General features: G+C 70.1%; 49 protein-coding genes (2 of these 49 running past the window's edge). 21 read left to right on the top strand and 28 right to left on the bottom strand.

From position 1 onward, the window contains the following. The 3 genes from ACIO52_RS15275 to ACIO52_RS15265 form a co-directional block, all read left to right on the top strand. On the top strand, window positions 1-69 hold the final stretch of the coding sequence (locus ACIO52_RS15275; protein WP_402644340.1) for an aminotransferase class I/II-fold pyridoxal phosphate-dependent enzyme. Its footprint begins 1,329 nt before the window's first position; 69 of the gene's 1,398 nt are visible here — the last part of the coding sequence; its start codon lies beyond the left edge, outside the window; the stop codon is at window positions 67-69. Window positions 70-330: 261 nt separating this feature from the next. Next, complete coding sequence (locus tag ACIO52_RS15270; RefSeq protein WP_402644337.1) at window positions 331-1,449, top strand: methyltransferase; 1,119 nt, start codon at window positions 331-333, stop codon at window positions 1,447-1,449. A 104-nt stretch (window positions 1,450-1,553) separates the two neighbouring features. Beyond that, window positions 1,554-2,246, top strand: coding sequence for a peptidylprolyl isomerase (locus ACIO52_RS15265; RefSeq protein WP_342800800.1), 693 nt, complete (start codon window positions 1,554-1,556; stop codon window positions 2,244-2,246). A gap of 306 nt (window positions 2,247-2,552) precedes the next feature. On the opposite strand, the gene arc is transcribed toward ACIO52_RS15265, so the two are convergent. After that, the gene (gene arc / locus ACIO52_RS15260) at window positions 2,553-4,313 is read right to left on the bottom strand and encodes a proteasome ATPase (RefSeq protein WP_218718337.1); all 1,761 of its coding nucleotides are present in this window, start codon (window positions 4,311-4,313) and stop codon (window positions 2,553-2,555) included. Window positions 4,314-4,514: 201 nt separating this feature from the next. Between arc and ACIO52_RS15255 the strand changes: the two genes are divergently transcribed. After that, a complete protein-coding gene (locus tag ACIO52_RS15255; RefSeq protein ID WP_218718338.1) occupies window positions 4,515-5,039 on the top strand; it encodes a hypothetical protein in 525 nt (174 codons plus the stop codon). Between the two features lie 97 nt (window positions 5,040-5,136). On the opposite strand, the gene ACIO52_RS15250 is transcribed toward ACIO52_RS15255, so the two are convergent. Both ACIO52_RS15250 and ACIO52_RS15245 read right to left on the bottom strand, forming a co-directional pair. After that, window positions 5,137-5,646, bottom strand: coding sequence for a DUF4442 domain-containing protein (locus ACIO52_RS15250; RefSeq protein WP_218718339.1), 510 nt, complete (start codon window positions 5,644-5,646; stop codon window positions 5,137-5,139). A gap of 112 nt (window positions 5,647-5,758) precedes the next feature. Beyond that, window positions 5,759-6,592 (bottom strand): tRNA (adenine-N1)-methyltransferase, encoded by an 834-nt coding sequence (locus ACIO52_RS15245; RefSeq protein WP_218718340.1) that lies wholly within the window; start codon window positions 6,590-6,592, stop codon window positions 5,759-5,761. 120 nt (window positions 6,593-6,712) lie between these two features. On the opposite strand from ACIO52_RS15245, the gene ACIO52_RS15240 reads away from it, so the two are divergent. After that, window positions 6,713-7,612 (top strand): RecB family exonuclease, encoded by a 900-nt coding sequence (locus ACIO52_RS15240; RefSeq protein ID WP_402644332.1) that lies wholly within the window; start codon window positions 6,713-6,715, stop codon window positions 7,610-7,612. A 49-nt stretch (window positions 7,613-7,661) separates the two neighbouring features. Here ACIO52_RS15240 and ACIO52_RS15235 read toward each other — a convergent pair whose 3' ends face one another. The 10 genes from ACIO52_RS15235 to metH form a co-directional block, all read right to left on the bottom strand. Beyond that, window positions 7,662-8,789, bottom strand: coding sequence for a putative sulfate exporter family transporter (locus ACIO52_RS15235; protein WP_316575180.1), 1,128 nt, complete (start codon window positions 8,787-8,789; stop codon window positions 7,662-7,664). After that, window positions 8,789-8,923 (bottom strand): hypothetical protein, encoded by a 135-nt coding sequence (locus tag ACIO52_RS15230; RefSeq protein ID WP_255587688.1) that lies wholly within the window; start codon window positions 8,921-8,923, stop codon window positions 8,789-8,791. The genes ACIO52_RS15235 and ACIO52_RS15230 overlap by 1 nt, the downstream gene beginning before the upstream one ends. 208 nt (window positions 8,924-9,131) lie before the next feature. After that, window positions 9,132-9,983 carry an ATP phosphoribosyltransferase gene (gene hisG / locus ACIO52_RS15225; protein ID WP_218718343.1) on the bottom strand — a complete coding sequence of 284 codons (852 nt, stop codon included), beginning with the start codon at window positions 9,981-9,983 and terminating at the stop codon, window positions 9,132-9,134. Window positions 9,984-10,040: 57 nt separating this feature from the next. Beyond that, window positions 10,041-10,304: a phosphoribosyl-ATP diphosphatase gene (locus ACIO52_RS15220; protein WP_110041330.1), complete on the bottom strand. Its 264-nt coding sequence runs from the start codon at window positions 10,302-10,304 to the stop codon at window positions 10,041-10,043. Window positions 10,305-10,581: 277 nt separating this feature from the next. Further along, on the bottom strand, window positions 10,582-12,396 hold the full coding sequence (locus ACIO52_RS15215) for a choline/carnitine O-acyltransferase (RefSeq protein WP_316575181.1): 1,815 nt from the start codon (window positions 12,394-12,396) through the stop codon (window positions 10,582-10,584). 9 nt (window positions 12,397-12,405) lie between these two features. Beyond that, the gene (locus ACIO52_RS15210) at window positions 12,406-13,221 is read right to left on the bottom strand and encodes a class I SAM-dependent methyltransferase (protein WP_218718345.1); all 816 of its coding nucleotides are present in this window, start codon (window positions 13,219-13,221) and stop codon (window positions 12,406-12,408) included. A 12-nt stretch (window positions 13,222-13,233) separates the two neighbouring features. Beyond that, a complete protein-coding gene (locus ACIO52_RS15205; protein WP_218718346.1) occupies window positions 13,234-14,097 on the bottom strand; it encodes an arpA protein in 864 nt (287 codons plus the stop codon). A 154-nt stretch (window positions 14,098-14,251) separates the two neighbouring features. Further along, window positions 14,252-14,947, bottom strand: coding sequence for an HAD family phosphatase (locus tag ACIO52_RS15200; protein WP_308248469.1), 696 nt, complete (start codon window positions 14,945-14,947; stop codon window positions 14,252-14,254). Window positions 14,948-15,024: 77 nt separating this feature from the next. After that, on the bottom strand, window positions 15,025-16,860 hold the full coding sequence (locus ACIO52_RS15195) for a serine/threonine-protein kinase (RefSeq protein ID WP_402644325.1): 1,836 nt from the start codon (window positions 16,858-16,860) through the stop codon (window positions 15,025-15,027). Between the two features lie 220 nt (window positions 16,861-17,080). Next, window positions 17,081-20,677, bottom strand: coding sequence for a methionine synthase (gene metH / locus ACIO52_RS15190; protein ID WP_402644323.1), 3,597 nt, complete (start codon window positions 20,675-20,677; stop codon window positions 17,081-17,083). A gap of 138 nt (window positions 20,678-20,815) precedes the next feature. Here metH and ACIO52_RS15185 point away from each other — a divergent pair, with 138 nt between their 5' ends. Then, complete coding sequence (locus ACIO52_RS15185) at window positions 20,816-21,700, top strand: PAC2 family protein (protein WP_218719697.1); 885 nt, start codon at window positions 20,816-20,818, stop codon at window positions 21,698-21,700. 72 nt (window positions 21,701-21,772) lie between these two features. Then, window positions 21,773-24,316: an AMP-binding protein gene (locus tag ACIO52_RS15180; protein ID WP_402644319.1), complete on the top strand. Its 2,544-nt coding sequence runs from the start codon at window positions 21,773-21,775 to the stop codon at window positions 24,314-24,316. Here the strand turns inward: ACIO52_RS15180 and ACIO52_RS15175 are convergent. Further along, the gene (locus ACIO52_RS15175) at window positions 24,218-24,523 is read right to left on the bottom strand and encodes a hypothetical protein (protein ID WP_218719699.1); all 306 of its coding nucleotides are present in this window, start codon (window positions 24,521-24,523) and stop codon (window positions 24,218-24,220) included. The two genes, ACIO52_RS15180 and ACIO52_RS15175, sit on opposite strands and share 99 nt — an antisense overlap. Before the next feature lie 336 nt (window positions 24,524-24,859). On the opposite strand from ACIO52_RS15175, the gene ACIO52_RS15170 reads away from it, so the two are divergent. The 6 genes from ACIO52_RS15170 (at window position 24,860) to ACIO52_RS15145 (ending at window position 35,132) form a co-directional block, all read left to right on the top strand. Beyond that, window positions 24,860-25,999 (top strand): XRE family transcriptional regulator, encoded by a 1,140-nt coding sequence (locus ACIO52_RS15170; RefSeq protein ID WP_316575184.1) that lies wholly within the window; start codon window positions 24,860-24,862, stop codon window positions 25,997-25,999. Window positions 26,000-26,082: 83 nt separating this feature from the next. Continuing rightward, window positions 26,083-27,642, top strand: coding sequence for a TIGR02677 family protein (locus ACIO52_RS15165; RefSeq protein ID WP_394358710.1), 1,560 nt, complete (start codon window positions 26,083-26,085; stop codon window positions 27,640-27,642). Then, complete coding sequence (locus ACIO52_RS15160; protein WP_402644314.1) at window positions 27,639-29,021, top strand: TIGR02678 family protein; 1,383 nt, start codon at window positions 27,639-27,641, stop codon at window positions 29,019-29,021. The genes ACIO52_RS15165 and ACIO52_RS15160 overlap by 4 nt, the downstream gene beginning before the upstream one ends. Before the next feature lie 4 nt (window positions 29,022-29,025). Then, window positions 29,026-33,381, top strand: coding sequence for a TIGR02680 family protein (locus ACIO52_RS15155; protein ID WP_402644311.1), 4,356 nt, complete (start codon window positions 29,026-29,028; stop codon window positions 33,379-33,381). A gap of 528 nt (window positions 33,382-33,909) precedes the next feature. Then, a complete protein-coding gene (locus tag ACIO52_RS15150) occupies window positions 33,910-34,704 on the top strand; it encodes a hypothetical protein (protein ID WP_402644308.1) in 795 nt (264 codons plus the stop codon). Continuing rightward, window positions 34,701-35,132 (top strand): hypothetical protein, encoded by a 432-nt coding sequence (locus tag ACIO52_RS15145; protein WP_218719704.1) that lies wholly within the window; start codon window positions 34,701-34,703, stop codon window positions 35,130-35,132. Before ACIO52_RS15150 ends, ACIO52_RS15145 begins: the two co-directional genes overlap by 4 nt. A gap of 2 nt (window positions 35,133-35,134) precedes the next feature. On the opposite strand, the gene ACIO52_RS15140 is transcribed toward ACIO52_RS15145, so the two are convergent. After that, window positions 35,135-36,097 (bottom strand): YafY family protein, encoded by a 963-nt coding sequence (locus ACIO52_RS15140; protein WP_342801660.1) that lies wholly within the window; start codon window positions 36,095-36,097, stop codon window positions 35,135-35,137. 83 nt (window positions 36,098-36,180) lie between these two features. Between ACIO52_RS15140 and ACIO52_RS15135 the strand changes: the two genes are divergently transcribed. Further along, complete coding sequence (locus ACIO52_RS15135; RefSeq protein WP_402644304.1) at window positions 36,181-37,317, top strand: epoxide hydrolase family protein; 1,137 nt, start codon at window positions 36,181-36,183, stop codon at window positions 37,315-37,317. A 233-nt stretch (window positions 37,318-37,550) separates the two neighbouring features. On the opposite strand, the gene ACIO52_RS15130 is transcribed toward ACIO52_RS15135, so the two are convergent. The 7 genes from ACIO52_RS15130 to ACIO52_RS15100 all read right to left on the bottom strand — a co-directional run bounded on the left by ACIO52_RS15130 (window position 37,551) and on the right by ACIO52_RS15100 (window position 45,258). Next, window positions 37,551-38,300 carry a hypothetical protein gene (locus ACIO52_RS15130; RefSeq protein WP_402644301.1) on the bottom strand — a complete coding sequence of 250 codons (750 nt, stop codon included), beginning with the start codon at window positions 38,298-38,300 and terminating at the stop codon, window positions 37,551-37,553. A 118-nt stretch (window positions 38,301-38,418) separates the two neighbouring features. Further along, window positions 38,419-38,940, bottom strand: coding sequence for a M15 family metallopeptidase (locus ACIO52_RS15125; RefSeq protein WP_402644298.1), 522 nt, complete (start codon window positions 38,938-38,940; stop codon window positions 38,419-38,421). A gap of 97 nt (window positions 38,941-39,037) precedes the next feature. Beyond that, window positions 39,038-40,357 carry an MFS transporter gene (locus ACIO52_RS15120; protein ID WP_316575189.1) on the bottom strand — a complete coding sequence of 440 codons (1,320 nt, stop codon included), beginning with the start codon at window positions 40,355-40,357 and terminating at the stop codon, window positions 39,038-39,040. Continuing rightward, the gene (locus ACIO52_RS15115; RefSeq protein WP_402644295.1) at window positions 40,354-41,454 is read right to left on the bottom strand and encodes a PLP-dependent cysteine synthase family protein; all 1,101 of its coding nucleotides are present in this window, start codon (window positions 41,452-41,454) and stop codon (window positions 40,354-40,356) included. Before ACIO52_RS15115 ends, ACIO52_RS15120 begins: the two co-directional genes overlap by 4 nt. Window positions 41,455-41,554: 100 nt before the next feature. Continuing rightward, the gene (locus ACIO52_RS15110) at window positions 41,555-41,956 is read right to left on the bottom strand and encodes a hypothetical protein (protein ID WP_342801657.1); all 402 of its coding nucleotides are present in this window, start codon (window positions 41,954-41,956) and stop codon (window positions 41,555-41,557) included. A gap of 77 nt (window positions 41,957-42,033) precedes the next feature. Continuing rightward, window positions 42,034-43,443 (bottom strand): AarF/ABC1/UbiB kinase family protein, encoded by a 1,410-nt coding sequence (locus ACIO52_RS15105; RefSeq protein WP_316575401.1) that lies wholly within the window; start codon window positions 43,441-43,443, stop codon window positions 42,034-42,036. Window positions 43,444-43,581: 138 nt separating this feature from the next. Beyond that, complete coding sequence (locus tag ACIO52_RS15100; RefSeq protein WP_218719710.1) at window positions 43,582-45,258, bottom strand: fumarate hydratase; 1,677 nt, start codon at window positions 45,256-45,258, stop codon at window positions 43,582-43,584. Between the two features lie 221 nt (window positions 45,259-45,479). On the opposite strand from ACIO52_RS15100, the gene ACIO52_RS15095 reads away from it, so the two are divergent. Continuing rightward, window positions 45,480-46,010, top strand: coding sequence for a MarR family winged helix-turn-helix transcriptional regulator (locus ACIO52_RS15095; protein WP_308248562.1), 531 nt, complete (start codon window positions 45,480-45,482; stop codon window positions 46,008-46,010). Window positions 46,011-46,013: 3 nt separating this feature from the next. Here the strand turns inward: ACIO52_RS15095 and ACIO52_RS15090 are convergent, their stop codons facing one another. The 3 genes from ACIO52_RS15090 to mftE are packed head-to-tail and all read right to left on the bottom strand — an operon-like array spanning window position 46,014 to window position 48,580. After that, the gene (locus ACIO52_RS15090; protein WP_316575192.1) at window positions 46,014-46,613 is read right to left on the bottom strand and encodes a hypothetical protein; all 600 of its coding nucleotides are present in this window, start codon (window positions 46,611-46,613) and stop codon (window positions 46,014-46,016) included. Between the two features lie 48 nt (window positions 46,614-46,661). Next, window positions 46,662-47,879: a pre-mycofactocin synthase MftD gene (mftD, locus tag ACIO52_RS15085; protein WP_218719712.1), complete on the bottom strand. Its 1,218-nt coding sequence runs from the start codon at window positions 47,877-47,879 to the stop codon at window positions 46,662-46,664. Further along, window positions 47,876-48,580, bottom strand: a complete 705-nt coding sequence (gene mftE / locus ACIO52_RS15080; RefSeq protein ID WP_218719713.1) for a mycofactocin biosynthesis peptidyl-dipeptidase MftE — start codon at window positions 48,578-48,580, stop codon at window positions 47,876-47,878. The genes mftD and mftE overlap by 4 nt, the downstream gene beginning before the upstream one ends. Window positions 48,581-48,643: 63 nt before the next feature. Here mftE and mftR point away from each other — a divergent pair, with 63 nt between their 5' ends. From mftR to ACIO52_RS15050, 6 genes are all read left to right on the top strand, one after another. Continuing rightward, the gene (gene mftR / locus ACIO52_RS15075) at window positions 48,644-49,297 is read left to right on the top strand and encodes a mycofactocin system transcriptional regulator (protein ID WP_316575194.1); all 654 of its coding nucleotides are present in this window, start codon (window positions 48,644-48,646) and stop codon (window positions 49,295-49,297) included. Between the two features lie 64 nt (window positions 49,298-49,361). Beyond that, window positions 49,362-50,267 carry an STAS domain-containing protein gene (locus ACIO52_RS15070; protein ID WP_218719715.1) on the top strand — a complete coding sequence of 302 codons (906 nt, stop codon included), beginning with the start codon at window positions 49,362-49,364 and terminating at the stop codon, window positions 50,265-50,267. Window positions 50,268-50,277: 10 nt separating this feature from the next. Beyond that, window positions 50,278-50,661 (top strand): STAS domain-containing protein, encoded by a 384-nt coding sequence (locus ACIO52_RS15065; RefSeq protein WP_218719716.1) that lies wholly within the window; start codon window positions 50,278-50,280, stop codon window positions 50,659-50,661. Beyond that, window positions 50,651-51,064: an ATP-binding protein gene (locus tag ACIO52_RS15060; RefSeq protein ID WP_218719815.1), complete on the top strand. Its 414-nt coding sequence runs from the start codon at window positions 50,651-50,653 to the stop codon at window positions 51,062-51,064. Before ACIO52_RS15065 ends, ACIO52_RS15060 begins: the two co-directional genes overlap by 11 nt. Continuing rightward, window positions 51,057-51,680 carry a SpoIIE family protein phosphatase gene (locus tag ACIO52_RS15055; protein ID WP_218719717.1) on the top strand — a complete coding sequence of 208 codons (624 nt, stop codon included), beginning with the start codon at window positions 51,057-51,059 and terminating at the stop codon, window positions 51,678-51,680. The genes ACIO52_RS15060 and ACIO52_RS15055 overlap by 8 nt, the downstream gene beginning before the upstream one ends. A gap of 10 nt (window positions 51,681-51,690) precedes the next feature. Next, window positions 51,691-54,030 (top strand): SpoIIE family protein phosphatase, encoded by a 2,340-nt coding sequence (locus ACIO52_RS15050; protein ID WP_218719718.1) that lies wholly within the window; start codon window positions 51,691-51,693, stop codon window positions 54,028-54,030. 492 nt (window positions 54,031-54,522) lie between these two features. Here ACIO52_RS15050 and ACIO52_RS15045 read toward each other — a convergent pair whose 3' ends face one another. The 3 genes in view from ACIO52_RS15045 to ACIO52_RS15035 are tightly spaced (at most 9 nt apart) and all read right to left on the bottom strand, a layout consistent with a single transcriptional unit that may run on beyond the window. Continuing rightward, window positions 54,523-56,001, bottom strand: a complete 1,479-nt coding sequence (locus tag ACIO52_RS15045; RefSeq protein WP_316575195.1) for an NAD(P)/FAD-dependent oxidoreductase — start codon at window positions 55,999-56,001, stop codon at window positions 54,523-54,525. Continuing rightward, window positions 55,998-57,521, bottom strand: coding sequence for an NAD(P)/FAD-dependent oxidoreductase (locus ACIO52_RS15040; RefSeq protein WP_218719720.1), 1,524 nt, complete (start codon window positions 57,519-57,521; stop codon window positions 55,998-56,000). Before ACIO52_RS15040 ends, ACIO52_RS15045 begins: the two co-directional genes overlap by 4 nt. A 9-nt stretch (window positions 57,522-57,530) precedes the next feature. Further along, on the bottom strand, window positions 57,531-57,671 hold the 3' portion of the coding sequence (locus tag ACIO52_RS15035) for a hydroxymethylglutaryl-CoA synthase (protein WP_218719721.1). It continues 1,032 nt past the right edge of the window; 141 of the gene's 1,173 nt are visible here — the last part of the coding sequence; its start codon lies beyond the right edge, outside the window; the stop codon is at window positions 57,531-57,533.

Genomic DNA, 57,671 nt, shown 5'->3' with positions numbered 1-57,671 from the left:
TGGCTGGCCGCCGAGCTCGCCACCGCCACCACCGCGACACCCACTTACCGCCGCATCCGCCGCCCCTGAGCGGTCGCGAGCGCACCCACCGACGGCGGTGACCACCCTGTCCGGGCACGACCCGGCCGGGCACGCGCGGTGCCGATACGGCAGAATGGAGATTTCCTCCCCCTCGAAAGGCAGCAGTGGTGACGCTCGGCATGGTCCTCGGCGACGCAGACCCGCGCATTTCGGCGCGGTAGCGATCGAGGCTGTCCGTTTCACCCGCTCGCACCCCGGCGTCGAAGTGCTCGTCGTGTCACCAGCACCATCGACCACCGGGAGACTCCCGTGTCCACCATCGTTTGGACCGAAGACCGCATCCAGCACATCGCGCCGTGGCATTCCGAGAACGGCGCACCCGCACCGACCGCCGTGGCGACCGCCGGCGATCGCCTGCCCGCCGATCAGGCGTTCCGGCGGATCCAAGCCGGCGAATCCCTGCTCTGGCAGGGCGATTACCACAACGGCCGTCAGCTCCTGCAGGCGCTGGCCCGTCGCGCCGACCGTGCGCGCACCGTGGCGCCGACCGGTGACCTGACCGCGCGCTACGACCACGAGCGGGCCCGGAAGCGCCGCCGCGCGGGCATTCTCGGCGCCGTCCTGGTCCAGCTCGACGACACCAACGACCTCGACCTGCGCCGCGCCCCCGATGTGCGGGCGGCCTGCACCGCCGCTTACGGGCCCGCCACCGCGGGCCGGGTCGTCACCTTTTCGGAACTGCTCGGGGTGCTCAGCGCCTATCGCTGGCACCAGCAGGGAGTCGAGGTGCCCGCGCTCGGCGCGCGCATCCATCCCGGCTACGGGGTCTTCTCCCCCACCCGGGGCGAATACGTCGACCTGGTCGCGGACGCGCCGCTGAATCCCGAGGTGCGCACCGCCTTCGATCTGGGCACCGGCACCGGCGTGCTCGCCGCGCTGCTCGCCCAGCGCGGCGTCTCCCGGATCGTCGCCACCGACATCAACCCGCGCGCGGTGCGCTGCGCGACCGACAATCTCACCCGGCTCGGCTACGCCGACCGGATCACCGTCACCGGTCCCACGCTGTATCCGCAGGGCCGCGCCGATCTCGTCGTCTGCAATCCGCCCTGGCTACCCGGCACCCCGACCTCCGATCTGGAACGGGGTGTCTACGACCAGGATCAGTCGATGCTCACCGACTTCGCGTACGGTCTGCGCGCGCATCTGACGCCGCGCGGTGAAGGCTGGCTGGTGCTGTCCGACCTGGCCGAGCTGCTCGGTCTGCGCTCGGCCCGCCACCTCCCCCGCCTGCTCGACGACGCCGGACTACAGGTGCTGGCCCGCTCGACCACCCGGCCGCGGCATCCGCGGGCGAGCGATCGCGACGATCCGCTGACCGCGGCCCGCACCGCGGAGACCACCTCGCTGTGGCGATTGCGAGCACGCTAGCCCGGCCACCGAGTTCGGCCGGTCCCTCCCCGTCCGGCGGCCGCGGCTGGCAGGATGCGCGGTACATCGTCCGGCAGCACCCATTCCGAGGAGACACCGTCCAGGTGAGCAGTCATTCGCAGGACCGTTCCATCGTCGGCACCACCCGGCGGGCCGCGCTCGGCCTCGCCGCCGCCGCCACGGCGCTGGTGGCGATCGCCCCCGCCGCCCAGTCCGTCCCCGCCCACCAGGCGGTCGTCCCGGGCTGCGCCCCGGCCGTCGCCGGGGTGCCGAACGGCAAGCAGTGGGCCGCCGAGCCCGCCCTCACCATCGACCCCGCCGCGTCCTACACCGCGACGCTCGACACCACCTGCGGCGTCGTGTCGATCGAACTCGACGCCGCCGCCGCGCCGCGCACGGTGAACTCCTTCGCGTTCCTGGCGAACGAGGGCTACTTCGACCACACCCGCTGTCACCGGCTCACCACCCAGGGCATCTACGTCCTGCAGTGCGGCGATCCCACCGCGACCGGCATGGGCGGCCCGGGCTACAAGTTCGGCGACGAGAACCTGGCCGGCGCGGTCTACCCCGCGGGCACCGTGGCGATGGCCAACGCGGGCCCCGGCACCAACGGCAGCCAGTTCTTCCTGGTCTACCGCGACACCCAGCTGCCGCCGAACTACACCCCGTTCGGCCGGGTCACCGCGGGCATGGACGCGCTCACCACCATCGCGAACGCCGGTGTCGCCGGTGGCGGGGCCGACGGCACGCCGGTGGCCGATGTGGTGTTCAACGCGGTGACCACCGCACAGGCCTGATCAACGACCGAGGGCCGCGTCTCCGGGAGTGGGAGACGCGGCCCTCGTCGGACGGCTGGTGATCAGCCGGCGCTGATCGAGCTGAACAGGTTCTGAATGGTCTGCAGGATGATCTCGGTCAGCAGATCAGCGGCGGAACCGGCCATGACAACACTCCTCGTTTACGGGTCCTCATCAGGTGCGACGAACATGTGAAGCGTGCCCTATCCACTCTGTGTCGCGTGGCGTTTTCGGGAAAAAACTCACACATTCCCGGTACGCGAGAAGGCCGCGTCCCCGGGGGAACGCGGCCTTCCGTCGTAGGGCTTACAGGTACTGACCCGTATTGGACTCGGTGTCGATCGCCCGGCTCGCCGAGGCGTTCTTGCCGGTGACCAGCGTGCGGATGTAGACGATCCGCTCGCCCTTCTTGCCCGAGATCCGAGCCCAGTCGTCCGGGTTGGTCGTGTTGGGCAGGTCCTCGTTCTCGGCGAACTCGTCGACGATCGAGTCGAAGAGGTGCTGTATCCGCAGACCCGGATTCCCGGTGTCGAGCACGGACTTGATCGCGTACTTCTTCGCCCGGTCGACGATGTTCTGGATCATCGCGCCGGAGTTGAAGTCCTTGAAGTACAGGACCTCCTTGTCACCGTTGGCGTAGGTGACCTCCAGGAACCGGTTGTCGTCGCTCTCGGCGTACATCCGCTCGACGACCTTCTCGATCATCGCGTCCACGCACGCGGCCTTGTCGCCGTCGAACTCGCGAAGATCGCTCTCGTGCAGCGGCAGCGTCTCGGTGAGGTACTTGGAGAAGATGTCCTGCGCCGATTCCGCGTCCGGCCGCTCGATCTTGATCTTGACGTCCAGGCGGCCGGGCCGCAGGATCGCGGGGTCGATCATGTCCTCGCGGTTGGACGCGCCGATCACGATGACGTTCTCGAGACCCTCGACACCGTCGATCTCCGAGAGCAGCTGCGGCACCACGGTGGTCTCCACATCGGAGGAGACACCCGAACCACGGGTCCGGAAGATCGAGTCCATCTCGTCGAAGAACACGATCACCGGGGTGCCCTCGGAGGCCTTCTCGCGGGCCCGCTGGAAGATGATCCGGATGTGGCGCTCGGTCTCACCGACGAACTTGTTGAGCAGCTCGGGGCCCTTGATGTTGAGGAAGAAGGACTTGGCCTCCTTGGCGTCCTCACCACGGGCTTCGGCGATCTTCTTGGCCAGCGAGTTGGCGACGGCCTTGGCGATCAGCGTCTTACCGCAGCCGGGCGGACCGTAGAGCAGCACGCCCTTGGGCGGACGCAGCGCGTACTCCCGGAACAGATCCTTGTGCAGGAACGGCAGTTCCACCGCGTCCCGGATCTGCTCGATCTGCCTGCCGAGGCCGCCGATGTCGGTGTAGTCGACGTCGGGAACCTCTTCCAGCACAAGGTCTTCGACCTCGGCCTTGGGCACCCGCTCGAAGGCGAAGCCCGCCTTGGTGTCGACCAGCAGCGAATCACCGGGCCGCAGTTTGCGAATCGGGGAGTCGGGGTCGTCGATGTCGTCGTACTCGGCGATCTTGGACAGCGGCCCGGACAGCCAGACCACGCGCTCCTCGTCGGCGTGACCGACCACCAGGGCCCGCCTGCCGTCGTCGAGAATCTCGCGCAGCGTGCCGATTTCGCCGATGGCGTCGAAGTTCCCGGCCTCCACGACCGTGAGCGCTTCGTTGAGGCGCACGGTCTGGCCGTACTCGAGCGTCGCGACGTCGATGTTGGGCGAGCAGGTGAGGCGCATCTTGCGACCGGAGGTGAAGACGTCGACCGTCTGATCCTCGTAGGTGTGGATGACGATGCCGTAGCCGCTGGGCGGCTGACCCAGGCGATCGACTTCCTCACGCAGGGCGATCAGCTGCTGGCGCGCTTCCTTGAGCGTGTCCATCAACTTGCCGTTGCGGATGGTCAGCGAATCGATCCGTGCTTCCAATTCGCGTGCGCGATCCGGCGAGTCGGCGAGTTGTCTGCGAAGAGCAGCCGCCTCGGCGCGTACCGCCTCGAGCTCTCGCCAGGCCGCCGAATCCGAATTCTCGTTGGGGCTCATGATGCTGCTCCTCCCAGTCCCGGTCTTTCAACGCTACCGGGCGCGGTCCGTTCTCGCTTTCCGACATGGTTTCGTCGTGATCACATCTTGTACGGCAGGTACGACATCGGCCGCCGAATTACGCGTGTTAGGCTCCCCTAACACCCCGATCCGGGGCAGCAGGCGAGAGCACTCGCCCATCGAGCCGAAAGGTTGCCGAGCATGCTCCTTCCTACCCGCACGATCCGTGTCACCGTCGCTACCGCCGCTGCGGCGCTCGCCGTTACCGTCGGACTGACCGGTTGCGGCGGCTCCGACGATTCCTCGACGAAGGCCACCAGCAGCAGTACCAGTATCGCGGCCGCTCCGTCCAGCATTTCGGCAACTCCGTCCGGTGACAACGCCGCCGCCCCCACCGCCGATTCCCTGAAGGCGACGCTGATCAAGTTCTCGGACCCGGCGCTGTCCACCGACGAGAAGGCCGAGCTCATCGTCAACGGTGACGCGCGCAAGTCCAACATCGACCAGATGAACGGCATGCTCGCCGGCTACACCCTCACCTTCGCCGTCGACAACGTCGTGACCAGCGGCAACACCGCGACCGCCGATGTCACCATCACCTCGCCGCACGGCACGGCGCCGGCCTTCCCGGTCACCTGGGAGCAGGTCGACGGCACCTGGAAGCTCTCCGACGCCAGCGGCTGCCTCCTGCTGGGCTTCGCGCAGGCCCCCTGCACGCCCGCCTGACGCCCGCTGCGGCCCCGGCCGGCCCCGCGGGGTCCAGCCCGGGCCGTTCGCACGCTGTGCACGGCACAGGGAACCCGCGACGGCCGGTTCCCCACGGTCACTCCGGCAGCCGCCGGACGTAGAGTTGCTGGGCCGCGCGAGCGACCAGGGCGCCGCTCGCGTCGACGATCTCGGCACTGTGTTCGGTGATCGACTTCGCACCCGCCGCGGTCGCCGCGCGGATGCCGGCGACCTGCTCGCGCGACAGGCCCATCGTGGCGGTGACGGTGCCCCGCCCCGGCCGGAGGAATTCGATGGAACCGGTGATGTTCCAGATCCGGTAGCCGCGCCCGAGCTGGCCGTAGGCCATGATCGCGAAGAACGGGTCGGTCATCGAGTACAGGGTGCCGCCGAACGCGGCCCGGTTCGGGCTGTTGCGGTTCCACGGACGCACCCGGTAGGCGACGCTGACCGAGGTCCAATCGGCGGCGATGTGTTTCACCCGAACCCCGCCGAACAGGTATGGCGGGAAGACGTTGAACACCGCGCGATACAGGCGCGGGGAGTCGCCGGGATACAGCATCCCGGCGGACGGACCCTTCGTCGCGGACGATTCGGTTTCCGGCATGCTGCCCCCTCCGAGCGCGACCCGCCGGGTCGCGATCCACGCCGCTCGACCGCGAGCGGCTCCCGCATCGCACCTTAGTGGCGCGCCGCGCGAGCCGCCACGGGTCCGGGTATCAGCCCTTCGACGGCCGACGCTGCGGCTTGGGGGTGACCGTGCCCTCGGCGAGGCGACGCGCGCTCACCAGGAAGGCGGTGTGGCCCTGCATGCGGTGTTCGGGCCGCACGGCCAGGCCGACGACGTGCCAGCCGCGCACCATCGACTCCCACGAGCGGGGTTCGGTCCAACACTCCTGCTCGCGCAGCGCTTCGACGACCTTCGACAGCTGGGTCACCGTCGCCACGTAGACGATCAGCACACCGCCGGGGACCAGCGCCTTGGACACCGCGGGCAGCGCGTCCCAGGGGGCGAGCATGTCCAGGACGACCCGGTCGACCTGCTCGCCCTCGTACTGGGCGACATCGGCGACGGTCAGCGACCAGTTGGCCGGGCGCTCGCCGAAGAACGTCTCGACATTGCGGATGGCGTGCTCGGCGTGGTCGTCGCGGATCTCGTAGGAGATCACCTCGCCCTCGGGGCCGACCGCGCGCAGCAGCGAACAGGTCAGCGCGCCGGAACCGGCGCCCGCCTCGAGCACCCGGGCACCGGGGAACACATCGCCCTCGTGGACGATCTGCGCCGCGTCCTTCGGGTAGATGACGGCCGCGCCCCGCGGCATCGACAGCACGTAGTCGACGAGCAGGGGGCGCAACGCCAGGTAGGGGGTGCCGTTGGTGGACTTCACGACGGTGCCCTCGTCGGTGCCGATGAGGTCGTCGTGCTTGATGCCGCCGCGGTGGGTGTGGAATTCCTTCCCTTCCTCCAGCACCACCGTGTAGAGGCGCCCCTTGGCATCGGTCAGCTGCACCCGGTCCCCGATGGCGAATGGACCGGTCCGTCTGGCCGTCATGTATCTCCGTTCTTCGAGTGGACCTCTCAGCCTGCCAGGTCGGGGTGCCGTCGCCGGAACGGGGTGAGGCGGAGGTGAGGTGCGGCACGCGTGTCGGTGGGTGCCGATACTCTGCGAACCATGTCAGTGCCCGTGTCCGCGTCCCTTGCCGACGACACCGCCGACGGTCCGGCCCCGCGGTCGCGACCGGCGCTGTCACCTTCGCGGGCAAGCGATTTCAAGCAGTGTCCGCTCAAGTACCGGTTGCGGGCGATCGATCGGGTGCCGGAGCCGCCGACGCGGGCCGCGGTGCGGGGCACGGTGGTCCACGCCGTGCTCGAGGATCTGTTCGGGCTGCCCGCCGCCGAGCGGCACCCGGCCAGGGCGGCGGAGTTGGTGCCCGGGGCGTGGGATCGGGTGCGCGCCGATCGGGCCGGGATCGACGAGCTGGTCGCCGAGGGCGGTCCCGAGGCACTGTTCGACGAGGTGCGCGGGCTCGTCGAGAGCTACTACGAGCTCGAGGATCCGACCCGGTTCGAGGCACACGCGCGCGAGGAGCGGGTGGAGGTCGAGCTGGCCGGCGACATCCCGTTGCGCGGGTTCGTCGACCGCATCGATGTCGCCGCGAACGGCCTGCTGCGGGTGGTCGACTACAAGACCGGCCGCGCCCCCGGCCCGACGCACGAGGCGCGTGCGCTGTTCCAGCTCAAGTTCTACGCGCTGATGATCCTGCGCACCCGCGATATCGTGCCCGCCCAGCTGCGGCTGATCTACCTGGCCGACAAGGTGCTGCTCACCTACTCCCCCGACCGCGACGAGCTGGAACGCTTCGAACGGATCCTGACGGCGCTGTGGCAGGCGATCCTGGAGGCGGGCCGCACGGGTGATTTCCCGCCCAACCGCAACACGATGTGCCGGTTCTGCGATTTCCAGCACCTGTGCCCGGAGTTCGGTGGCACCCCGCCGCCGTATCCGGGCTGGCCGCAGCAGGCGCCGGTGGACCTGGGGCTGCCGGAGGCGCGGCCCGCCGAAGACGTCTGAGCCGGCCGGTGGCGCGGCCGCCGCCCCCGCGGCGACGACCGCGCGACCCTCACACGGTGAAGTCGCGGAACAGCAGCACCGAAAGCCCTAGGCCGACAAACAGATTCACCACGACCGCCGACCCGAAGACCGCGATCGGCCGCCAGCCCGCCTTCCGCAGCCCGCGCAGCGAGAACTCCAGGCCGATCGAGACGAAGGCCAGGATCAGGAACCAGGTGCGCAGGTCGTTGATGATCGCGATGTGCGCCGCCCCGGTCTTCTTGTCGACCGACTGCAGGTACAGGGTGCCGATGATCGAGGCGGCGAGGAATCCGAGCACGAACTTCGGGAATCGGGACCAGAATTCGCCGAGGCTGGGTCTGGCCGCGCCCGGCGTGCGGTCCACCCGGAAGGCGAACCAGGCGGTCAGCGCGATGGCCACGAGCCCGATCAGCGCGTTCTGCGTGGTCTTGACGATCGTGGCGATCTCGAGCGCGTCTTCGCCGGCGAGCACGCCCGCCGCGGCCACCGCCGCGGTGGTGTCGATGTTGCCGCCGATCCAGGCGCCCGCCACCGCGTCGGACAGGCCGAACGTGTCGGCCAGCCAGGGCAGCAGGAAGATCGAGGGCAGCGCGAAGATGATCACCAGCGAGGCCGCGTAGGCGATCTGCTCGCGCCGCGCCTGCACCGCGCCCGCCGCCGCGATCGCCGCGCTCACCCCGCAGATCGACACCGCCGAGGACAGCAGCGCCCGCAGCTTGTCGTCGAGTCCCAGCTTGCCGCCGAACCACCAGGTGAAACCGAAGACGATGGTGATCAGCGCCAGCGCCTGGATGATCGACGGCCCGGCCGCCGTCACCAGGATCTTCAGATTGATCGACGCGCCGAGCAGCACCACCCCGGTCTTGATGAAGAACTCGGTCCGGAAACCGGCCGAGAGTCGCTCCCGCAGACCCAGTCTGCTCAGCACGACATTGCCGATCAGGCCGATCGCGATCGCGTACACGGGGTATTCGACCGACTTGGCGATCCGCCGGAACGGCGTCTCCGCCGCCCACCGCGGCGCCTGGGTGTCGAAGAACCGGGTCAGCGCGCCGAGGGCGAGCACGAGCAGGATCCCGGCGACGACATCGGTGGCGGTCGGCCGTGGATTGGCTTGCAGCGCAGCGGTTTCCGTCGTGGTCTCGGACTCGCTCATCACGGCACCAGCCAGTCCGGAATCGCCCCGACCAGGACGAGGGCGATCAGCGCGAGACCGACGACCGTGGCCAGCCAGTCCTCGTTCCACGTGAATGCGCTACCCGGCCGCGGCTCGGGCTGTGTCTGGGACACGGTGACTCCTAGGGTTCCTCATCGAGAAACCGCAAGGTAGCAACGCGCTGGCCCGGCACACACCGATTGCGCTCACCGTGAACCGATTTCGCGCGGCATCACGCGAACGGCCCGACGCGCTGATCGCGCTCGTCGGGCCGTTCGTCGCCCACCGGTGCGGGCGGCGTTCCTCGCCTTCCGCCAGGCGGCGGCGTTCTTCCAGAACGAGTCAGAACGCGCGGCAGGAGCGGATGTCGGTGGCGAGGATGGCCTTGGCGCCGAGGTCGGCGAGGCGGTCCATCAGGTCGTTGCCCTGCTTGCGCGGGACCAGGGCGCGCACCGCGACCCAGTCGGGGTCGGTGAGCGGGGAGACCGTCGGCGACTCCAGGCCCGGCGTGATGGCGACGGCCTCGTCGAGCAGCGACTTGGGGCAGTCGTAGTCCAGCATCAGGTACTGCTGGGCGAACACGACACCCTGGATGCGCGCGATGAGCTGGTTGCGCGCCCGGTCGCCCTGGTCGGAGCCGGTGCGCTCGATCAGCACGCCCTCGGAATCGCACAGCGAGTCGCCGAAGGCGACCAGGTTGTGCTGACGCAGGGTCCGGCCGGAGCCGACGACATCGGCGATCGCGTCGGCCACGCCGAGCTGGATCGAGATCTCGACCGCGCCGTCGAGGCGGATGACCTCGGCCTCGATGCCGAAGCGCGCGAGGTCGGCACGGACCAGGTTCGGGTACGAGGTGGCGATGCGCTTGCCCGCCAGATCCTCGACCTTCCAGTCCTCGCCGGCCGGGGCGGCATAGCGGAAGGAGGAGCGGCCGAAACCGAGCGAGAGCCGCTCGCTGACCGGCGAACCGGAATCCAGGGCCAGATCGCGGCCGGTGATGCCGAGGTCGAGCTCACCGGAGCCGACGTAGATGGCGATGTCCTTGGGCCGCAGGAAGAAGAATTCGACCTGGTTGGCGGGATCGAGGACGGTCAGCTCGCGGGAATCGGTGCGTTTGCGGTAACCGGCCTCGCTCAGGATCGAGACGGCGGATTCCGACAGCGAGCCCTTGTTGGGAACTGCGACGCGCAACATGGGAGGGGACCTTTCGGGAGAAGACGAACGGAGGTGTCGACCGGGACGGATCAGCCGTCACAGATGTCGGTACACGTCCTCGAGCTTCAGCCCGCGACCCACCATCATCACCTGGACCCAGTACAGCAGCTGGGAGATCTCCTCGGCGAGGGCTTCGTCGCTCTCGTGCTCGGCGGCCAGCCAGATCTCACCGGCTTCCTCGAGCACCTTCTTACCCTGGAAATGAACGCCCGCGTCCAGCGCGGCCACGGTGCCCGACCCCTCGGGACGGGTCTGGGCACGCTCGGTCAGCTCGGCGAACAGGGATTCGAAGTTCTTCACGAGGAAAGATTGTTTCACACGCCCGCCACCACATTTCCCACACTGCACCCACGCGCGTGGGAAGCGCCCGTGCCCGCATCCCCAGCCCCGTACCCGCGACCCCGAGGAGCAGCGGCCACGCAGTGGCCGGTTCGCGGCCGTCCCGCCGGTCAGGCGCCGTTGCGTAGGCGACGAAGGAGCAAGCAACGTGCCTGACCGGCGGGACACAAGGGGCCGCGAACTCGAGCGCGCCAGCGCTCCAACGAACACCGCGAACCCGCGGCGCCCGCGCTGTCGACTACCCAGCCAGCAGCACGCGCAGGTCGGCGACCGCGGTGCGCAGGTGGTCGGCGAAGGCGTACATCTGGTCGGCCACCGACTTGGGGGTGGCCAGGTAGATGTTCCAGCGATCCGGCAACAGCACGTAGGCGATACCGATGCAGGTGGGGCTGGTGGAGCCGAAACCGAAGTAGCGGATGTGCACCGACGGCGCCGAGCTGGTGCTCAGGTAGTCGTCGCGCATGATCGTCCAGCCGGGGCTGTCGAACAGCGCGATCTGCTCGTCGGCGACGCCCAGTTCCGCGCCGCGGCGGCGCTGGATCCACTGCAGTTCCCACAGGTGCTGCTCGGGCGCCTGACCCGCCTGGCACTCCTTGGCCCGGCCGACGTGCGCGGCGGCCGCCGTGCGGGCCGCGGCCAGCTTGTCCTCGCGGGCGACGGTGTCGTCGACCATCGCGTCGACGAAGGCCACCATCTCCGGGGTCACCACGCGCATGGCCTCGGTGCGACCGTTGCGGAACTGCCTGGTCGCGATGGACTCGTAGGTGGCGCCGGTCAGGCCCTTGCTGCGCCGGTGGGCGAGCTGGTAGGCCAGCTGGGCGAACGCGTCGGGCGAGATGCCGAGCTTCTTCGCCGCGCCGGTGCCGAAGTCGTCGAAGGAGACCAGGGCAGTCGCGGTGTCGGCGGCGAAGCGGGCGAAGTCCGCGCCCGCCGCGGCGATGTCGGCGCGGGCGGCCGAGTCGAGGACGAATTCGACCGGCTCGACCTGCGGCAGCCCCTGGGCCCTGGCACCGCTGGTGGCGGCGTGGTCCTGGGCGGTCCGCTCGAGCAGCGCGTCCACGAACGAGAGCACGGTGGTGCCGTCGAGGCCGCAGTGCTCGATGTTGATGCCGGCTTGGCCATCGGCGAAGACGATGAACGACACCGACTTGTCGAAGTACCGGTTGGCGCTGTCACCGTGCAGCAGCTGATCGCAGGCGTGCAGTTCGTCGCGCGGGGCGAAGTCCTCCAGGCAGACCGCGAACAGCGCCGTCTCGATCTCGTCGAAGGCCGCGACGTTGGCCGCCTCGGCGCGCAGGGTGGTCCGGCTGCGCGCCCACTCCGCCCGCGCCTTGGTGGTCAGGTGTCCAACCGAGGTATCGGTGGCCGCGGGCTTGGTGCCGCCCTTGATGACCGCGCGCAGCCCGTCGACGACATCGGAGAACGCGTACGGCACGCCGTCGGGGCCGATCACGTCCATCCGGAAGATGTTGCCGCGGTAGAAGACCACGATGTGGCGCGCGTCCGAGGGACCCGGCCATTCCGGGCTGTAGGGCTTGCGCACGGTGTCCTGCACCTCGCCCGGGATGCGGGTCTCGGAGAACAGGTACTTGTTCTGCCACATCGACAGCTGCTGCCCGCGCTGGGTGACCGGCGGGATCCGCTCGGCGTCCAGCGCCAGCTTGTAGTCCACGGCGGCGCCGATGATCGCGGCGGCCCGCTCGGCCTGGCCCGCCACGGTGGAGGCGGCCAGCGGGGTGTCGTCGCGGAACAGGAAGACGAAGTTGGCGTTCAACGCGATCCGGTCGCGGCGGCCCAGGTACCGCGAGGGCCAGAACTCGTCGAGCCAGCTGCCGACCCCCGGAGTGGCGTCGTACTCGGCGAGCGCGGCGTGCAGGGTCCGGCCTGCCCCACCGGGCCGCAGCAGCTCGGCTACTGCGGCCTCGGTGGCGGCGAGTTCCTCGGCGCCGAGCAACGGCTGACACCACTGCAGGAACCGTGCGCAGCTGTCGTCCAGTGTCGGCAGCGGAACCCGGGGCAGGCTGTCTTCGGCGGCGAACGTCGGTTGGTTCAATCCAGATCCTCAGGTCTCGATGGGATGCGGGCGGGACACGAACAGGTTGGCGTAGAGCCAGCCTTCGGCTTCGTGGTCGGTGGTGTCGATTCCCTTGGCCGCCAACGCTTCCAGCACCTGTGCACGTTCCTGGGCCGAAGCGAAGCGCCGCTGCTGGAACATACCGGGACGCTGCTCGCTGCGATAGCCGAGCGCGGCGAGTTCGGCGGCGATCGGGCCGAAATCGAACATCCGCAACACGAAATGCGCCATCCACGGTCGCTTGCGGGGATCCGCCTGGGCGACCCTGGAGAGGGTTTTCTCGGTGATGTAGCCGACGCACCCGGTGGAGATCACCAGATCGGCGGAGGCGAGCACACGACGCTGGGCCTCGGTCGGCTCGGTGGCCTCGAGGTCGGCGTGCACGTAGTCGTGCAGGAATCCGGCGGCATGGGCGTAGGTCAGCGCCGGGCGTGCGGCGTCCATCCCGACGAAGCGTACGTCGGGCATCAGGTCGGCGCGTAACCGCTCCCGATCCGCCGCGATCAGCCCGACCTTGTCGGTCTCGGCGTGGTCGCGATAGTGCCCGGCCAGTTCCTCGACCGTGGTACCGGTCCGCAGCAGCGCCGCGTTCACCCCGTAGGAGCAGCCCAGGTCGAGCACCGTGGGGATCCGGTCCGGACGTGCCGCCCGCAACTGGCGCAACTGCTCCTGGAAGTGCGGCTTGGCCAGCTCCGGGATCCGGTAGTCCAGCTCGTTCATCCGCGCGAAGTAGGCACGCGGATCGGGACTTTCGTAGATGTCGTCGAAGGATGCTTTGCCGGTGGTGTGCAACGGAACGGACATGGGCGGTTCCTCTCAGTCGAGCAGTCGGTCACCTCGGACGGCGTCGGCCGCGGCGGCCACATGGTCGGGCAGGACACGGCCGAACAACTGCCTGGTGCGTTCGACAGTGCCGATCACCCCGGGCCGGTCCGTGTAGGCGAAGATCGCCGAATGTCGTTGTCCCGCACCGGCCACCTCGGTGACCCGGTGCAGCGAGAAGCGGCCTTTGAACAGCTGCAGGTCGCCGGGACGCAGTTCCAGGGCGCGGATGAACCGCTCGCCCTCGCCGGTGAGCACGGCACGCACGTCGTCGAGATGCTCGGCGTGCGGGTCGCGGATGTTGGGGCAGTATTCGAAGACACCGCCGGCGTCGGGGCGCCGCGTCAGCATGCTGACGGTGAACTCGTTGGTGTCGAAATGCCACGGGTGCGACATGCCCGGCTCGACCACGTTCAGGCACAGACCGGCCAGCGGGTCGGCGAATTCGTGCAGTTCGTCGAGTTCGAAACAGTCGGCCACGAACCGCTGGAAGACGGGGTCGGTGTAGAGGCGCTGGATCAGCGCGTCGACGGGGATGCGGTCGCGGGCGACGAAGGCGTTGCCGCGATCGAGCACGATCCGGGCCGGGTGGTCGGCGGGCAGATCGGCGTCGAGCGGGATGTTGTAGGCGTTGACCCGCTCCACCTGGTAATGGGCGTGCGGGGCGATCTGCTCCCCCTCGACCCGCAGCGTCTCCCACAGCTCCGGGCGAATGAATTCGCGCAGAACCGTGCAGCCGTCCTCGGCCAGTTCCGCGCGGGCGGCCTCGACCGCGGCGCGCCGGCCCGGGCCACCGAGATCGGTGAGCGGATACCGTGCGATGTCGACGATTTCGTCAAGCCCCCGCGTCCCTGTCATGAGTTCAGTTTGCGGGAACTTTCGCCGACACGCCCAGGGTTTCGGCAAATCCGGCCTATCCCGGGCAGATCACAGCGTCATGAAATCAACTGTGCGGCAACAGTTTTCGTACATTCCCTGTCGATAGCGGAATTATCACGGTAGGCTATTCGCCCTATCTCGCTGCGCTGCCGAAATGTTCGTCGCGCACCACGAGCGCGGCCCCCAGATCGTTGGCCGACAAACCCACCAGTGACTCCCGGAATACCCGCCCCGGCGCCTCGGGAACCGCGATTTCGCACGGAATCACGATCAGGCCGCAGCCGGCGCCCTGTGCCGCGAGTGCGCCGGTGGGCGAATCCTCGATCGCCACACAGTCGGCCGGGTGGAGTTCGAGCAGGTCGGCGGCCTTGCGGTAGATGGCCGGATCGGGTTTGCCGTGCGGCACTTCGTCACCGCAGACCGAGATGTCGAAGAAGTCGCGGCCCAGCGTGTCGAGCCCGTATTCGGTGAGCGAGCGCTTGGTGTTGGTGACCAGCGCGCAGCGCAGACCCGCCGCGCGCACCATGGCGAGCGCGTCCTTGGCCCCGGGTCGCCACGGGATCGGACCCAGCATCAGCTCGGTGACCCGGCGTTCGAGGAAATCCCCCGCCTCGGTGATCACCCGCGGCGTCGCCTCGACCCCGATCCCCTCGAACAGCATGCGCAGCGCGTTCGGCCCGGAGGCGCCGATCAGCGCGTGGCGAATCTCGTCGGTGAGCTCACTGCCGTGTTCGCGGGCCAGTTCGCGTACCGCGATGTCCCACAGCTTCTCCGAGTCGAGCAGCGTGCCGTCCATGTCCCACAGCACCGCGGCCGGTCGCGCCCTCACCTGTTACTCGCCTCGTTCTCTTCCACGCCGGGTCGGCCCGGCGGACGCCGGGCCGCGTTCAGGGTAGCCGGTGGGTGTCAGACCCCGGACCCGGCGATCTGCAGGTTCGCGCCGGTCCCGCTGACCTGGATCCAGCGGTTCTCCGAGGTCACCGTGCCGTTGGTGAGCTGGTAGGTGAGCGAGACGACCGCCCGGTTCTCCCCGCTCGGGGTGATCGAGCCGACAGTCACCGACCGCACCGTCGACCAGAACGAGGAGTACTGCCCGTAGCCACCGGTCTGGGCCTGATAGCCGGGCGCCAGCTGCGCCCAGGCACCGCCGATGTTGCCGGGCAGCATGCCGTAGTACCCGGCGATGAACTGGCTGATGCGGTCCGGGCTGGGCGGGCCGAACGGGGTGGTGGTGATCGTGGTGCTGGTCGGGCTGGGGGTGGCGGTCGGCTTGCCCGAGGTGCTCGTCGCGGGCGCCGACGAGCTCGCGCCCGGGGTCGTCGGCCCGGTCGGCGTGGAGCTCGGCGGCGCGGAGACGGTGACCGTCTCCTGCTCCGGCACGATCACCACGGTGCTGACCTTGCCATCGACCACCGTGGTGACGGTGACCGGATCCAGCGCCTGCTGCGTGGGGTCCGTGCCCCGCTCGCGCGTGACGACCAGCACGATCAGCATCACCGTGAACGCGGCCACGACGGCCGCGAGCAGCAGGATGGCCCGGCTGTTGTTCGACCCACCGGTGCGGGCGGGCGGCCGCGGGCCGGCCGGCGGCGGGCCGGCCGGGGACCCCGCACGCTCGTCGCTGCCGGGCACGGCGTCCTGCCCATCGTGCTGTCGCGCGTCGGTCCCGGCCGCCGTCGCGGCGCGGTCGGCGCTCGGCCCGGACACCGAAACGCCCGGTGCGCCGGCCGTTCCCGCGGCGGACGATCCGCCGGTGATCGCGGACCTGGCCGCCTTGGCCAGCGCCAGGCCACCGCCCAGCAGCGCCGCCGCGCCGGACTTCGCCGCCGCGCCGCCGGTGGGCGCGCTCGGCTGCGGCAACAGCGTCGTGGCCGCCTCACTCAGCGGGAGCACCTTCGTCGCCGTGGCGGGCAGGGCCGGAACCCGGCCCGCCGCCACGTCTTCGAGCGCCTTGCGCGCCTGGGCCATGGTCGGGCGCTGCTCGGCCGAGGCGGTCAGCAACCACATCAGCACCGGTTCGAGCGCACCCGCCTGCTTCGGTTCCGGCACCACTCCCCTGGCGACGGCGTGCAGTACCGCCAGCGGGTTGTCACCCTCGCCGAACGGCGGGGCGCCCTCGACGGCGGCGTAGAGGGTCGAGCCCAGCGCGAAGACGTCGGCGGCGGGTTTCGGGTCGTCGCCGCGGGCGATCTCGGGCGCCAGGTAGGCGGGCGTGCCCGCCAGGAAACCCGTGGCGGTGACGGTGACATCGCCGGTGGCGTGCGAGATCCCGAAGTCGGTGAGCTTGACGGTGCCGTCGTCGCCGACGAGCAGGTTGGCCGGCTTCACATCGCGGTGCATGATCCCGGCGTCGTGCGCCGCCGACAGCGCGGCGGCGGCCTGGGCGCCGATCCCGGCCACCTCGAGCGGCGGCAGCGTCGCCCCGCCCGCCAGCTTCGCCGCGAGGCTGGGCGCGTTCATGTACTCCATGACCAGCCACGGCTGGCCGTCTTCCTCGGCGACGTCGAAGACGGTGATGGCGTTCGGATGGTGCAGGCGGGCGGCGATGCGACCCTCGCGCATGGCGCGCAGCTTCGCTTCCAGCGCTTGCGAACCGGTGAGCCCCGGCGCGAGCAGCAGTTGCTTCACCGCGACGGTGCGACGCAGCCGGACATCGGTGGCGCGCCACACGACTCCCATCGCGCCGGTGCCGATCGGGTCGGTGAGTCGATAACGCCCCGCGATCAACCGATCCGATGTCATAACGTGTGCCCCTCCTGCAATACCGCCGAGTCGTCCAGCCCTCCGCGCCACAGCGGGATGAAACTTCCGAAAATCCTACGTGCTGAACTGCTTTGCCCTCGTCCTCGCGGGCCCCGGTCCATGGACTCCCGGCCGCTTCGTGATCAGACTCACAACCGGCACAACAGCATCGGACCGGCCCCGCGGGGACCGGTCCGATCTGCCGTCGCCTGCCAGTGTCTCAGGCGTTGAAGTATTTCGCCTCCGGATGCAGCAGCACGAACGCGTCGGTCGACTGTTCCGGGTGCAGCTGCAGTTCCTCCGACAGCGTCACCCCGACCCGGCCCGCGTCGAGCAGATCGACCAGCTTGGCCCGGTCCTCGAGCTCCGGGCAGGCGCCGTAGCCGAAGGAGTACCGCGCACCGCGGTAGCCGAGCTTGAAGTAGTCCTGGATGTCGGCGGGATCGTCGTCGGCGACCGACTGGCCCTCCAGCGTCAGTTCCTCGCGCACCCGGCGATGCCAGTACTCGGCCAGCGCCTCGGTGAGCTGCACGCCGATTCCGTGCACCTCGAGGTAGTCGCGGTAGTTGTCGGCCGCGAACAGCGCGTTGGCGAAGTCGGCGATCGGCTGGCCCATGGTGACCAGCTGGAACGGCAGCACGTCGACCTGGCCGGTCTCGCGCGCCCGCTCCCGCGAGCGGATGAAGTCGGCGATGCACAGGAACCGGTCGCGCTGCTGGCGCGGGAAGGTGAACCGGTACCGCTCGGGCGCGTCGGCGTCGGGCTCGGTGAGCACGATGACGTCGTCGCCCTCCGACACCGCCGGGAAGTAGCCGTAGACCACCGCGGCGTGCTGCAGCACACCCTCGGTCGCGAGGCGGTCGAGCCAGGCCCGCAGCCGCGGGCGGCCCTCGCTCTCCACCAGCTCCTCGTAGGACGGACCGTCACCGCTGCGCTGACCGCGCAGACCCCACTGCCCCAGGAACAGCGCCCGCTCGTCGAGCAGGCCCGAATACTCCTGCAGCGGCAGCCCCTTCACCACGCGGGTGCCCCAGAACGGCGGGGTCGGCACGGGCAGATCGGCGGCCACGTCGGAGCGCTCGGGCACCTCGATCGGCACCTCGGCGGCCTTGCGCTCGGCGGCGATCCGCTTGGACCGCTCGTGGCGGGCCTTGCGCTCGGCGGCCTTCTCCTTGGCGGCGATCGCCTCGGGGCTGTCGGGATCGAGGCCACCACCGCGCTTGACGGTCATGATCTCGTCCATCAGGCGCAGGCCCTCGAACGCGTCGCGGGCGTAGTGCACGTCGCCCTCGTAGACGGCGGTGAGGTCGTTCTCCACGTAGGCGCGAGTCAGCGCGGCGCCGCCGAGCAGCACCGGGAACTGTTCGGCGACACCCTTGGCGTTGAGTTCCTCGAGGTTCTCCTTCATCACCACGGTCGACTTCACCAGCAGCCCGGACATGCCGATCACGTCGGCCTTCTTGTCCTGCGCGGCGTCGAGGATGGTGGCGATCGGCTGCTTGATGCCGAGGTTGACCACCTCGTAGCCGTTGTTGGACAGGATGATGTCGACCAGGTTCTTGCCGATGTCGTGCACGTCGCCCTTCACGGTGGCGAGCACGATCCGGCCCTTGCCGGAGTCGTCGGTGGCCTCCATGTGCGGTTCCAGGTGCGCCACCGCGGTCTTCATCACCTCGGCCGACTGGAGCACGAACGGCAGCTGCATCTGGCCGGAGCCGAACAGCTCGCCGACCGTCTTCATGCCCGAGAGCAGGGTCTCGTTGATGATCTGCAGCGGCGGCACGGTCTGCATCGCCTCGTCGAGGTCGACGTCGAGACCGTTGCGCTCGCCGTCGACGATGCGCCGCTCGAGCCGGTCGAACAGCGGCAACGCGGCCAGTTCCTCGGCCCGGGAGGCCTTCGACGACGCGGTCGAGACGCCCTCGAACAGTGCCATCAGCTTCTGCAGCGGGTCGTAGTCCTCGCCGCGGCGGTCGTAGATCAGGTCGAGGGCGGTCTGGCGCTGCTCGTCCGGGATCCGGCTCATCGGCAGGATCTTGGAGGCGTGCACGATCGCCGAATCCAGTCCGGCTTCGACACATTCGTGCATGAACACCGAGTTCAGCACCTGCCGGGCGGCCGGGTTCAGGCCGAAGGAGATATTGGACAGGCCGAGGGTGGTCTGCACCTGGGGGTGCCTGCGCTTGAGCTCGCGGATCGCCTCGATGGTCTCGAGGCCGTCCTTGCGCGACTCCTCCTGGCCGGTGCCGAGGGTGAAGGTCAGGGTGTCGACGATGATGTCGGACTCCAGCAGACCCCAGTTGGTCGTGATGTCGGAGATCAACCGCTCGGCGATCGCCACCTTGGTCTCGGCGGTGCGGGCCTGGCCCTCCTCGTCGATGGTCAGCGCGACCACGGCGGCACCGTGCTCGGAGACCAGCCGCATGATCTGCTGGAAGCGCGAATCCGGGCCGGCGCCGTCCTCGTAGTTCACCGAGTTCACCGCGCAGCGGCCACCCAGGTGCTCGAGACCGGCCTGCAGCACCGGCGGCTCGGTGGAGTCGAGCATGATCGGCAGGGTCGAGGACGTGGCCAGGCGCGAAGCGAGCTCGTTCATGTCCTTGGTGCCGTCGCGGCCGACGTAGTCGACGCACAGGTCGAGCATGTGCGCGCCGTCGCGGGTCTGGTCCTTGGCGATCTCGAGGCAGCGCTGCCAGTCCTCGGCCAGCATCGCGTCCCGGAAGGCCTTGGAGCCGTTGGCATTCGTGCGCTCACCGATCATCAGGATCGAGGCGTCCTGCTCGAACGGGACCGCGGTGTACATGCTCGACACGGCAGGCTCGTGGGCGGGCGTGCGGCGCGCCTCGATCGGCGGCAGCGTGGTCTCGACCGCGCGCACCGCCTCGGCGACCTGGCGGATGTGCTCGGGGGTGGTGCCACAGCAGCCACCCACCAGCGAGAGCCCGAACTCGGAGACGAAGCCGCTCATCGCGACCGCCAGCTCCTCCGGGGTCAGCGGGTACTCCGCGCCGTTCGCGCCGAGCACCGGCAGACCCGCGTTCGGCATCACCGAGACGGGAATCTGCGCGTGCCGCGACAGGTGGCGCAGGTGCTCGCTCATCTCGTCGGGGCCGGTCGCGCAGTTCAGGCCGATCATGTCGATGCCGAGCGGTTCGAGCGCGGTCAGCGCGGCGCCGATCTCGCTGCCGACCAGCATGGTGCCGGTGGTCTCCACGGTGACGTGGGTGATGATCGGGATCCGGCGGCCCGCGGCCGTCATGGCCCGCCTGCTGCCGGTGATCGCGGCCTTGACCTGCAGCAGGTCCTGGCAGGTCTCGATGAGGATGGCGTCGGCGCCACCGTCGAGCATGCCCAGGGCGGCCTCGGTGTAGGCGTCGCGCAGCGAGACGAACGGCGCGTGCCCCAGCGTCGGCAGCTTGGTGCCCGGTCCCATCGAGCCCAGCACATAGCGCGGGGTGCCGTCGGCGGACGGTCCCATCTCGTCGGCGACCTCACGGGCCAGCCGGGTGCCGCGCTCGGACAGATCGCGGATCCGGTCGGCGATGTCGTAGTCGGCCAGGTTGGGCAGGTTGCAGCCGAAGGTGTTGGTCTCCACCGCATCCGCGCCGGCTTCGAAGTACGCGCGGTGGATCGCGCGCAGCACGTCGGGGCGGGTGTCGTTGAGGATCTCGTTGCATCCTTCGAGGCCACGGAAATCGTCGAGCGACAGATCCGCGGCCTGCAACATCGTGCCCATCGCACCGTCGCCGATGACGACACGCCGTCGGAGCGTATCGAGGAGCGTGGTATCGAACCCGGTGGGCAAGGACGCAGACATGATTCAAGACTAATGGGCGGCCCCGACGCATAAGACCACTGCGGGTGATTCGAGTGGCGCCGGACACAGCCCGCACGGGAAACACGCAACAGCGCCGGTCACCGCAAAACAATTCGCCGAAGACACTAGGCTGACCGGGTGGATGCCAGTGAAACCCCCGAGACGGAACTGCCGACGTTGCGCAATCCCGTGCTGGTCGCGGCCTTCGAGGGCTGGAACGACGCCGGTGACGCCGCCAGTGGCGCGGTCGAACATCTGGAGTTGATCTGGGACGCCGAGCCGCTCGCCGAACTCGATTCCGAGGACTACTACGACTACCAGGTGAACCGCCCGACGGTGCGCCAGGTGGACGGGGTGACCAGGGAGATCCAGTGGCCCTCGACCATGTTGTCGGTGTGCTCGCCCCCCGGGAGCGATCGCGATGTCGTCCTGCTGCGCGGGATCGAACCCAACATGCGCTGGCGCAGCTTCTGCAACGACCTGCTCGAGTTCATCGAGCAGCTCGGTGTGGAGACAGTCGTCATCCTCGGCGCGTTGCTCGCCGACACGCCGCACACACGTCCGGTGCCGGTGACCGGCTCGGCCTACAGCCCCGAGGCCGCCGAGCGGTTCGCCCTGGAGCAGACCCGCTACGAGGGCCCGACCGGGATCACCGGGGTGCTGCAGGACATGTGTGTCAAGGCCGGGGTGCCTGCGGTGTCGTTCTGGGCGGCGGTGCCGCACTACGTGTCGCAGCCGCCGAACCCGAAGGCCACCATCGCGCTGCTGCACCGGGTCGAGGACGTCCTCGACATCGAGGTTCCGCTCGGTGAGCTACCCACACAGGCCGAGGAGTGGGAGGCCGCGGTCAACGAGATGACCGTCGGCGACGAGGAGATCAACGAGTACGTGCGCTCGCTCGAGGAGCGTGGCGACGCGGCGCTCGACCTCAACGAGACGATGGCCAAGATCGACGGTGACGCCATCGCCGCGGAGTTCGAGAAGTACCTGCGCAGGCGCGGTCCGGGCAGTTTCGGGCTCTGACCCGCGTTCACCGGGAATTCGCCACGCGACCACCTCCCGGATATCGACGGCACGCCCCCTAGACTTTTTCGCGTGCCGAACCACCCGATCGTCGCTCATCTCCGGGGATTCGACGACCGGATCGCGGTGCTGCACCGGCACCCGACCGTGCCCGCCGACACCCTGTGCCGCGTCACCTATGCCCAGCTCGCCGACCGCGTCGCGGAGTTCTCGGCACGGCTGGGCCCGGCGCGCCGACTCGTCGCGCTGACCGCGGCCAACGACATCGACTCCCTCGTCGCCTACCTGGGCGCGCTCGACGCGGGCTGCGTGGTGCTGCTGACCGGCGAGCTCTCCGGTGAACTCGCCGCAACCTACGATCCCGACGTCGTCGTCGAGGGCGGGCGGATCGTCGCCGAGCGCGCGGACCCGGCGCACGAGCTGCACCCGGAGCTCGCCCTGCTGTTGAGCACGTCCGGCTCGACCGGCTCGCCGAAGCTGGTCCGGCTCTCGGCCGCGAACCTGCTCGCCAACGCCGACTCGATCGCCCGCTATCTCGAGATCGGGCCGCACGATCGCGCGGCGACCACGCTGCCACTGTTCTACTGCTACGGCCTGTCGGTGGTGCACAGCCATCTGCTGCGCGGGGCGAGCCTGCTGCTCACCGACCGGTCGGTGAGCGATCCCGAGTTCTGGGACGAGTTCCGCGCGCACCGGGCGACGTCGTTCGCCGCGGTCCCCTACACCGTGGACCTGCTGGACCGGGTCGGCTTCGCCGAGATGTCACTGCCCGATCTGCGGTACGTGACGCAGGCGGGTGGCCGGCTCGAGCCCGCGCGGGTGCGGGCCTACGCGCGGCTCGGCGCGGCGGCGGGCTGGCGATTCTTCGTGATGTACGGCCAGACCGAGGCGACGGCCCGGATGGCGTATCTGCCACCGGAACTCGCGACCGAGCACCCGGACTGCATCGGGATACCCGTACCCGGTGGACATTTCACGCTCGAACCGGTCGACGACGGCGCCGCCGAGGAACTGGTGTACCACGGTGCCAACGTGATGCTCGGCTACGCGACCCGCCCCGCCGATCTCGCGCTGGGCCGCACCGTCGCGGCGCTGCGCACCGGTGACCTCGCCCGGCGCACCGCCGACGGCCTGTACCAGGTGATCGGCAGGCGCAGCCGCTTCGCGAAGCTGTTCGGGCTGCGCATCGATCTGGGCCGGATCGAATCCGAGCTCGCCGCCGCCGGTTTCGGCGCGGCCTGCACCGACGACGGCGCCCGGCTGATCGCCGCGGTGACCGGGACGGGCCGGGGTGATCCCGCCGTGCTGATCGCGCGGGCGTCGGGACTGCCCGCGGCGGCGGTGACCGTGACGATCGTCGACGAGCTGCCCCGGCTGGCCACCGGCAAGATCGACTACCCGGCGATCCGCGCGCAGGCGCCCGCCGAGCCCGAGACCGGCGCCGATGTGCGCGCCATCTACGCCGACGCGCTGGCCCTGCCGGTCGAGAAGATCTCGCGTGCACACAGCTTCGTGGAGCTGGGCGGTGATTCGCTCAGTTACGTCACCACCGCGGCCCGGCTGGAACGGGTCATCGGCAGGCTACCCGCCGACTGGCCGCAGCTCTCGATCGACCGGTTGGAGCGAGCACCGCGCGGCCGGGGCGGTGTCGGGCGAGCCCTGGACACCGCGACGGCGCTGCGCGCCATCGGCATCGTGCTCGTGCTCGGCTCGCACATCCAGCTGTTCGAGATCTGGGGTGCGGCGCACGTGCTGCTGGCGGTGGCCGGATACAACTTCGCGCGGTTCGCGGTGAGTGCGGCTCCCCCGGCCCAGCGTCTCCGGCAGACCGCGCGGTCGGTGGCGATGATCGCGGTGCCGACGGCGCTGTGGGTGTTGATCACGATGGTGTGGCAGCCCGGCTATTACAGCTGGCAGAATGTGGTGCTGCTCAACAAGATCCTCGGCCCGCGCAACGACACGGCGGGGCATCTGTGGTTCCTGGAGGTGCTGGTCTACTGCACGGTCGTCGCCGCGCTGCTGCTGCGGATCCCGTGGCTGGACCGCTGGGAGCGGCGGGGGCCGTTCTGGTTCGCCCTGGCTCTGCTCGGGCTCGCCCTGGTGGTGCGCTGGCATGCGTTCGGGCTCTATCCCGAGCGCGATATCCCGTTGTCACCGCTGGCCTGTTGGTACTTCGTTCTCGGCTGGGCCGGAGCGAAGGCGACGGCAGTCTGGCAGCGGCTGATCGTCAGCGCCGTGCTGCTGGCAAGTGTGCCGGGGTATTTCGGCGTCACCGATCGGGAACGCCTGGTGATGGCGGGCATCCTGCTGCTGGTCTGGCTGCCCGCGCTGCGCGTGCCCGCCGTCCTCGCCGTGGTGGCGGTGGCGGTGGCCGACAGCTCGTTGTTCGCGTACCTGCTGCACTGGCAGGTGTACCCGGCGTTCGGCGACCATCGACTGCTCGCATTGTTCGCCTCGCTCGCGGCCGGTGCGGCCGCTACCAGGATGGTGGTTCTGTGCCGGCGGAACTGGCCACGGCTAGCGCTCCAGGGTCAGTACCTGGGCGGCCGCCTCGTGCGCCAGCTTCGCGATCAGCAGGTCACGCGGGATCGTCTGGCCGGCAAGGTGATCGAGTGACGGCACCACCACGTGGTGGGCGTCGGCCCGCTTCAATTCCTGAGTGAGTTCGGCGAACGCCGCACCGTCACCCGCGGTCGATTCATGGAACGTCGCGGCGAAGCACATCCCCGCGGTGCGCGCGAGGCTGCGTAGCGCATCCTCCAATTGGTCGCTCCGGCCTTCGGCCAGGTCGTCCCGCAAGTATCCATAGATCAACGCTTCCACCCGAACCTCCGTTGGATTGGGATCGCTGTTCTGTTGTCGGATCCCCCCGCGCCACGCCGTGCGCCGCGCGGGGGTACTGCGTTGCCCTGCAAGCTCTCCTGCAAAGCGGGTGTCCGCCGGGGTCGGCGACGAGCACCTACTTACAGCATGCGTATTCGCGGCCCCGCGCAGCAGATGTCAAGCCGATGACATCTACATGCCCTATTCGGGACGCCGAACGTTAACTGGTGGGATACTACCGCCGTGACCGCAACTGATGATCGACCCGTCTGGGCTGTTCGGATGCGTTCGGAACGTGACGCGAGGGGATGGTCGCAAGCCGATGCCGTCCGCGCGATGCGTGCCAAGTCCTCCCACAACCTGCCGACGGACAGTACCCTGCTGCGCAACTGGCGGCGCTGGGAGTCCGGGGAATCGCGCCCCGACGAGTTCTACGCGCCGATCATCGCGGCCGCGTTCGACACCGTCCCCGCCGCGTTCTTCCCCAAGTCCCGGCCCAACCGCGATGACGAGCTGTTATCGGCGACCGGTATGGACACGCTCGAGTTCATCGGCAGACTCCGGATGTCCGACGTCAACAGCGCCACCCTGGACGCGGTGCGGATCACCGCCGAACGGCTGTGCTGCGAGTACGCCTACGCCGACCCGCACGAGCTGCACGCCGAGGGCACCGCGTGGCTGCGCCGGATCACCTCGCTGCTCGACGGCAGGCTCACCCTGAGCCAGCATCGGGAGATCCTCGTGCTGGCGGGCTGGGTGGCGTTGCTGGTCGGTTGCGTCGATTACGACCTCGGACACCGGGCCGGCGCCGAGGCCACCCGGCGGGCCGCGGATTCGCTGGGCCGCGAGGCGGGCAACGTCGAGATCTCGGCGTGGGCCGCCGAGATGTCGGCCTGGTTCGCGCTCACCCAGGGCAATTTCCGGGGCGCGATCGACGTCTCGGAGAAGGCCATGCCGGGCACCGCCTCGATGGGTGTCGGGGTGCAGCTGGCCGCCCAACGGGCCAAGGGCTGGGCCCGCCTCGGTGATCGCCGGGCGGTGCAGACCGCGCTCGACGAGGGCAGGGCGATCCTGTCGCGGATGGGTCATCCGGCCGATCTGCACAACCACTTCGTCGTCGACGCGACCAAGTTCGACTTCTACGCGATGGACTGCTGCCGGGTCGCGGGCCAGGACCGGCTGGCCGAGCGCTACGCCCAGCAGGTGATCAGCGATTCGACCAGGCCCGACGGTTCGGTCCGCAACCCGATGCGGGTCTCGGAGGCCCGGCTGACGCTGGCCGTGGTCGCCGTGCGCGACCGCGATCTCGAGCGCGCGGTCGAGGAGGGCGTCGCGGCGTTCACGGCGGGTCGCCGCTCGCTGCCGTCGCTGGCCTGGATCGCCGGCGAGGCGGCCAGGGAGATCATCGAACGCTATCCGGGAGATCCGCGCACCCAGTCGTTCCTCGAGCAGCTGCGCTCGCTCAACGTCGGGTGAGCGGGGCTTACCAGACGGCGGGGGCACGCCGATCCGGGGCGGGTCCCCCGGGGCGCGCGGCGGCCACCACTAATCTGTCTACGGTGACCGACCTCGCCGACGGCCTGCCCAGCGCCGTACCCGCCCTGTGGGACGAGCGGCTGCGGTTGTTCTCGTTCGCGACCGCGGAGAAGCGCGCCGACTACCTGCGGGTGCTGCGCGCCTTCGACAGTGCCCGCGCCGCCTACGTGGTGCTGCTGCACGCCGACGACGTCGCCGAGTGGATCGCCAGAGCCGAGACCGGCGGGCAGGCCGGGCCCGCGGGCGTGCCGCTGCCCGCGGTCGAGATCGGCCCGCTGCTCGAGCAGCTGCACCGCTGGGGCGTGCTGGAACGCAGCTACGACGGCACCCGCGCGGCCACTCTGGCCGAGTACCGCAACCGGCACTACGTCTACCAGTTCGCGCAGGCGGGTTTCCAGGCGTACCGGGCGGTGGCCGGCGTGCTGACGGCCCGGATGGACGACGCGTCGCTGTCACGCCTGGTGCTGCCCGAACTGCTCACCGACCTGCGTACCCTGGCCGCGGCCAATCGCGACGGCGACGCCGAGCGGGTCTACACCACGCTGCGCAGGCTCGATGCCGCGCTCACCGACATGGCCGCGCGCGCGGCGCACTTCTACCTGTCGCTGGGCGATCTGGTGCGCACGACCGAGATCACCCCGGAATCCTTTCTCGCGCACAAGGACGCGCTGCTGGCGCACATGCGCGAGTTCAGCATGGACCTGGCCCGGTTCGCCCCCCGGCTGGCGGCCGCGATCGGCGAGGTGGAAGCCACCGGCGTCGAGCAGCTGATCGGCCGCGCGGCGAGCTGCGACGAGCGGGTGCTGCTGAGCCCGGCCGAACGCGAGGCCGACTGGCGCTCGCGCTGGGACGGCCTGCGCACCTGGTTCGTGGCGGCGGGCGGCGGCGAGGCGAACGAGTCGTGTGAGGCCGACCGGCTGCGCGAGGCGACGATGAGCGCGATCGCCGCGGTGCTGTCGCTGCTGCGCCGGGTCACCGAGACCCGCCGCGGCGGGGTCAGCCGGGAATCGGCGCTGCGGCATCTGGCCGCCTGGTTCGTCGACACCCCCACCACGGGCAGCGCGCACGCGCTCTACGACGCGGTGTTCGGCCTGGGCAGGCCGCGGCACCTAGCGCTCGAGCATCCCGACGCCGAGGTGATCCCGGCGGGCCGGTCCTGGTGGGAGGCACCGCCGTTGGAGATCTCACGGACCCTCGCCGAGACCGGTCGCGCGCCGACCGCGGGCGCGCCGGCCCGGATCGCGCGCAACGACGCGGGCATCCGCAGGTTGCGCGAGGCCCAGCTGGCGGCCCAGCGCGAGCGGGCCGCGGCCGCGGCCTCCCTGGCCACCGGCGCCGTGCACGAACGGGTCCTGGACCAGCGCGAGACCGAGGTGCTGCTGCGCCTGCTCGACGCCGCGTCGACGGCGTGGGTGCCGGTCAGCGGAAAGGTCGACGGCACAACGGGTTCCGACAACGGCGTGACACTGACGGTGCGGCCGTGCGACGGGTCGACCGTCATCCGCACCGCGGCGGGCCTGCTGCACCTGAACAACCGCCGCCTCGAGGTCACCGCGACCACGCGACGGGGGACGCCACGATGAGACCGCACCGCCGCATCGACGCCCTCGCCCTGGACAGCTACCAGCGCGCCGCCCGCGTCATGCTCGCCAACCACCTGGTCACCCGGGTCTATCCCGACCGGATCGCGCTGCCGCTGATCCGGCGCTGGGCCACCGAACTGCGCGAGGACCTCGCCGAACTGTTCGGCTACCGCCTCGAGGTCACCGAGACCACGGCTCGGCTGTATCCGGTGCACGACCGGCTCGACGACACCCTGCCCGCGCGCAGCGTCAACGACCGCGTCTTCGACCGCCGCCGCTACGCCTATCTCTCCTTGGCCCTGGCCGCGCTCGGCCGCGCGGGCGACCAGATCACGCTGTCGGAATTGGCCGAACACGTGGCCGATTACGCGAGCCGGATCGACGGCCTCGAGCTGTCCACCGAGCGGGCCGCCGATCGGGACGCGTTCGTCGACGCGGTCGGCTGGCTCGGCGCCAGGGGCGCGCTCACCCTGGCCGACGGTGACGCGGGCGGCTGGGCCAGCGACCCGGAGGCGGGCGAGGCCCTCTACGACATCGACCGGCCGGTGGTGTTCGCGCTGTTCCGGCCGCCGCGCGCGCTGCAGCATCTGCACAGCGTGCGGGGTCTGCTGGCCGAGGACACCGAGCACGCGCCCGCCGAACAGGCCCGCCGGGTGCGCCGCGCGCTGGTGGAACGTCCGGTCGTATACCTCGGAGACCTCTCCCCCGCCGAGCGCGCCCTGCTCGGCCAGGACCGCGTGGTCGACGAGGTCGAGTACTGCACCGGCCTGCGCGCCGAGCGGCGCGCCGAAGGGGTCGCGCTCATCGACACCTCGGGCAGGCTCTCCGACACCCGCTTCCCCGGCACCGGCACGCTCGCGCAGGTGGCGCTGCTGCTCATCGGCGAGATCGCCGACGTCGTCCTCGACATCGACGACCCGGTCGCGCGCCATCCCGCGCCGACCACCGAGGACGCGCTGCTCGACCAGCTCGACGCGGCCATCCCCGCGGCGGGCGTGTTCGCCCCGCTCGCCGAGGATCCCGAAACACCGGACCCGCCCGCGGATTCCGTCGACGACGAACTCGCCGACACCGAGCCGCTCACCTATCCGTTCCTCGACGACGCCTGGGTGCGCGGCACGGTCACCGCGCTGACCGACCGCTACGGCGCCACCTTCGCCGCGCAGTGGCAGGCCGATGTCGGCGGGCTCACCGCCGAGGTCGTCGCGCTGCTCACCAAGCTTCGGCTGGTCCGGCCGGTCGAGGGCGGGCTGCTGATCCTGCCCGCGCTGGCCAGGTATCGGGGCGCGGTGGTCACCGTGCGGGTCCGCCAGGCCGAGGAATTGTTCGTCACCGCCGCCGACACCGACGGCAGCAGCACCGGAACGGGAGGGAACTGAGCAGATGTCGCTCATTCACGGCGGAGTGCGTTTCGTCCCGACCCGCGCGGGCATCGTCAACCTCTGGGACTACCGCGACCAGGAGTTCTGTTTCGCCGACGGCAGGCTCGTGCTGCGCGGTCCGAACGGATCGGGCAAGACCAAGGCCCTGGAGGTGCTGTTCCCGTTCGTGCTCGACGGACGGATCGAGCCGCGCAGGCTCAATCCGTTCGCCGGCGAAGAGCGCACCATGAAGTCGAATCTGCTCTATCGCAAGCAGGAATCGGCCTACTCGTATGTCTGGATGGAGTTCGCGCGCGGCAGCTGGGAGGACCCGGAGGTCGTCACGGTCGGCATCGGCATGCGCGCCACCCGGTCCTCGGACAAAGTCACCCGCTGGTATTTCGTCGCCGACGGGCGCGCGGGCGTCGACTTCTCCTTGATCGGCCCCGACGACCGGCCGCTGACCCGCAAGCAGCTCGCCGAGCAGATCGGCAGTGACGCCATCGTCGACCGGCCGGTGGAGTACCGGGCCGCCATCGACGCCCGCATGTTCGGGCTCGGAGTGCAGCGCTACGACCAGCTGATCAATCTGATCCTCACGCTGCGCCGACCGCAGCTGGCCAAGAACCTCGACCCCCGCGGCCTGTCGCAGGCACTCACCGACGGCCTGCGCCCGCTCGACGAGCAGCTGATCCTGGACGCGGCCCGGTCCTTCAGCGATATGGAGGAGGTCGGGCGCACCCTGGACGGGCTCGTCCAAGCCGACACCGCAACGCGCCGCTTCGTCGACGTGTACCGCAAATACCTCGCCGTGCAGGCCAAGACCGATGTCGACCAGGTGCGTGCCCGCCTCGACGCGGTCACCAACGCCTCGACCGCCCTGTTCGCGGCCACTGCCCTGCGCACCCGGCGCGAGGCCGACCGCACCGCCGCCGAGGCCAGGGCCGAGGAGGCCGACCGCGCCTACGAACAGGCCATCGCCGACCGCGAGAACCTGCAGCGCTCGAGCGCCTACGAGGGCAAACAGCAGCTCGACGACCTCGCCGACGCTGTCCGCAGGCTCGAGACCTCTGCCGCCGTGCACCGCGACAAGGCCGCCGAGGCCGGCCAGACCCTGCAGCGCCGCGCCGAGGAAGCCGAGCGCGCCGCCGAGGCCGTGCGCACCGCCGCCGCCGCGCTGGACCGCGGCGAGGACGCCCTGCGTGCCGCGGCCGAGGAGGCCGGCATCGAGTGGACCACGCCAGGTGCCGACGGCCGCGGTGATCAGATCACCGCCGCCGTGCGCGGCCACGCCGAGGAACGCGACGCCGACGTCCGCGCGGTGCGCAAGGCGTTGAGCCGCTGGGAAGCCCTGGCCGCCGATCGCACCCGCGCCCAGCGCCTGGCCGAACGCGCCGTGGAACTGCGCGACGCCGCGGCCGCCGAGGTGGCCCACGCCGAAGCCGCCGTCACGCTGGCCAGGACCGAATCGGCTGCCGCCCTGCGCACCTGGTGGCAGACCAACGCGGCGGTGCTGGCGCCGATCGCCGCGGGCACGCTGCTGACCGGTCACGACACCGACCTCGGTTCCGGCGGCATTCCGCGCAGCGCCGATGCGGAGCGCCCTGGGCTTTTCGATGCCTTGACCTCGGCCCTCGCCGCGGCGGGCACGGAGGACGCCCCGTCCGTGCACGAGGTGCTGGCCGAGTATTGCGAGCCCTTGCAGGACCAGATCCGCACCCGACGGCAGGAAGCCAAGGCGCGGGCGGCGGCCGCGGCCGCACGCCGGGAAGCGCTGGTCGCCGAGCGCGACAAGGTGGCCGCCGAACGCGACGACGCGCCGCCGCCGCACCCGACCGACGCCCGCGAGCCGACAGACCTTCCCGGCGTGCCCTTCTGGCGCTCGGTCCGGTTCGCGGACGCGGTGGCCCCGGCCGAAGCCGCGGGTATCGAGGCCGCTCTCCAGGCGACCGGGCTCCTCGACGCCTGGATCTGTGACCCGGCCCGCGTCCCCGATGTCGACGGGGTCCGCTATCTGCTCCCGCTGCCCGCCGCCGATCGCCCGGCCGGTCGCACCCTCGCCGACGTCCTTGTCGTCGAGGACGGCTCCGACGATCTGGCGATCCCGACGAGCATCGTCGCCGAGGTGCTGGCCTCGATCGCACTCGACGAAGCACCCGCCGCCGACGTGGCGGGCACCGAACCGAGGGTGGCCGGAACGACTGCCGCTGGAGTGCTCCGCCTCCCGGCGGGCGCGGGCGATCCCGTCGTCGTCGGCACTGCCGGAATCTTCCGGCACGGCCTGCACGTGGGACGCCACACCAAGCCCGACGCCGAGTTCCTCGGCGCGACCGCGCGCGCCCGCCGCCGGGAACTGCGCCAGGCCGAACTCGACGCGGCGATCGAGGCCGCTGCCGCCGAAGCCGAGGCGGCGAAGGCCGACGAGGCCACGGCCACCGCCGAATTGGCGACCCTCAGCGCCGCGACGAAGTCCCTGCCCCGCCCGTCCGCGATCACCGCCGCGCTGCGCGCGGTCGCGGAGACGGCCGGTCTCATGCGGTCGCGGTCGGAGGCCGTCACCCAGACCGAACGCGATCTGGACCAGGCGGTCGGCGAGGCCACCGCGATGGACAAGAAGCTGCGAGCCACCGCGCAGGCGCATCGCACGCCGACCGAGGCCCGCGAACTCGACGCGCTCGCCGCCGCGATCCGGCACTTCGAGAACACCGGCACCGGGCTGCTGCGGCTGCGCGCCGAACACGAGCGCGAACGTGAACGCGAACGCGAGGGCGCCGACCGGCACGACGAGGCGCGAGCGCTGGCCGAGGCCTTCGCCGAGGAAGCCGAAGCCGCCCGGCTCGGGTTCACCGAACAGCAGCGCAAGCTCGAGACCCTGCGGGAAGCGCTGGGCGCCGGCGCCGCCGACATCGACCGCGACCTCGAGGCCGCCCGCGCCGCGATCGAGGCGGCCAAGGCCGAGCAGCGAGCCGCGCGCAAGGCCGCCAATGCCGCGATCGAGGCGGTCGGCGACGCCGAGGCCGCCTACCGCACCGCCAACGAGGCACTGGCCACCGCGCTCACCGAGGTGCTGGCGGAGGTGCGGTCGCTGGCGCCCTACGCCCGGCCTGACCTGCTCAGTCTGCTCGGTGCCTCGGTCGAGCACCGCTGGCCGAGCACCGATGCCGCGTGGTCGACCCCGGAGCAGTTGCAGTACCGGATCGTCGCCGCCGGACCGGAGACCGACCCGGTCGTGCTGCCCGAGGAGGTGGCCGCCCTGTTCGCCGACCTCGACACCGCCACCACCCAGGTGCGAGCCACCGAAGCCGGGCGCAAGTCCACCCGGTCGGCGGTGACCAGCGCGCTGCAGGAGTTCGATGCCGCGCTCACCGCGTCGGGCCGCGACTATCGACTGCACTGGGATGCCGCCGACGGCCTGACCGTGGTCGCCGTGCACGACGAGAACGGACAGGCCGCGCTCGCCGATTTCGCGGCTCGGATCGACGCCGCGCGCCGCGATCAGGAACTGCTGCTCACCGACGCCGAGCGCCGCATCCTGGAGGACGCGCTGCTGACCGGCCTGGCCCAGCAGATCCACGAACGCACCAGCGACGCCCGCGAACTCATCACCCGCATGGGCGCGGAGATGAAGCAGCGCCGGATGTCGTCGGGCAACACCATCGGCGTGCACTGGATCCTGGCCGACGGCCTGTCCGAGGCCGCCCGCGCCATGTGCAAACTGCTCGACCGGGACACCGCGGCGCTGAGCCCGGAGGATCTGGGCGCCGTGCGCGCCCATTTCGCCGCGGAGATCCGCGCGGCCCGCACCGCCCACCCGGAGCGGTCCTACCCCGAGATCCTCGGCGCCACCCTCGATTACCGCACCTGGCGGGTGTTCTCGTTCACCCTGATCAACGGCGACGGCAGCGAGGACAAGCTGACCGTGGCCCGGCACAGCGCGCTCTCCGGTGGCGAGCAGTCGGTCTCGCTGCACCTGCCGCTGTTCGCGGCCGCGCACGTGATGCTCGACTCCGCCGATCCGCAGGCTCCCCGTCTGCTGGCGCTGGACGAGGCGTTCGCGGGCGTCGACGACAACGGCCGTAGCGAATTGCTCGGCCTGAGTGTGCAATTCGACCTCGATCTGTTCATGACCGGCTACGACCTGTGGATCACCTACGGCCACGTCCCCGGCTGCGCGCACTACGACCTGGCGCACTCGACCGCCGAGAACACCGTCAGCGCCACGCTGCTGGTCTGGGACAGCGGCGAGCTGCTGGCCGAACACGACGGCGGCGACCTGACCACGGCGCTGGGCTCCCCCAACCGCCGCCGCGTCCCCAACACCATCGAGGGCGGCCTCACTCTGGAGGGCATGCCGGGCGAACCGGCCCCGGTGGGCTGAATGCTCAGGCGCGCCAACCGGTCTTGACGCCACCGCGCCGCCCCGGCGGCGTGGTGGCCAGGCAATTGCCGGAAGTCTTAGACCGACCAGTTTTCTTACTCGGAATTAACCGAATCGAATTTCGCGGAATCGGTTGCTCGAAATCCTCAGTGCTGCCAGGATTTTGCTCGTGACGGGACCGGCCCTGGCCGGGCCGGCACGATCACGGTGCGGTCGCCACCGCACGCCGTCAGCAAGTCTTCAGGGGATCGTCGTGCGATATCGACACAATCAACACCGCCCACCCGGGTCGGACCGGCGGTTTTCCGGCGCTGCCGCGGGTCGGGATGCCGTGTGCGGCGGTCGGTCACGACCGCCGCGTCCGACGATGCGCTGAGTTCGCCGGAACTCGGCCGACCCAGCCCGATGAAGGTGCCGGACATATTCGCCGGAAATGGTTTGCGGCCGTTGCTGGCTCGCCTGCGCCGGGATCGCCGTTGCACCGATCCGGCGCCGACCTTTCCTTGCCCACCGCGGGATGTGACCACCATGCAGCTCCCCGTCCCCCTGCGGGACACCACCCGTCCACTCGCGGCCGCGCTCACCGACGCCGACGCGCGCCGGTTCACCGGCATCCTGCGCGTCACCGGCGAACCGGGCGGTGACATCCGCTGCGTCGACGGCCGGATCGTGGCCGTGAGTACCGGTGGCGCACCGGATTTCGACGCCCTCGACCCGCACGACGACGCACAGCCGCTCGGCGCGGCCCGCACCCGGCTGCTGCGGATGACGGCCACCGTCGACGGCACCTTCGCCATCGCGGCGGGCTGGATCGATCGCTGTCACTGGATCGATGCCCACCCGGATGTCGTCGCCGCCGACGATTCCGGCTACGACGCCGAGTGGCTGCTCGGCGAGGCCGAGCGCAGGCTGGCCGCGCTCGCGCACGCCGGCTTCTCGCCGTACCGGAACCTGCTGGCGCTCACCGACTTCGGCCGCTCGGTACGCGAGCAGGGCGCCGAGCTCCTGCGCCTGGTCGACGGCACCAGGAGCTGCCGCGACCTGGCCTTCCTGCTCGGCCGTCCGCTCTACCCGGTGACTGTCGAGGTCGCGCGCCTGCTCGGCGCCGGTCAGCTGACGGTGCCCGCCCGGCACGCCGCCGACCACCCGCCCGTCCCCGCCGGGGCGGGCATGGTCGACCCGGCGCTGCCCCGGCGCCGCCGCGGCGCCAGCGGCATCAACGACACCCTCCGGCCGCGTCCACCGCAGGCCGCTCCCCCGTCCACGACCGCCGTGGGCGTACCCGACTCTTCGCCACGGCGGAGAACCGAGAGGATCTCATGAACACCAACGGCACCCCCGCCAGCATGAACGAACGGCTCACCGGGATGGTCAAGTCGCTGCGCGCCGAAGTTCCCGACTGCGTCGCCGCGGGCGTCATCGACATGTCGACCGGCATGCTGTTGTCGGTGGAGACCGTCGACAACCATCCGCCGGAGGTGCTGGATTTGCTCGCGGCCGCCACCCTCGACCTGTTCCAGGGCCGCAATGTGGTGATGATCGAGGACATCTGGAAGGAACGGCGCGGCATCCGCAGCGACGACCACTACTTCCAGGAGATCCTGGTCAATTCCAACAACCTCACCCACCTGTTCCTGCGCGCGGAGAGCCGCGACGATCTGGTGGTCGTGGTGGTGTGCCGCAAGACGGTCAATGTGGGCATGCTGTTCGCCCAGTCACGCCGGGTGCTCAAGGACACCGGCAGGCTCTGAGGTCATTCGGCGAGCGCATCCGCGAGCCGGGACCCGCAGGCGCGCAGGTGTGCTCGCAGCTCCGGGGAGCCGTGCACCCGGAACGGGAAGCCGAGGGCGACGAGTTGCGCGGCGAGCCATCGCGGGTCGTCGTCGCGGGTTTCGGTGAGCCGGCACCTGGCATCGCCGTCGGCCACGATGCTGTCCGGCGCCGCACCGAGCCTGCCCGCCACCCGGTGCGCCGGCGCCTCGAACGTCACGTCCACCGTGTATCGCGGTGTGGCCCAGTCGGTTCGGCGCCCCGCGACGTACTCCGCGGCATCGGCGGCGGGGAGTTCCCTGGCGACGATGCGGGCGCCGGTCGGTCGCGGCTCCTCGACGCGGTCGGCGCGGAAGCTGCGCCAGGCGTCGCGCTCGAGGTCGTAGGCGACCAGATACCACCGACGGCCCGCCGCCGCGATGCCGATCGGCTCGACGTGTCGCCGCGACTCGGCGCCCGCGGCGTCCCGATAGCGCAGGCGCACCCGTTCCCGGTTGCTCACCGCGGCGGCGAGGACGGTGAGAACCTCCGGATCGACCGTGGGGCCCGCGCCCGCGGAGACCGTCACCGCCGCGCCGACCACCCGCACCCGCCTGCGGAGCCTGGTGGGCAGTACCTGTTCGAGTTTGGTGAGCGCGCGCACCGCCGCGTCCTCGATCCCGGCGACGGCCTGCCCGGCCGCGACCCGCAGGCCGACCGCGACGGCCACCGCCTCGTCCTCGTCGAGCACCAGCGGCGGCAGCGCCGAACCGGCGGTGAGGCGGTAGCCGCCGGTCGCCCCGAGCGCCGCCACGACGGGATAGCCCAGCTCGCGCAGCCGGTCGACATCACGGCGGACCGTGCGGTCGGTGACACCGAGCCGGTCGGCGAGTTCGCTGCCCGGCCACTCGCGTGGCATCTGCAGCAGGGAGAGCAAACGGAGCAGCCGGGCGGCGGTATCGGTCATGGCCGATATTCTGCCGCGCATCTAGGACCGAAACTGTCCTAGATGATTCCTAGCGTGGTGTGCACACCGACCGAGGAGTGCAGATGACGACCATTCGTCCCTTCCGTATCGACATCCCGCAGACCGATCTCGACGACCTGCGCGAGCGCCTGCGCCGGGCACGCTGGGCCGCGCCGCTGCCGGGAGCGGGCTGGGACCGCGGCGCGCCGACCGACTACCTGCGCGACCTGGCGCGGTACTGGGCCGAGGATTTCGATTGGCGCGCACAGGAATCCGCGCTCAACGAGTTCCCGCAGTTCGTCACCGAGATCGACGGCCTCGACGTGCACTTCCTGCACGTGCGCTCCCCCGAGCCGGACGCGGTGCCGCTCGTACTCACCCACGGCTGGCCGAACTCGTTCGTCGAGTTCACCCGCACCATCGGCCCGCTGACCGATCCGCGGGCCCACGGGCTCGACCCGGCCCCGGCCTTCCACATCGTGGTGCCGTCGATCCCCGGCTTCGCGTTCTCGGCGGCGCCGCGTGAGACGGGCATGAGCGCGGCCCGGGTGGCCCGGATGTGGACCACGCTGATGGACCGGCTGGGCTACGACCGCTACGGCACCCAGGGTGGTGACCTCGGCGCCTACATCGCCCCGGAGATGGCGCTCGCCGCGCCCGAGCACGTCATCGGCGTGCATCTCGACGGCGGGATCGGGATGCCGACCGCGGCCGACGTGCCGACCATGTCGGACGAGGACCTGCGGCAGTGGGAGGAGATGCAGCAGTGGATGACCGGCGGCGTCGACCACCACACCCTGCTGCGGGCCGCGCCGCAGACCTTCGCGCTCGGCTGGAACGACTCCCCGGTGGCGATGCTGGCCTGGCTGATGCAGAAGTTCCAGGAGTTCACCCCGATGGCCGACCTCGCCGAGGACGTCATCGACCGCGACCATCTGCTCACCAACGCCGCGATCTACTGGTTCACCCAGACCACCGGCACCTCCTCGTGGCCGATGTACGACGGTCTGCGCGACGGTGGCTTCGGTTGGCCCCCCGGCCAGAATCTGGTCCCGACCGGTGTCTACGGCGGCGGTTCACCGCTGATGCGCAAGCTCGCCGACCGCGACCACAAGATCACCCACTGGCCCTCGGGCAACCCGGGCAACCACTTCGTCGCCATGGAAGAACCCCTGGCCCACGCCAGCGACATCCGCACCTTCTTCGCCGACCTGCGCTGAATCCGGCCGGTGACAGCACACCGGGCAGGGTGCGCGGCACCCTGCCCGGTGGTTCGTTCGTGGCGTTCGGCTATCGCATGCCGGCATCGGGCACGCGGGGCGGGCACGGGGTGCCCGGTGCGGTGACCAGCTCGAAGTGCCACCATTCGTTGCCAAGGTGGTCGTATTCACAAAACCCGACCAGGTGGCCCGACCAGCGTGAAGCGTAGCCATGCCGATCCGCCGTGCATTCGCTAGACGATTCGGTGCAACGCTCTGCCACCCCAGAACTCAACGCCTTGGTAGCGGCTCGAGATCGAGACTGCGCCGAACCAGTCGGCTGGCAGTCGGAATTGATCAGGCTCCCAATCATGGTCGGATGCGATGGCAACCAAAGTTGAATCGATGACCTGCAACCACAATGCCACAGCACCCCGTACGTAGCCTGACTGCAACGTGGCGGTCCGTGCGTCCGAGTCCCAGGGGTAGCTGTCCTCGCTGGGATGCTTCAACAGGGCCACATCGGCGTTCTGCGCAAGCGCGTAATGTGCCGCAGCGTTTCTTGCGGCAATGGCTCCCCAAACGTGGCGAAGGAACTCGGCACGCTCGGACTCATCCGAGCCGCCATCGACTGTCGTCCAGCGAGTGGGCGTTGCACCTTTCCAGCTTTTCGGGTAGATCGCCTCCCACCTCGATGTCACTGGGCCAGTAGTGAAGGCCCGGTTCCGCAAATAGCCGTCCACCTTGTCGGGATGGTGTACGCCACCGTCCGGGCTTTTCGTCGACCCAGTACCCTTCCAATCCGAATCAGCAGAGCCAACCAAGTCCGCGATCAATCGCTCCCACGTCCCGCCCGCCGCCATCACAGTGAAGGGATTGAGTGAGGCTCGCGGCTGAGTTCCCCGGACGGGCTGTTCAGCGTGGATCGCGATCAGGTCTAGGGGCTTCTTAAAGTTGTTTTCAGCCGCCTCGGCGACTTCCTTCAATCGTTCCGGTGTCAGCACTCCTGGATCGTAGCGAGCGCCCGGACTGTGCGAAAGCTCAGGTCACACCATATGTCGTTGTGCAGCAATGCAATTCATAGGTTGCAAACTGCGAACTACAATCCCACTCTCGAGTCAGCTATCGCTGATAGCTGGCGTCCGGCACACGTGGCGGGCACGGCATACCCGGCGTGGTTTCGATGGAAAAATGCCACCATTCGTTGTCGAAGGTCCGGCACAGGCCCCAGCGGTTGCCATTGGTTTCCAGCCATTGGGCGCCGACCTGGGGGCCGACGTCGACGGCGTGGCCGGAGACATGGGTGGACTCCGCCGGGGGCAGCACCCAGCGGCGGGCCTCGTCAGGGGTGCCGTAGGTGGCGAGGCCGTCCTGCCACAGCATTTCCTGCTGCTCGGGGGTGCGATAGCCCGAGGTGATCGACAGCGGGACGCCCTCGGCGTGCGCCTGCTGCTCGGCGAGGGTGTAGGCCAGGGCCAGCGGCGGGTCGAGGCCCTCGGTGCCCGCGGCGGACTGGAACTGTTCGCGCTGGTCGGTGGCGCCCGGCTGGGCCTCGGCGATGCCGATGCCGACGACGGTCACGGCCGCGGCGGCCGTGACCGTCACCAGCATCCGGTCGGCCAGGCGGCCGAGCACAGTAGTCATGCCGGAAGTCTATCGACCCGGTCCGTGCCCGAGCCGACCGCCGTGGGTGGGCTCGGGCACGGTGCGCGGGGTCGTTCCGGCAGGTCGGGCGACCGATTCAGGGTGTGCGGGTAAGCTCGCCCGAGGTCGCCCGGTCCGGCCGGATCGGCCAGCGGCCCGGCGCGGCGGTGTAGGCGGGCAGCGCGTCGAGTTGCCGGTGCCGACCGGGTACCGGGCGGATCGCGCGCTGGACCGCGACCGCGGTCAGCAGGCCGATCAGCGTCAGACCCACCCACACCAACCGGTCGGCGCCGGCCGCGCGCGCGACGTCGAGGACCGCGCCGGTCCCCAGGTTGCCCGCGAGGATGGCCACCCCGACGATCGTGTTGTAGAACCCGTAGTGGGTCGCCACCAGCTTGCCCTCGCTCAGCGAGACGACGGTGTCCATCTCGAACGGGAAGACCGCCGCCGTCCCGACCGCCAGCACCGCGGCGGACAGCAGCAGCGCCGCGGCCGCGGCCACCGTCCCGAACGACTCCGCGCCGGGGATCAGCGCGAGCGGGACGAACGCCGCGGCCAGCACGCCGACACCGAGGACCAGACCACGCCCGATCCCCCACCGCGCTCGCAACCACGCGGTAATCCGCACCTGGCCGGCGACGGCGACCACGCCGGACACCACGAACACCAGCGCGGTCAGTTCCTGCCCGCCCGCGCCCGAAATGGTGCCCGCGTGCAGCGGCAGCGCCAGATACACCTGGAACGACAGCACATACGTGCCGCCCATGGCCACCGCGAACGCCACGAACCGCCGGTGACCGGCGATCGCGCGCCAGTCGGTCCACACCGACGTCGCGGTGGTCGCGCCGCTGCGCTGCGGCAGCGCGCACAGCTGTGCCACCGAGAGCACCGCGAACACGGCGGCCGCCGCCGCGGCGGTCCACCGGAAGTCCACCCCGAGCAGGGCGATCCCGACGAGGGGACCCGCCAGGATGCCTGCCTGATAGAACACGTTGAACACCGCGAACGCCTCGACCCGCCGCTCGCCTGCCTCGGCGGCCAGATAGGCGCGCACCGCCGGATTGAACAGCGCACCCGCGAATCCCGTCGCGGCGGAGGCGATCAGCAGCATCGGCAGCGAGGTGGCGAAGATCAACGCGGCGAATCCCGCGGTGCGCAAGACACATCCGGCGACGATGAGCGGTTTGTAGCCGAGACGGTCGGCCAGGGTGCCGCCGATCAGGAACATGCCCTGCTGGGAGAAGTTCCGGACGCCGAGCACGAGTCCGACCGCCCACGCGGCCAGGCCGAGCGGGCCGGACAGGTACCCGGCCAGGTACGGCATCAGCATGTAGAAGCCGAGGTTGATGCCGAACTGGTTGATCATGAGCAGCCGGGCGGGGGTATCGAACCCGGCGAAGGTCCGCAGGGTCCTCATGCGCGCACCGGGCCCGTCTCGGCGAGCGCGCCGGGATCGAGCACCGTCGTGCAGCGCGTCCAGGATTCGACCACGCGCTCGGCCGGGTGATCGATCGTGTCGGGGTCGGTGGCGGGCGGACCCGCGAGCAAGCCGTGCGTACGGCAGTAGCCGTCGTTGTAGATCGTGTCGAAGTAGCGGTGCGGGCCGTCGGGGAAGACGGCGACGATCCTGGTCTCCGCGTCGGCCGTCCGGGCCGCCCAGCCCGCGACCAGGGCGACCGCGCCGACGCTCCACCCGCCGGTGGCGTAGTGCGTCGCGGCCAGTGTCCGGCAGGCCCAGACCGCTTCCGCCGGTGCGACCCAATGGATTTCGTCGAAGGCGCGATAGTCGACATTGGCCGGGTGGATGTTGGAGCCGAGTCCGCGCATCAGGCGTGGCCCCGTGGGCTGGCCGAAGATCGCGGAGGCCACCGTGTCGACGCCGATCAGGCGCAGATCAGGGAACCGGCGGCGCAGTTCCCTGGCGACACCGGCGGAGTGGCCGCCCGTGCCGACCGCGCAGACCAGCACGTCGACGCGCCCGACCTGGTCGATCAGCTCGTGCGCGAGCCCGGCGTAGCCGTCGGCGGCGTCGGGATTGCCGTACTGGTCCGGGCACCACGCGGTCGGCTCGGCGGCGAGCAGCTCGGCGACCCGGTCCCGGCGCGCCTGCTGCCACCCGCCGGTGGGATGGGCTCGCTCGACCAGGTCGACCCGGGCACCGAAGGCGGCGAGCATCCGCGCGACGATCGGTTCCAGTCCGGGATCGGTGACCACGGTGACCGGATGAGCGTGCACCAGTCCGGCCAGGGCGAGCCCGAGTCCGAGGGTGCCGCTGCTGGATTCGACGATCCGCGCGCCGGGGGCGAGGTCGCCGCGGTGTTCGGCCCTGCGCACCATGTGCAGAGCGGGGCGGTCCTTCATCCCGCCGGGGTTGAATCCTTCCAGCTTGGCCCAGAACCCGCGGTCGGCGGTGGCCAGCGGCGCTCCCACCCACATCACCGGGGTATTGCCGACGAGTCCCTGGGGACGCTCGGCGATCGCGGCGGCGGTCCGGTCGAGCACGTATTCCTGCATGTCTGTCGCTTCCTGTGTCGGCCGCCGGGCACGGCGGCGCGGACGAGAACGGGCACGCGAACACCGGCCCGCCATGGGTGACGGGCCTGGCGCTGACCGATCAGCGTCGACAGATGCAGAACTGGGTGAGGATGTCGCGGCCCTGGCGGTACCGCAGTGATGAGCGAGGCGGGGCGCGCGGGGCCGCGGCCGGATGCCCGAGGCTCGCGAGGAGCACGATCACCAGCGCCCCGAGCAGGCCGAGCAGGGGCAGCACGAGCCCGGTATCGGGCGCCACGGTACCGACGAGGCAGTGGTCGGGCAGTGGATGATCGGGAACGGCGAGCCCGGCCCCGTCGGCGACGGCCGCGACCACGCCGAGCGCCGCCTCCGGGGCGTGGTGGTTGTCGTGGTGCACCGTGGTGCAGTCGATCACGAGCGCGCACACGGCGGCCACGACCATGACGAACGCGCACAGCGCGCCGGCCCGGCGCGACGAGGGACGGCCAGTCCGATGACCCACCGTGCCTCCTTCGCCGCTCGTCGCCGGTGACCTACGCCGACCAAGCTACTACGTCATTGCGTAGGCACAGGTCAGCGTCATGGGGACGGGCGATCCGGGCGCGGTGGCGGCTGATTTCCCCTCTGCCACCGGACGATCGCGCGGCCGGTCTCGGTGGCCGGCGGCTCACCGTAGAGCCATTCGCGGGCCAGCCGATGCCAGTTGGCGCTGACCCGCAACTGGCCGAGGGTGGCGAAGGTGAACAGGTCGGCACGCCGGGAGAAGACGTGCTCGGGCGGGAGCAGTTGCCTGCGCATGCCCTGGAACTCGACCGAACGCGGGTCGACGGCGAGCAGCACGGCGCTGGTGGCCAATTCGGGAGTGATGGTGACCTCTTCGTCGAGCAGATGCCACCCGCAGGCCGCCCACACGTACGCCAGGCACTCCTCGACGGTGACGCCGGCGTCCGGGTCGATGATGCCGCGCCCGACCCAGGCCGCGTACAGGTCCTCGGGCCGGTCCTCGGCGGCGGCCCGCAGGCAGGAGCGCTCGAAATCGACGTGCTCGGGGTCCATCCGGTTGTAGAGCCCGAAGTCGACGAAGGCGAGTTTGCCGTCCTCGGCGAGCAGCACATTGCCCGGGTGCGGATCGCCGCAGAATTCGTTGTCGGCGAACAGGGTGCCGAGATAGAAGCGGTAGATCAGTTCGCCGTAATGGTCCCGGTCCGCGTCGGGCAGCGTCTGCAGGTGCGAGAAGCCATGCCCCGCGACGTATTCGGTCACCAGCACATTGTGCGAGCAGTGTTCCTCGATCGCGTCGGGCACGGTGATGAAGGGATGTCCCCGGTAGCGCTGGGCGACCCGGTGCTGGGTCCGCGCCTCCCGCAGATAGTCCAGCTCGCTGCGCAGGTTGGCGGCGATCTCTTCCAGCACCCCGGTGTCGGCCATGCTCGGGAGCACGGATCTGGCCATCTTGCTGAGGAATTCGAGGTTGCCGATATCGGCGTGCACGGCCCGTTCCACGCCGGGATATTTCACTTTCACCGCCACCGCGCGGCCGTCGCGCAGGGTCGCCCGGTGCACCTGACCGATCGAGGCCGCGGCGATGGCGGTCTCGTCGAAGTCGGCGAAGATGCGCGTCAGCGGGCCGAGGTCGTCCTCGATCACCCGGCGCATGGTGGGGAACGCGACGGCGGGCGCCCGATCCCGCAGCGCCGCGAGCTGCCGGGTGAACTGCGCGCGGTGCGATTCGGGGACGAAATCGAGGTCGAGAACCGACAGCATCTGGCCCAGCTTCATCGCCGAGCCCTTCATGCTGCCGAGCACCGCGACGATCTGCTGCGCGGTCTTCATCGCCGACCGCTCGGCCAGCACCTGCCTGGCCTCCTCGGTGCGCCCGATCATCGACAGCCGCGTTCCGACCCCGCGCACGGTCTGTTCGGCCGCCAGCTGCCCCAGCTTCGCCCCGCGCGCGACGCGCCCCGAGGGCGGTATCCCGGTGGCCGCCATTTCCACCCCCGTCGAACCGGTCCAGCGTATGTCGCGGGTCACACTACACCGGCGGCCTGCGTGCCGGGAACGAACGAAAACCCCGGCTCGCACGGTGGCGAGGCCGGGGTCTTCGCGGTCGGTGGCCGATCGGGACGGTTACACGCGTTCCTTGGAGCGGGTGCGCACGCGCAGGGCGATCGGCTTGGAGGTCTCGGCGAAGAAGTCGTTGCCCTTGTCGTCGACGACGATGAAGGCGGGGAAGTCCTCGACGTCGATCTTCCAGACCGCTTCCATACCCAGCTCGGGGTACTCGAGCACCTCGACGTTCTTGATGCAGTCCAGTGCCAGCCGGGCGGCGGGGCCGCCGATGGAGCCCAGGTAGAAGCCACCGTGCTCGTTGCAGGCCTTGGTCACCTGGGCCGAACGGTTGCCCTTGGCCAGCATGACCATGGAGCCGCCCGCGGCCTGGAACTGGTCGACGTAGGAGTCCATACGACCCGCGGTGGTGGGGCCGAAGGAGCCGGAGGCGTAGCCCTCGGGGGTCTTGGCCGGGCCCGCGTAGTAGACGGCCATGTCGCGCAGGTACTCCGGCATCGGCTCGCCCGCGTCGAGCCGCTCCTTGATCTTGGCGTGGGCGATGTCGCGGGCGACGACCAGCGGGCCGGTCAGCGAAAGCCGGGTCTTCACCGGGTATTTCGACAGCTCGGCGCGGATCTCGTCCATCGGCCGGTTGAGGTCGATCTTCACCACGTCGCCGCCGAGGATCTCCTCGGTCTGCTCCGGGAGGTACTGGGCCGGTTCGGTTTCCAGCTGCTCCAGGAAGATGCCGTCCTTGGTGATCTTGGCCAGCGCCTGGCGGTCGGCCGAGCAGGACACCGCGATGGCGACCGGGCAGGAGGCGCCGTGCCGGGGCAGGCGGACCACGCGCACGTCGTGGCAGAAGTACTTGCCGCCGAACTGCGCGCCGATGCCGAACTCGCGGGTGAGCTGGAAGACCTCTTCCTCGAGCTCGAGATCGCGGAACGCGTGGCCGGTGATCGAGCCCTCGGTGGGCAGGTTGTCCAGGTAGTGCGCGGAGGCGTACTTGGCCGTCTTCAGGGCGAATTCGGCGCTGGTGCCGCCGATGACCACGGCGAGGTGGTAGGGCGGGCAGGCCGCGGTGCCGAGCGAGCGGATCTTCTCGTCGAGGAACTCGAGCATGCGCTCGGGATTCAGGACAGCCTTGGTCTCCTGGTACAGGAACGACTTGTTGGCCGACCCGCCGCCCTTGGCCATGAACAGGAACTTGTAGACCGGGTTGTCGGCGTCGCCCTCGGTCGAGTACAGCTCGATCTGCGCGGGCAGGTTGGAGCCGGTGTTCTTCTCGTCCCACATGGTGATCGGAGCCAGCTGGGAGTAGCGCAAGTTCAGCGTGGAGTAGGCGTCGAACACGCCGCGGCTGATCCATTCGGCGTCGTCGACACCGGTCAGCACGCCCTCGCTCTTCTTGCCCATCACGATCGCGGTGCCGGTGTCCTGACACATCGGCAGCACGCCGCCCGCGGAGATGTTGAGGTTCTTGAGCAGGTCCAGCGCGACGAAGCGGTCGTTGCCCGAGGACTCCGGATCGTCGATGATCTTGCGCAGCTGGCGCAGGTGCGCGGGCCGCAGGTAGTGGCTGATGTCGTGGATCGCCGTCTCGGTGAGCAGCCGCAGCGCTTCGGGCTCGACCTGCAGGAAGGTGCGACCGTTGTGCTCGAAGGTGCTGACCCCCTCGGTGGTGAGCAAGCGGTACGGCGTGTCGTCGGCGCCGATCGGCAGCAGATCGGAATAGCGGAACTCCGGCGCGGTCACGAATCGCACTCCTCGGGTGGCTGGTCACAAAGCACTCGGAAGCCTATCGACCACCCGCGTCCACCTGCTGGTTAGGCAACCCTATGTGACGTAAGGCAAATGCCTGAACCAAGATCGAGGTTGCACGTTCAACCCAAACGGTGCTACCCATTCACCCGGACGGTGGCGGGGCGTGCACCGTTCCAATCCGAAGCTTGCACCGGAGAATCTGGAGCTCGATCGTGACCGATCCACAGTGGCTCGATGATGTCGAAATGCGCGCCTGGCTGGGCTATGTCCGGACCCGCGACCTGATCGCCGCGGCGATCGGGCGTGACGCGGGCCGGGCGGCCGACCTCAGCTGGGTCGAGTACTCGGTGCTCGTATACCTGGCCGACGCGCCGGGTCAGCGCCTCACCTTCGCCGATCTGGCGGGCGCGCTGGAATGGTCGCAGAGCAGGCTCTCGCACCAGATCACCCGCATGCAGAAACGCGGGCTGGTGATCAGGGAGACGATGCCACACGACCAGCGCCGCACCGTCGCCCGCCTGACGAGCGCGGGCGGCCAGCTGCTCACCACGGCCGCGCCCGCGCACGTGCGCAGCGTGCGACGGCACATGATCGACGTCCTCGACCGCGGACAGCTGGCCGCCCTGGCCGAGATCTACGACGTGTTGATCAACCATCACCGCAGCGCGGCAGGCGGATTCGATCCCACCGGACGGGGCAGCGCGACCCCGCACGCGGAAGAACCGGCCCCGGATCCGGCCTGATCGTCAGGACCCGGTGCTGCCCCCGGAGTCGGGACGGCTGGTGCCGAGCCCGCCCCGCTGGACCGTGCCGCCGGAGTCCGGTACGCCGCGGTCGTAGACGCCGGCGCCTGCGGGCCGGATGAAGCTGCCCGCGGCCAGCGCGACGGCGGCGCCGATCGCCGGGTACACCAGCGTATCGGTGTGCTGGTACCAGAAATCGGCGTAGCGGCCCTCGGCGGTGTCGCACAGTCCGTCGGCCACCCGGGTCGAGGAGGTGGTGTCCACGCAGATGCCGACGGCGGTCGGCTGCGCGGGCGCGCTGGTGGTGGGCCGGGCCGAGGTCGTGGTGGTGGGTCGCGCGGTCGTGGTCGGCCGGGCCGTGCTCGTCACCGGCGGTTTCGCCGAGGTGGTGGCCGCGCGATGCGCCGGCGCCCCGGTCCCGCACCCCGCCGCCACCAGCGCCATCGCCACCACGGCGGGCAGCGTGCAGGACACACTGCGCGACTTCATGATTCGGACGCGCCGCTGCTCGTCCGGTACTCCCCCACGCACGAATTCCCCCTCGATGCCGACGACCCGGCCGATCCTAGCGACGACCCGGCTCGCCCGTCCGGGGAACGACACCGGCGACGGACCTCGCCGAAGCGGAGTCCGTCGCCGGTGGCGGGGTGGCTACCGCTGGACGAGATCCGCTGTGGTGAGCGGTCGTTCGAGGTCGGCGGGCACGCCCAGGGCCCGTTCGAACCCGGCGGGCACGATGATGTCGCCCCGGTCGAGATCGGCGATCGAGGTCTTGCGCAGGCCGAGCAGCGCCGAATCGATGCCGCCGCGCAGGATGTCGAGCACGTTCTCCACGCCCGCCTGGCCGTTGGCGGCCAGGCCCCACAGGTACGCGCGCCCGATCAGCACGGCGCGGGCGCCCAGGGCCACGGCCTTCACGACATCGCTGCCGCGCCGGATACCACCGTCGAGGACGACCTCGATCTGGTCGCCGACCGCGTCGGCCAGCACCGGCAGCGCCCGGATGGCGGCGGGGGTGCCGTCGAGGTTGTTGCCGCCGTGGTTGGACACCGAGATGCCGGCCACGCCCGCGTCGACCGCGCGCAGCGCGTCGTCGACCCGCATGACGCCCTTGAGCAGTACCGGACCGTCCCACTGGGCGCAGATCCAGGCGACGTCGTCCCAGTCGGGCGCGGGGGTCTGCATCCACTCGCCGTAGGCGCCGAAGAAGCCCGGCGCCGCGCCGCCGCCGACGGCCATGTTGGGGGCGGTCAGGTCGGGGATCGAGCCCGAGCGCAGGTAGGTGGCGAGCCAGCGCGGGCGTGCCAGGGTCTGCGGGGCGAACTTCATCATGGTGCGCAGGTTCAGCGACTCCGGGATCACCGGGCTGCCCCAGTCGCGACCGTGCGAGAACGACCAGTCCAGGGTCAGGATGAGCCCGACCGCGCCCGCCGCCTTCGCCCTGGCCATCCGCTCGAGGATCTGGTCCTTGTTGCCGCACCAGTACAGCTGGAACAGCGTGGCCGGGTTGGCCGCGATCACCTCTTCGATCGGCTTGCTCGCGAACGAGCTCAGGCCCATGGCGATCCCCCGCGCGGCCGCCGCCCTGGCCACGGCGACCTCGCCGTCGGGGTGTACCGCCTGCACGCCGGTGGGCGAGATCAGCACCGGCATCGAGAGCTGCTGGCCGAGCACGGTGGTCGACTGGTCGCGCTCGCCGATCGGGCCCGCGCAGTGCGGGGCGAAGCCGAGTTCGGTGAACGCGGTCTGGTTGTCCTCGATGGTCTGGCCGCGTTCGGAGCCCGCGATCAGCGCGCCGTACACCGATTTCGGCAGGCGCTTGCGGGCGCGGCGCTGCGCCTCGGCGACGGTCTCGAACCAGGGATTCATCGACGTGATCCTTCCTCAGGAACCTGGGGCCACCAGCGGCCCAGGTCTGCCAGCAGTGCGGTGGTTGCCGCGTTCAGCAGCGCGGCGCCTTCGCCTGCGCTCGACCCGGTGGGGTCACCGAGAATTCCGTTGGGGCTCACGGCCCGGACACCGCCGGCCCGCAGCAGCGGCAGCAGTTCGGCCAGCGGGCGCCGGTCCCCCGGTTCGGCCAGGTCGGCGCGCACCAGATCCGGCGTCAGCGCGAGCTGGATCGAGGTCTCGGCGCGGCCCGCGTGCGGGTCACCGCCGTACCCGGGCGAGAACAGGCGCACGTCCCGCGATTCCGAGCGCAGCAGGGCGACCGCGCGGCGCACCGCCTCGACATTGCCGCCGTGCCCGTTCACCAGCACGATGCGATCGAAGGTGTCGGTGGCCGACCGGCACAGCTCGACGACCAGCAGCTCCAGCGCGGCCTGCCCGATCGACAGGGTGCCCGCGAAGCCGGCGTGCTCGCCGCTGGCGCCGTAGGGCACCGCCGGGGCGACCAGCACGTCGGCACGCTCGGCGGCGACCCGCGCGCAGACCGCGGCGGCGATGTCGGTATCGGTGGACAGGGGCAGGTGGGGGCCGTGTTGCTCGGTGGCGCCGAGCGGGATGACCAGGATCACTCCCGCGGCGGCACATGTGCCCGCCTCGGGCCATGTGAGGTGGGCCACGAACATGGTCCCGAGATTAACGACAGTCACTGACATAATCAAGGGGCCGGGATTCCCTACTCTGTATCCATGTCAGCCCCGTCCCCGCGCGCGCATCGCGGCCGCCCGCCGCGCACCACGCGCCGCGAACTCGAAGTCATCGCGATGCGGTTGTTCGCCGAGCACGGCTTCGACGACGTCACCGTCGAGCGCATCGCGGCCGAGGCCGGGGTCAGCGAACGCACCTTCTTCCGGTATTTCCCCAGCAAGGCCGAGGTGCTCTGGCACCAGTTCGACGACGAGGTCGCCGACCTGCGCGACGCGTTCGCCGCGGTCCCCGACGACGAGCCGATGATGGCGGCGGTGCGCCGAATCGTGGTGGCGGCCAACAGATATCGCGCCGAGGACATCCCAGAGCTGCGCACCAGGATGCGCCTGGTCTCCGGGGTCCCCGCGCTCTCGGCGGGCGCAGGCGCGCACTACGACGCGTGGGAACGCGCGGTCGGCGAGTTCGCGGCCCGGCGCCTCGGCACCACCGCCGGCGACCTGGTCCCCCTGGCCGTCGGCCGCACCACGCTGGCGGCCGCGCGAGCGGCGTTCGACGCCTGGCTCGAACGCGGTGACACCGATCTGACGAGCTATCTGGACCGCGCGCTGCGAGCGCTGGAGCGAGGCTTCGCCCCGGAGCGGTCAGCGGACGCGGAGCAACCCGCACGTTTGGACGGCATCCCGGATGGGGTATGAGTAGGCTCGAGCCAAGCGCGCGCTGCGCACCGGAGAAAGCCCGTCGAAAGGGGCAGGAGTTTCCATGTCCGAGGTGTCCATGAGTCTTTCGGCGGATTCGCTGCCGGCGCGCCCGGTAGACAACTTGCTGCCGCAACTGGTCGAGCACCTCCGGCAGAACCGCACCGGACTGCGCGAGGAGTGGGCGCGGCGCATCACCGAGGCCGAGCTGCTCACGGCCATGACCCCGGAGGAGATCTTCTCCGAGGCCACGTCGATGTACGACAACTACGTCGAGGTGCTCGTCACCGGTAGCGTCGAGGCGCTGCAGGCCTACGCCCGCGACCTGTCCGAGCGCATCATTCCGCGAGGCGTCGAGACCGACGAGGTCCTCGGAATCGTGCTGCTCCTGCGCGACGTGCTGGCTCGCTCGCTGTTCGAGAAGTACCAGGCCGATTTCGATCTGCTCAACCAGGTCCTCGACGCCTACGAACCCGCCGCCAACCGCATCGCCAGCACCGTGGCCATCTCGTTCGTGCAGGAGCGCGAGCGCGTCATCCGCCAGCAGCAGGAAGCCATCCGCGAGCTGTCCACCCCGGTGCTTCAGGTGCGCGAACAGCTGCTCATCCTGCCGATCATCGGTGTGCTCGACTCCCAGCGCGCCCGCCAGCTCACCGAGCAGCTGCTGCGCGCCATCCGCGCCAACCGCGCCAAGGTCGTCGTCATCGACATCACCGGTGTGCCCGCGATCGACTCGGTGGTGGCCAACCACCTCGTGCAGACCGTCGACGCCTCGGGCCTGATGGGTGCCAACGTCATCATCACCGGTCTGTCCTCGGAGATCGCGCTCACGCTGGTGACCATCGGCCTGGATCTGTCGAAGATGAACGCGGTCGGCGACCTGCAGGGCGGTATCGAAGAGGCCGAGCGTCTGCTCGGGTACGAGGTCTCCCGGGTGACCGAGCGCCTGAGCGAACGAGACGGACGCTGAGCTAGCCACCATGCCGGTTCCCATTCTCAAACAGGGCACGTTCCTGATCGCTTCGGTGCAGTCGGCCCTGACCGACAGCGATACCGAGCGTCTCCAGGACGACCTCATGAAGCAGGTCAGCCGCTATCGGGCTACCGGCATCGTCGTCGACGTCACCGCAATCGACGTGATGGACTCCTTCGCCGCGCGCTCGCTGCGCACCATCGCGCACATGACCCAGCTGCGCGGCGCCGAGACCGTCATCGTGGGATTGCAGCCGGAGGTGGCATTCGCGATGGTGCAGCTCGGCCTGACCTTCGAGGACATGCACACCGCGCTTGATCTGGAGGAGGGCCTCGCGTGGCTCAACCGCCTCCCCAGCAGGCGACGAGACGGTCGTGACAGTGGCCGCTGAGCAGGTGGCCATCGCGGTCAAAGTCTCCGAGGACATCGTCACCGCACGTCAGGCGGGACATGAACTGGCCGCAGCCCTGGGTTTCACTCTCACCGACCGCACCATGATCTCCACCGCGATCTCGGAAATCGCGCGCAACATCACCAGCTACGCGGGCAGCGGCGAGATCCGGCTGCTCGTCGACCTGCGCGACGGCCGGCGCTCCCTCGTCGTCCAGGCCGAAGACCAGGGACCGGGCATCCGCGACATCACGCGCGCCCTGGACGACGGCTACTCCACCGGCCGCGGACTCGGGCTGGGGCTGCCCGGCGCGCGCAGGCTGATGGACGGCCTCACCATCGATTCCGCCCCCGGCCGCGGGACGTTGATCGAGATGTGGAAGTGGGTACCCGACGGTGCATGAAGACGGGATCATCGGCCGCACGGAATGGTCGACGGCCGGTCGGGCACTGCCCGGGCAGGACGTCTCGGGCGATCGTGCGGTCATCCTCGACACCGGTGACGGTGGCGCGCTGTTCGGCGTGCTCGACGGGCTCGGGCACGGCGCGGCCGCGGCCGACGCGGCCGACCGCGCGATGGTCATCCTGGCCGAGAACCGCGGCGAACCGCTGGACGTGCTGATGGTGCTGTGCCATCGCGCGATGGTCGAAACCCGCGGCGCCGCGGTCTCGTTGGCCCTGATGGGACCGGGCGAGACGCTGCAGTGGCTCGGCGTCGGCAATGTCGAGTCGCGGCTGCTGACGCTGGGTCCGGCCGGTCCGGAACTGCGGGCGACCATGCTGCTCACCGGCGGCATCGTCGGCTATCGGCTGCCCTCGCACCTGCAACCGCAGACCCTGCCGATCCGTCCCGGTGACCTGCTGCTGATGGCCACCGACGGCATCGTCTCGGTCGGCCCGGAGTCGATCGATCTGGCGCGTCCGGCCAGCCAGATCGCCGGCGACCTGCTCGCCCGCGATGCCAAGGACACCGACGACGCCCTGGTTCTCGCGGCGCGATTCCGCGGAGCTTGTCCATGAGAGGTTGCCGATGAGCGCTGTCCTGGCCGCATTTCTCGACGACTACTCGGCTGCTCTGCGCCGTCACGTCGCCGCGCCCGGCCAGGCCGGCCTCACCGAGGGTTACGACCTCGGCAGGCGCGCCCTCGTCGAGGGCATCAGTCTGCTCGACCTCACCGAGAACCACTTCCGGGCGGTGGCGGCGTACATCGAGGAAACGGCGGATGCCCGCAGCGCCGAGGTGGCGCTGGAGTTCCTGCTGCAGACGATGGCCGCGCTCGACATCGCCACCCGCGGCTATCTCGACGGCACCCGTCGCTACGAGCAGCAGCGTTCGCGCGCCGAGGATCTCGCGGGCCGTGACGCGTTCCGCACCGCACTGGTCGAGTCCCTGCAGGACGGCTTCTTCGTCGCCGACAATCGCGGCACGATCGTCGAGGTGAACTCCGCCTTCGGGGTGCTCACCGGCTACGGCGCGGATGCGGTCCCCTACCCGGTACCGCATCCGTGGGCGTTGCCGGATCGGGCCGGCTACCCCCAGATCGGTACGGAGGCATCACGTTTCGTGATGCCGGTGCGTCATCGTGACGGCCGCGAACGCTGGCTGGCGGTGAGCGCCAGCTCGCTGGTGAAGCAGGAGAACAACGAGGAGATCTTCGTCGGCACCGTGCGCGACGTGACCGCCGAACACGATGCGCAGGCGCGCGATCAGGCCGCCTCGCGGCTGGCGACCGCGGTGGGCGCGGCCACCAGCATGGTGGAGGTGCTCGAGGTCGGGCTCGACGAGTTGCGCCGGACGATGGGGGCACGGACCGCACTGGTCGCGGTGTGGCCGAGCCGGACCGGGCAGCCGGACGTGTACTCCTGCGGCGAGCCACCGGCCGGGGCGCCCGAGGTGGCCGGACGTGCCGAGGGCACACCGCAGTTCGTCGCCGCGCCGGTCGCGGAGCCGGCGGGGCGGGTCGTCCTCGACGAGGAGGTCCGCGCCCTGGTCGACCGGGCACGCAGGCAACCCGCCCGCGGCCTGTCCGCCATCACCGGCGAGGACGGTGGGGTGGACGCCGTGGTCGCGCCCCTCGGCGAGACCGGCGACGCGGCCCTGTGGGTGCGTTTCGGCGCGCCTCGCGCGATCAGCGCCGCGGACTGGGCGCTGTACTCGCTGCTGGTCGGCCACCTCAGCGTCGCCCTGCAGCGCGCCCGCAACTTCGACCAGGCGCGCGCCACCTCGCTCACCCTGCAGCGCGCCATGCTCGGCCCGATCGAGCTGCCGCCGCGCTTCTCGGTGCACTACGAGCCCGCGCTGCCGCCGCTCGAGATCGGCGGTGACTGGTACGACGTGGTGCCGTTGCGTGACGGCACCATCGGCGTCGTGGTCGGCGACTGTGTCGGCCGTGGCCTCTCGGCCGCCGTCGTGATGGGCCAATTGCGCACGGCCGCACGAGCATTGCTGTTGCGCGGCGCCGGACCGGCGCAGCTGCTCGCCGAGCTCGACGCCGTCGCCGCCCGGATTCCCGGCGCCATGTGCACCACGGTGTGCGCGGCGGTGCTCGATCCCGAGCGCGGGATGGTCCGCTATTCCAACGCCGGTCACATGCCCCCGATCCTGGCCCCACCCGGGGGCATGGGCCGGGTACTCGAGGGCGGACGCGCGGTGCCGCTGGCCACCTTCGACACCCCGCGCAGGCCCGAGGCGACCACGGCGCTGCCGCCCGGCGCGACGCTGGTGCTGTTCACCGACGGTCTGGTCGAGCAGCGCGGCTACGACATCGAAGAGGGCTTCGTCAAGATCGCCGGCGTGCTCAGCGAGACCGGTGCCGCGCTGCCCCGCGATGTCGCCGACGCCGTGCTCTCGCGGCTGTGTCCGCCCGCGGGCTACGACGACGACGTCGCCATGGTCGTCTACCGTCAGCCGCCCGAACCCCTGCACCTCGACATCCCCGCCGCCGCGGCGGAGCTGACCGGCCTGCGGCGCAATCTCTACCGCTGGTTCGCCACCGCCGCGGTTCCGCACGATCTCGCCGCCGACCTCGTCGCGGCGGCCAACGAGGCGTGCAGCAACAGTGTCGAGCACGCCTACCGCGACTCCGAGCCCGGCCGGGTCACTCTCACCGCCACCTGCGAGGGCGATCGGGTGATCATCGAGGTCGTCGACACGGGCCGCTGGATTCCCACCCCGACCGACCCCGGTTATCGCGGGCGCGGCGTGGAGATGATGCGGGTGCTCACCGAGGATCTGGAATTCAGCCACGACGAGAACGGCACCCGAGTGCGCATGTGGGTGACACTGCCGTCGATCACCTTCCCGACCGCGAACCCCTTGCGCGGATCGGTGCGCCCCGCTGCTCAGGCCGTCAACAATACGTTCCGATAACGTCCGGCGGACGCGCCGCAAGAATAGCCGTCCGGATCACCCCCGCAGGCACGGTGTGCGCGGGGCGCGCCATTCCTGCGGATAACGTCGAGCACACCCCGAATACCCGCCGTGACCTGCGTTTTCGAAAATTCGATAACGAATCTTTAGCCGACCTTCACATCCTTGTATACGCAAAACCCGGTTTGCTACGGTGTGGATGCATTTCCACACCGAGTCTGGTGTGATCCCGGATATTCCAGCGATCTTCCCGCACTCCGGTTTACGGGCCCGGGGCCCATTCCTGCACCACAGCGATGAAGCCGCGTTCCGCGCCGCTTTCCGTACTCCTGCGGGCCGATCATCCGACTGAAGGGAGAGCTCATGTTTTCCGCGATTCTCGGTGACCTCGTCGATGTACTCGCCACACTGCTCGAATCGCTGTCGGGCTGACTCAGCGATGATCCCGGGACGCCCCCAACCTCGTCCCGGGATCAGCTGTGCCCGCGCGCCCTACGTCAGTGCGGTCGTGTCGTAGGCGTCCACGTCGAACGTCCGCAGCATCCGTTCGAACCGGAAGCTGAAGTCGGGCCAGAGCCGGGAGTGCTGTCCGCGCTCGTCGACGAACCAGCTGGTGCAGTCGCCCGCGTTCCAGACGGTGCCGGCGAACTTCGTCTGCAGGTCCCGGTTGTAGTCGAGCTGCGCCTGCTCGCGCACCTCCACCGTCCGCAGCCCGCGCGCGTCCATCGTCGTGATCGCGTCGACGATGTAGTTGATCTGCGATTCGATGGTGAACAACGCCGAGGTGTAGCTCAGCGCCGCGTTCGGGCCGATCATCAGGAACAGGTTCGGGAAGTTCGCGATGGTGGTGCCCTTGTACACGCTGAGCCCGTGCTCGCCGAACACTTCCGCCAGCGTGCGCCCGTCGCGGCCGGTGATCAGGTCGTAGGTCGGCGAGTCCGAGATCTTGAACCCGGTCGCCAGCACGATCGCGTCGACCTCCCGTTCGGTGCCGTCCTCGGCGACGATCGAGTGTTCCCTGATCTCCCGGATCCCGTCGGTGACGACATCGACGTTCTCGCGCGCCAGGGCCGGGTAGTACTCGTTGGAGATGAGCATCCGCTTGCAGCCCAGCCGGTAGTCCGGAGTCACCTTGCGCCGCAACGCCGCGTCCCGGATCACCCACCAGAGCTTCAGGCGGGCACCGGCGGCGAAGAAGTCGGCCAGCGGCGGATACTTCGACTGCCAGAGCACGAACGACTCGCGCACCCAGTACACCCCCGCGCGGGCCAGCCGCTGGGAACCGGGAACGTGGCGATACCACAGGCGTTCGAGCAGCGTGTAGCGATGACCCAGGCGCGGCAGCACCCAGGGCGCGCTGCGCTGATACACCGCGAGCCGGCCCACCGTACCCGCGATCGACGGCACGATCTGGATGGCCGAGGCGCCGGTGCCGACGACCGCGACCCGCTTGCCGGTCAGGTCGACCTCGTGATCCCAGCGCGCGGAGTGGAACAGCGCACCCCGAAAGGTGCTGATGCCCTTGATCTCCGGCAGTCTCGGCGCGCTGAGCGGGCCCGCCGCCGAGACCGTGATGTCGGCGGTGAACGCGCCCAGGGAGGTCTGGATGTCCCAGCGCGCGGTGGCGGCGTTCCAGCGCGCGTCGCTCACCTCGCAGTCGAGCAGGATCGCCTCGCGCACCCCTTCCCGGTCGACGGTGTCCTGCACGTACCGCTGGATCTGCGGTTGCGTCGAGAACGAGTGCGTCCAGTCCGGATTCGGCGCGAACGAATACGAATACAGCTGCGACGGCACGTCACAGCCCGCGCCCGGATAGGTGTTGTCCCGCCAGGTACCGCCGATATCGCCCGCGCGCTCGAAGACGACGAAGTCGGTGATCCCGAGCCGGCGCAGCCGCATCGCCACGCCGAGCCCGGCGAACCCGGCCCCGATGATCGCCACGCGGACATGGCGGCGAGGCGTGTCGGTCACCGCGTCGTCGCCGTGGTGTCGTAGGCCTCGATGTCGAAGTTGCGCACCAGCTTCCGGTACCGGAAGCTGAAGTCGGGCCACAGCGCGGAGTTGTTGCCGTGCTTGTCGAGGAACCAACTGGTGCAGCCGCCGTTGACCCATACGGTGCGGGCCATCTTCGGCTCGAGCGCCCTGTTGTACGCGCGCTGGGCGTCGACCTTCACCTCGAACGACCGCAGACCGCGGGCCCGCATGGTGGTGATCGCGTCGACGATGTAGTTGATCTGCGACTCGATGATGTAGATCAGCGAGGTGTAGTTCAGCCCGGAGTTGGCGCCGAGCATGAAGAACATGTTCGGGAAATTGGCGACCGTGGTGCCCTTGTACATCTGGTAACCCTCGGCGTCGGCCGCCTCCGACACCGTCCGGCCGTCGCGGCCGGTGTAGAGGTTGAACGTCGGCGAATCGGCCACATGGAAGCCGGTGGCCAGCACGATGGCGTCGACGTCGCGTTCGGTGCCGTCCTCGGTGACGATCGAGTGCGCGCGGACTTCGGCGATGCCGTCGGTGACGAGATCGACGTTGTCACGATCGAGCGCGCCGTAGAACTTGTTGGAGACCAGCATGCGCTTGCAGCCGATGCGGTGCTCGGGCAGCACCTTGCGCCGCTTGTCCGGGTCGCGGATCTCGAGCCGCATCTTCACCCGCCCGACCGCTTCGAGCAGCAGGCCGGTCCACGGGTACTTCACCTGGGTGATCACGAACAGTTCGCGCGTGGTGTAGATCAGCGCGCGAATCAGGCGTTGCAGACCGGGCACGTGCTTGAAGGCGAAGCGTTCCGGCGCCAAATACGGCCGGTTGAGCTGGGGCATCACCCAGGTCGCGGTGCGCTGGTAGACGTCGAGCCGCTCGACCTCGGGCGCGATCGACGGGACGATCTGCACGGCGGAGGAACCGGTGCCGATCACGGCGACCTTCTTGCCCGCCAGGCTCGCGTCGTGGTTCCAGCGCGCCGAGTGGAAGATCTCGCCCTCGAAGCTCGAGATCCCCTTGATGTCGGGCAGATTCGGCTCGGCGAGCACGCCCGCCGCCGAGACGACGAAGTCGGCGGTGAAGCCACCGTCGCTGGTGTCGATCTCCCAGCGGCCGTCGGCGTCGACCCAGCGCGCCGCGGTCATCGCGCAATCGAATTTGTGCTTGTCGCGCACCCCGTACCGGTCGGCCACCTCGCGCAGGTACCGCTCGATCTCGGCCTGCGGAGAGAACGAGCGCGACCAGTTCGGGTTCAGCGCGAACGAGTACGAGTACAGGTGCGAGGGCACATCGCAGCCGGCGCCCGGATAGGTGTTGTCGCGCCAGGTGCCGCCCACATCGGGGCCGCGTTCGATGACGAGATAGTCGGTCACACCGTGCTGGCTGAGCCGGATCGCCGTGCCGAGACCGGACAGGCCGCTACCGACGATCAGGACCTGCACGTGCCGCCGGGTGGTGTCGCCGGCGGACCGGTCGTCCACGGACGTGGAAGTGTCGTTACTGCTCATGGGGCGACCTCAGCGGGATTCGTAGATGCGTTTGTGGCCGGAGACGGCGGCCAGCCGATACGGACGGCGGGTCTGCTCCGCCATGGCGTGGTACGCGCCGTCGCTGGGCGAGGTGGCCTCGTGCAGCTCCCGGTAGTGCTCGTAGCCGAT

Origin of the sequence: Nocardia sp. NPDC087230 (genome assembly GCF_044744725.1) — a bacterium.
GTDB lineage: Bacteria > Actinomycetota > Actinomycetes > Mycobacteriales > Mycobacteriaceae > Nocardia > Nocardia canadensis.
The sequence above is the reverse complement of the archived record's forward strand: the minus strand, read 5'-3'. Positions and strand labels throughout refer to the sequence as shown.

Coding starts and splice junctions, on each gene's coding strand:
- mftD (WP_218719712.1), bottom strand. CDS start 47,879: ATGAATCCCTGGTTCGAGACCGTCGCCGAGGCGCAGCGCCGCGCCCGC.
- ACIO52_RS15210 (WP_218718345.1), bottom strand. CDS start 13,221: ATGTCCGTTCCGTTGCACACCACCGGCAAAGCATCCTTCGACGACATC.
- arc (WP_218718337.1), bottom strand. CDS start 4,313: ATGAGCCCCAACGAGAATTCGGATTCGGCGGCCTGGCGAGAGCTCGAG.
- metH (WP_402644323.1), bottom strand. CDS start 20,677: ATGTCTGCGTCCTTGCCCACCGGGTTCGATACCACGCTCCTCGATACG.
- ACIO52_RS15105 (WP_316575401.1), bottom strand. CDS start 43,443: ATGGCGGCCACCGGGATACCGCCCTCGGGGCGCGTCGCGCGCGGGGCG.
- mftE (WP_218719713.1), bottom strand. CDS start 48,580: ATGTTCGTGGCCCACCTCACATGGCCCGAGGCGGGCACATGTGCCGCC.
- ACIO52_RS15240 (WP_402644332.1), top strand. CDS start 6,713: ATGTCAGTGCCCGTGTCCGCGTCCCTTGCCGACGACACCGCCGACGGT.
- ACIO52_RS15040 (WP_218719720.1), bottom strand. CDS start 57,521: ATGAGCAGTAACGACACTTCCACGTCCGTGGACGACCGGTCCGCCGGC.
- ACIO52_RS15120 (WP_316575189.1), bottom strand. CDS start 40,357: ATGAGGACCCTGCGGACCTTCGCCGGGTTCGATACCCCCGCCCGGCTG.
- ACIO52_RS15170 (WP_316575184.1), top strand. CDS start 24,860: ATGCGTGCCAAGTCCTCCCACAACCTGCCGACGGACAGTACCCTGCTG.
- ACIO52_RS15155 (WP_402644311.1), top strand. CDS start 29,026: ATGTCGCTCATTCACGGCGGAGTGCGTTTCGTCCCGACCCGCGCGGGC.
- ACIO52_RS15070 (WP_218719715.1), top strand. CDS start 49,362: ATGTCCGAGGTGTCCATGAGTCTTTCGGCGGATTCGCTGCCGGCGCGC.
- ACIO52_RS15145 (WP_218719704.1), top strand. CDS start 34,701: ATGAACACCAACGGCACCCCCGCCAGCATGAACGAACGGCTCACCGGG.
- ACIO52_RS15065 (WP_218719716.1), top strand. CDS start 50,278: ATGCCGGTTCCCATTCTCAAACAGGGCACGTTCCTGATCGCTTCGGTG.
- ACIO52_RS15160 (WP_402644314.1), top strand. CDS start 27,639: ATGAGACCGCACCGCCGCATCGACGCCCTCGCCCTGGACAGCTACCAG.
- ACIO52_RS15125 (WP_402644298.1), bottom strand. CDS start 38,940: ATGACTACTGTGCTCGGCCGCCTGGCCGACCGGATGCTGGTGACGGTC.
- ACIO52_RS15255 (WP_218718338.1), top strand. CDS start 4,515: ATGCTCCTTCCTACCCGCACGATCCGTGTCACCGTCGCTACCGCCGCT.
- ACIO52_RS15150 (WP_402644308.1), top strand. CDS start 33,910: ATGCAGCTCCCCGTCCCCCTGCGGGACACCACCCGTCCACTCGCGGCC.
- ACIO52_RS15135 (WP_402644304.1), top strand. CDS start 36,181: ATGACGACCATTCGTCCCTTCCGTATCGACATCCCGCAGACCGATCTC.
- ACIO52_RS15140 (WP_342801660.1), bottom strand. CDS start 36,097: ATGACCGATACCGCCGCCCGGCTGCTCCGTTTGCTCTCCCTGCTGCAG.
- ACIO52_RS15250 (WP_218718339.1), bottom strand. CDS start 5,646: ATGCCGGAAACCGAATCGTCCGCGACGAAGGGTCCGTCCGCCGGGATG.
- ACIO52_RS15235 (WP_316575180.1), bottom strand. CDS start 8,789: ATGAGCGAGTCCGAGACCACGACGGAAACCGCTGCGCTGCAAGCCAAT.
- ACIO52_RS15205 (WP_218718346.1), bottom strand. CDS start 14,097: ATGACAGGGACGCGGGGGCTTGACGAAATCGTCGACATCGCACGGTAT.
- ACIO52_RS15050 (WP_218719718.1), top strand. CDS start 51,691: ATGAGCGCTGTCCTGGCCGCATTTCTCGACGACTACTCGGCTGCTCTG.
- ACIO52_RS15115 (WP_402644295.1), bottom strand. CDS start 41,454: ATGCAGGAATACGTGCTCGACCGGACCGCCGCCGCGATCGCCGAGCGT.
- mftR (WP_316575194.1), top strand. CDS start 48,644: ATGTCAGCCCCGTCCCCGCGCGCGCATCGCGGCCGCCCGCCGCGCACC.
- ACIO52_RS15195 (WP_402644325.1), bottom strand. CDS start 16,860: ATGACATCGGATCGGTTGATCGCGGGGCGTTATCGACTCACCGACCCG.
- ACIO52_RS15245 (WP_218718340.1), bottom strand. CDS start 6,592: ATGACGGCCAGACGGACCGGTCCATTCGCCATCGGGGACCGGGTGCAG.
- hisG (WP_218718343.1), bottom strand. CDS start 9,983: ATGTTGCGCGTCGCAGTTCCCAACAAGGGCTCGCTGTCGGAATCCGCC.